Here is a 40,404-nt window from a genome sequence, read left to right as displayed (position 1 = left end):
GCGCCGCGCGGCGGCGCCAGCGCATGGATCGCGCTCAGCGCCGCATCCAGCTGCGCCGCCAGGGTGCGCTGCGCCTGCGCCAGCTCGGTCTTCAGGCGGAGGTCGTCGCCGTCCTCGCCGTCGCGCTGCGGCGAACCGCACAGTTTTTCCAGCTGCGCCAGCGTGGCGCTCAGCTGTTCCAGGCCGATGTTGGCGGCCACGCCGCGCACCTTGTGGCACCAGGCCTGCGCTTCGGCCAGGCGCACCTCGGAGATGACCGACAGCAGCTTGACCAGGGTGGCGGCGACGCTGCTGTAATCGGCCACGAAGCGGTGCAGCGCCTGGTGATAGGCGCTTTCCTGCTCGCCCCAGCGCTGCAGACCGGCCTTCTGATTCAGCACGCGCAGGCGCGGCGCCTCGGACGGCGGCGGCGCCGACGCCAGCGGCGGCAGCTTCATGACCCGGGCGATTTCGTGCGACAGCGTGTGCCAGTCGACCGGCTTGGAGGCGAAGCCGCCCATGCCGGCCGCCGCCGCCGCCTCGCGGTGCGCCGCCAGCACGCTGGCCGTCATCGCCACGATCGGCAGCGTCGGCGTGCCGCTTTCCCGCTCGCGCGCGCGGATCGCGCGGGTGGCGGCCAGGCCGTCCATGTGCGGCATCTGCATGTCCATCAGCACCACGTCGTAGCGCTGCTCGGCCGTCATGCGCACCGCCTGCTCGCCGTTGTGGGCGATGTCCAGCGTGTGGCCGCGTTTGGCCAGCAGCAGCGACAGCAGCTCCAGGTTCTGCGGCACGTCGTCGGCCGCCAGGATGTGCAGCGCCGGCAGCGGATAGTCGGCCACCTCGCTGCTCTGCATCTGGCCGTTGCGGGCCGGTTCCAGTGGCAGCACCACGTGGAAGGTGGTGCCCACGCCCGGCGTGCTCTCGGCCCAGATGCGGCCGCCCATCAGCGCCACCAGCTGGCGGCTGATGGTGGTGCCCAGGCCGGTGCCGCCGAAGCGCCGCGTCATCGAGGCGTCGGCCTGGGTGAACGGATCGAAGATGGCCTCGATACGCTCCGGCGCGATGCCGATGCCGGTGTCCTGCACGCGGATGTGCAGCTGGCCGTTTTCGATGCAGGCGTACAGGCGCACCTTGCCGGCCGTGGTGAACTTGATGGCGTTGTCCAGCAGGTTGCCGAGGATCTGGCGCATGCGCAGCTCGTCGCCGTGCAGCCAGGCCGGCAGGTCGGGATCGTAGACGATGTCGATGCCCAGCCCCTTGTTGCGGGCGTTGGTGCCGAAGGTGGAGGCCAGTTCGTCGATCAGGTTGAGCAGGCTGTAGTCGTCCAGCTCCAGCTCCACCGCGCCCTTGTCCAGCTTGGCCGTGTCGAGGATCTCGTTCAGCAGCCGCAGCAGCGAGCGGCCTTCCTTGCGCACGGTGTCGAGGTGGCGCCGCTGCTCGGTATTCAGCTCGGTGTCCAGCAGCACGTCGGTGAAGCCGAGGATGGCGTTCATCGGCGTGCGGATTTCATGGCTCATGTTGGCGACGAAGCTGGCGCGCGCGGCGGCCGCCTTCTCGGCCGTTTCCTTGGCCTTGCGCAGTTCCTGTTCCATTTCGCGCCGCTCGGTGATGTCGAGAATCACGCCGTCGATCCAGCGTATCGCCGGCTGGCTTTCATCCTGCGTCACCGCGCCGTGTTCCCACACGAAGCGGCGGCTGCCGTCGGCGTGCAGCAGGCAGTATTCGATCTGGTAGGCCGACAGCTGCTCGATGGCGGTCGAGACTTCGGCCGCCACCCGTGCGCGGTCCTCCTCGCACACCAGCGAGGACAGGGTGCGGGTGCGGTTGATGCCGACGAAATCGCCGGCCGGATAGCCGGCCAGGCGCTCGGTGCCGTCGCTGACGAACACCGGCGGCGCGTCGAACGCCATGCTGCTGCGGAACGAGATGCCGGGGATGTTGCCGATCAGCGAGCGCAATTGCTGTTCGCTGTCGCGCAGCGCCTGCATGATGGCGCGGCGCTCGGTGATGTCGGTAATGAACAGCACATACAGGTTGCGTTTGCCCAGCCGTGCGTGGCCCAGCGCGCGGCGGATCGGCACCTCACTGCCGTCCTTGCGCAGGGCGATGATCTCGCTGCTGCGCCCTTCCAGCGCGCCGCTGCCGGTGTAGAGGTAGGCCAGCAGGCCGTCCTGTTCCGAACCTTCGACGTCGCTCATCAGCAGGCGGATGTTACGCCCCAGGATTTCATCGCGGCGCCAGCCGAAGATGCGCTCGGCCGAGGCGTTGAATTCGTGGATGAAGCCTTCGCGATCGACCGTGATCACGCCGTCGACGGTGGTGGTCAGCAGGGCGCGCATCCACGATTCGCTTTCCGACAGCTGCTTGTACATCTCGCGGTAACGCAGCATGCCGTTGGCGGCCAGCGCGAACACCGTGACCACCACCGTGATCAGGGCGATGGCCAGCGCCAGGAAGGTGGTGTGCTGTTCCGGCTTGGCGTCCGGCGGCAAGGCGCCGACGAAGCGCGCGGCGGCCATGCCGGTATAGTGCATGCCGGCGATGGCGCAGCCCATGACGGTGGCGCTGATGCCGCCCACCACGCCGCGCGGCAGGCGCCGCACCGCGCCGAGGCCATAGCGTATCCACAGCGCCAGCGTGGCCAGCACCACGGCCACCACGATGGACAGGCCGAACATCAGCGGGTCGTAGCGCAGATCGAGCGCGGTACGCATGGCGGCCATGCCGGTGTAGTGCATGGCGCCGATGCCGGCGCCCACCAGCACGCCGCCGCACAGCAGCGAGACGGCGCTGACGCTGCGCATGCTGATGATGAACAGCGCCACCCAGGACGCGGCCAGGCTGGGGATGATCGACAGCAGGGTGATGCCGTGATCGTAATCGGTATCGATGCACAGGTCGAAGGCCAGCATGCCGATGAAGTGCATGGCCCACACGCCGCAGCCGAGCGCCAGGCTGCCGGTGGCGAGCATGGCGGCGCGCAGGCCGCGCGTGCCGGCTGAGCGTGTCTGCGACGCAACTTGCAAACCCATCCATGATGAGAATATGGCAACGAGAATCGAGAGGAAAACCAGCGGCGGGGAGTAAATGCCGTAGTGAAGCAGGGAAGAATCGCTTGGCGACGTGAAAAGTTCCATCATGGTACGCCAACCATAGCATAGAAAAAACCGCCCGCAGGCGGTTTTTTTTTGAGCGATATCAGGAAGTCTTTACGCCTTGGCAAAGGCCAGGAAGTCGGCGTGGAACTTGTCCTTGTGGGTTTCGGTCAGGCCGTGCGGCGCGCCCGGGTAGACGATCAGTTTCGATCCTTTGACAATCTTGGCCGAGGCGATGCCGGCGGCCTTGATCGGCACGATCTGGTCGTCGTCGCCGTGGATCACCAGGGTCGGCTTGTCGAACTTTTTCAGGTCGTCGCGGAAGTCGGTTTCCGAGAACGCCTTGATCGAATCATAGGTGTTCTTGAAGCCGCCCTGCATGCCCTGCGCGTACCAGGCCTGGATCACGCCCTGCGACGGCTTGGCGCCGGGACGGTTGTAGTTGTAGAACGGGCCGGAGGCGATGTCCAGATACAGCTGGCCGCGGTCCTTGACCTGGCCGGCGCGGATACCGTCGAACACCTCGAGCGGCAGGCCGTCCGGGTTGGTGTCGGTCTTCAGCATCAGCGGCGGCACGGCCGAGATCAGGCCCAGTTTGGCGATGCGCTTGGTGCCGTGGCGGCCGACGTAGCGCGCCACCTCGCCGCCGCCGGTCGAGAAGCCGGCCAGGATGATGTTCTTCAGGTCCAGTGCCTCGATCAGCTGTGCCAGGTCGTCGGCGTAGTGGTCCATGTCGTTGCCGTCCCAGGGCTGGCTGGAACGGCCGTGGCCGCGGCGGTCGTGGGTGATCACGCGGAAGCCGTTATTGGCCAGGAAGAAGGCGGCCGACTCCCAGCTGTCCGAGCTCAGCGGCCAGCCGTGGCTCAGGATCACCGGCTGACCGGTGCGCGGACCCCAGTCCTTGTAATAGATATCGACGCCGTCACGGGTGGTGATGCTGCTGGCGGTCTTGCTGATTTTACCGGTGGTGGCGGCGACGGCTTCGCTGCTGACGGCGGCCAGCGCGGTGGCCGCGGCGGCGACTGCGCTGCCGACCATGGCGTTGCGGCGGGATGGGTTGATTTGTTCGGACATGGTGGTTCTCCCTGGTGGTTACAGATGTTGTTCAAAGAAAGCGTCGGTGCGCGCGTTGGCCAGCGTGGCGGCGGCGGCATCGTAGTGGTTGCCGTTGGGCCGCGCGAAGGCGTGGTTGCAGCCGGCATAGCTGTACAGCGTGATGTTCGGATTGGCCGCGAACGCGGCGCGGATGGTGGCCTGCGCGTCCTTGCCGATGTATTCATCCTCTTCGGCCAGGTGGTAGAGCAAAGGCTGGCGGACGTTGACCGCTTCGGCCGCGTACTTCTCGGTGGCGCCGCCGTAGTAGGCGACGAAGGCGTCGGCGTCGCCGCGTGCCGCGCTCAGGTAGGTCAGCACGCCGCCCAGGCAGTAGCCGGTGACGCCGACCTTGCCGCTGGCGCCGCGCACGGTGCGGGCGGCATTCACGGTGGCGGCGATGTCGCTCACGCCGACGTCGAAGCTGTAGGCGCTGTACAGCGCGAAGCCGCGCGCCCAGTCGCCCGGTTTGGCCTCCGACATATCGAGGCCGGGTTCGGCGCGCCAGAACAGGTCCGGCGCCACGGCGATGTAGCCTTTGCTGGCGTAATCGTCGGCGATGCCGCGGATGCCGGCGTTGACGCCGAAGATCTCCTGCAGCACAACGATCACCGGCGCCGGCCGCTCGCCGGCAGGCCGCGCGACATAGCAGTTGAAACTGCCGTCGGCGACCGTGACTGTGAGAGTTTCGCTCATGGTGTTCTCCGTGTGGTGGAGTTGCCATGGTAGGCAGGAAGGCACCGCTTGAGAACGGACATTCCTGCAAACCCGCTTTGCAAAAATGCATATCTCCGCGATCAAGGTATGACATGGCTCCCCAAAAGAGTTAGCGGAGCAGGTATGTTGCTTTTAAGGCAAATGTGGCCGATACTTGTCCGGCTGATCCGCATGTTGCCGGATCTCACACCGGGACACCTTGAAAACAATGGCTTTTCTGACGAGAAAGAAGATCGCGCTGGCCGTCGGCCTGCTGGTGGTGGTGGGCGGCGCGGCCGCCTTCTATTCCAAAAGCAAGACCCCTGTGGCGGAAGCGCCACGTTTCCGCACCGCGGCGGTCGATACCGGCAATATCGTGCAGACGGTGACGGCCACCGGCACCATCAATCCGGTGGCGCTGATCAATATCGGTTCGCAGGTGTCGGGCACGGTGAGCGAGCTGAAAGCCGATTTCAACGACCACGTGAGCAAGGGCCAGGTGCTGCTGAAACTGGATCCGACCATCTTCAACGCGCAGATTCGTCAGGCCGACGCGCAGCTGGCGTCGGCGCGCGCGTCGCTGCGGCTGGCGCAGGCCACGCACCAGCGCAATCAAAGCCTGCTGGCGCAGAACTTCATCTCGCCGTTGGCGCTGGACCAGTCCAGGCGCGAGGTCGATGTGGCGCAGGCCAATATCCAGCTGGCGCAGGCGCAGCTGGCGCGCGCCCAGGCTGACCTGGACAACAGCGTGATCCGCTCGCCGATCGACGGCGTGGTGATCAAGCGCAGTGTGGACCTGGGGCAGACGGTGGCGGCGTCGTTCACCACGCCGCAGCTGTTCCAGATCGCGCGCGACCTGACCAAGATGCAGATCGATACCAGCGTGTCGGAAGCGGATGTCGGCTCGCTGAAGGAAGGGCAGGAAGCGCGCTTCGTGGTCGATGCCTATCCGGACAAGGAATTTAACGCGCGCATGCGCCAGTTCCGTCTGGCCGCCAACGTGGTGCAGAACGTGGTGACCTACAACGTGGTGCTCGACGTCGACAATCAGGACGAGCTGCTCAAGCCGGGCATGACGGCGCAGGTGCGTCTGCTGGTCGGCAACCGCCAGAACGTGCTGCGCGTGCCGACTGCCGCGCTGCGCTTCCGCCTCAGCGACGAGGAAATCGAGAAACAGAAGAAGCAGGCCGCCGCTTCTGCTTCCGCATCGGCCTCCGCGACCGCCGCGGCGGCGGCCGAGCCGGCGCAGGAGGACGACGGCTCTTTCCGCAGCAAGACCGAGCTGGCGCGCACCTTCCGCATCTACACGCTGGACGCGCACAACCAGCCCAAGCCGCAGGACATCAAGATCGGCCTGTCCAACTTCCGCTTCACCGAGGTGGTGGGCGGGCAGCTGAAAAAGGGCGACCAGGTGATCACGCGCGCCATCGTCGGCGACAAGGCGGGTGGGCCGTGAGCGGCAACGAACTGCTGATCGATATCCGCCAGGTCACCAAGAGCTATTTTTCGGGCAGTATCGAGACCAAGGTATTGCACGGCATCGACCTGGCCGTGCCGCGCGGCGATTTCCTTGCCGTGATGGGGCAGTCCGGCTCCGGCAAGTCGACGCTGATGAATATCTTCGGCTGCCTGGACCAGGCCACCGGGGGCAGCTATCACCTGGACGGCGTCGACACGCTCAAACTGTCGCGTAGCCAGCTGGCCACCATCCGCAACCGCACCATCGGCTTCGTGTTCCAGAGCTTTAACCTGATCAAGCGCATGAGCGTGGCGGAGAATGTGGCGCTGCCGCTGATCTATGCCGGCGTGTCGCGTTCGAAGGCGCACGCCAAGGCGTTGGTGGAGCTGGAGCGCGTGGGCCTGAAGGAGATGGCCAGGCGCACGCCGAACCAGTTGTCCGGCGGTCAGCAGCAGCGGGTGGCGATCGCCCGCGCGCTGGTCGGCGATCCGCCGCTGATCCTGGCCGACGAGCCGACCGGCAACCTCGACACCCAGACCAGCGTCGAGATCATGCGCTCGTTCCAGCAGCTGAACCAGGAGCGCGGCATCACCATCCTGCTGGTGACGCACGAGCCGGATATCGCCGCCCATGCCAGACGGCTGATGCGCCTGAAGGATGGCCGCGTGCTGTACGACGGCCCCGCCGCCGAGGGCCTCCGCCAGCTGGCGCTCAGCCATGAACAGATAACGGTATAAACGATATGAACCTTTTTCAGATCGTGGTGGAAGCGTTCCGCTCGATGATGGCGAACCGCCTCCGCACGCTGCTGACCATGCTGGGCATCATCATCGGCATCACCTCGGTGGTGCTGTTGCTGGCGGTGGGCGACAGCATGAAGCGCTTCATCTCCAGGGAACTGGAGCAGCTGGGCACCAACATGCTGTTCATCTCCCCCGGCGGCGACCGCGTGCGGCAGCAGCGCCTGCGCAACGGCGCGCAGCCGGTGCTGACCATCCAGGATGCGGCGGCGCTGAACGAGTTGCCGTCGTTGTCGGGCGCGGCGCCGGTGCTGCAGGGCAGCTTCAATCTGGCGGTGGGCAACGAGAACGCCGCCAAGACGGTGCACGGCGTGACCCCGGCCATGTTCAAGATCCGCGGCTGGAAGATCGAGCAGGGCGGCATCTTCGGCGAGGCCGACGTGCGTGCCAGCGCGCGCATGGTGGTGATCGGCCACAAGATCGCCGACCAGTTCTTCTACAAGCAGGACCCGCTGGGCAAATATATCCGCATCGAGAACACCGCGTTCCAGGTGGTGGGCGTGTTGTACGGGGAAGGCAAGCAGGTGGATGGCGGCGACTTGAGCGAATACGTGATCGTGCCGATCACGGCGGCGGCGGCTTCGCTGGTCAAGATGCCGTTCCCGAACAGCGTGCACTACGTGGTGGCGCAGGGCAAATCCGGCGGCAACCTGCTGGATGCGATCGAGGACATCAACGATACGCTGCGCGACCGCCACCATATCAAGCTCGATGAGCCGGACGACTTCCGCATCGATAACCTGGCCTCGTTCGCCGAGACGGCGCAGAAGATCAGCGCCGGCATCGCCGCGCTGCTGGGATTGATCGGCGCGATTTCGCTGGTGGTGGGCGGCATCGGCATCATGAACATCATGCTGGTGTCGGTGACCGAGCGCACGCGCGAAATCGGCATCCGCATGGCGATCGGCGCCAAGCCGCGCGACGTGCTGCTGCAGTTCCTGACCGAGGCGGTGGTGATCTGCCTGGTGGGCGGCATCTTCGGCATCGTGCTGGCCAGCGGCGCGGCGGCGGCAATCACCGCCAGCGGCAAGTTCGACGTGACGATCACGCTGCGGGCGGTGATCGTGGCTTGCGGTTTCGCCAGCCTGGTGGGCGTGTTCTTCGGCTTTTATCCGGCGCGGCGCGCTTCGAAGCTGCTGCCGGTGGACTGCCTGCGCTACGAATGATCAATAGTCGAACTTCTTGCTGCGCGCTTCGGTATTCTTGAAGAAGGACGGCGTGATGGTCAGGGCGTCGCGATCCTTGCGCAGCTGTTCGCGGCGCTCGCGGTTTTCGCGGGCGCGCTCTTCGCGGCGGGCGTTTTGCTCGTCGATGCGCTGCTGCGTTTTCAAGCCCTGTTTGCTGTTTTGCAGCAGGCTGATTTTTTGCAGCATGGCGGCGGACCACAGCAGGAAGATCAGCAGCAGCGACAGCAGATAACTGGCCTGCCACAGGCCGTAATTCTGGCTGATGAAGGGGAACAGCGGCGCGGCCTGTTCCAGGAATCCCTGCCCGGCCACGCCCAGTCCGGCCGCGAACGCGCCGAGGGCGAAGGTGCGGGCGATCATCCAGCGGCAGGCGCTGATGCGCTGCGCCCAGAAGGCCTGCGGATCGTCCGATTGATCCAGGTAGCGGGAATGGTCGTGTTGCGTGGTCATAGCGACAATGGTTTAGGGCGCTCTCAATGCGGCGGGAATTATCTCATATTTTGCCTTGAGGAAATTAATGTTGTATTGATCTGCGCTATGCTTTTTGCGTATGCAAGATGGTGCAAAATGTATTGGTTGCGATGGAGGCGCTTGCGTAGCATGGGCGACATGATCAAACGGATAATCTTTACGACCCTGGCGCTGACGGCTGGCGCGCTCGCTGCTGCCGCTGCTGCGCCGGTGCGCTCCATCGTCGGCGACGGCTGGGCGAACAATTCGGTCAACGCGGTGGTGTTCCGCAAGAATTCGCTGGTCAGTCACGGCGACTCGCAATATGTGGCCTATTACGATGCGCAGCGCTACCTGGTGCTGGGCAAGCGCAAACTGGGCAGCACGCAATGGACCGTGCGGCGCACGCCATGGCAGGGCAACGCTGCCGACGCCCACAACACCATCAGCATCATGGTCGACGGCGCCGGTTATCTGCATGTCGCCTGGGACCATCACAACAACCCGCTGCGTTACGCGCGCGGCGTGGCGCCGGGATCGCTGGAGCTGGGGCCGAAATTATCCATGACCGGCAAGGACGAGGAAGAGCTGTCTTACCCCGAGTTCTACCGTCTGTCCAACGGCAATCTGCTGTTCTTTTATCGCCTGGGCGGATCGGGACGCGGCGACCTGGTGATCAACCGGTATGACGTGGCCACGCGGCGCTGGACGCGGCTGCACACCAACCTGATCGCAGGCGAGGGCAAACGCAACGCCTACTGGCAAGCCTTTCTCGACGACCGCGGCACGCTGCATTTGTCCTGGGTGTGGCGCGAGTCACCGGACGTGGCCAGCAACCATGACATGGCGTACGCCCGCTCGCGCGACGGCGGCCAGACCTGGGAGCGGTCCGACGGCACATCGTACACGCTGCCGATCGACGCCGCCAGCGCCGAATATGCGCTGCGCATCCCGCAGCACAGCGAATTGATCAACCAGACCTCGATGGCTGCCGATCGTGAAGGCCGGCCCTACATCGCCAGCTACTGGCGCGACGCCGGTTCGGTGGTGCCGCAGTACCACGTCATCTTCCGCGGCGACGCCGGCTGGCAGGTGCGCGCGCTGGACTTCCGCAAGACGCCGTTTTCGCTGAGCGGGCAGGGCACCAAACGCATTCCGATCGCGCGGCCGCAGATCATGGTGAATGACGCCGGCGCGCTGCTGGTGTTCCGCGACGAGGAGCGTGGCAGCAAGGTATCGGTGGCGCGCAGCGCCGACATCATGCGCGGCCAGTGGCAAATCGACGACCTGACCACGGCCTCGGTAGGGGAGTGGGAACCGAGCTACGACACGGAATTGTGGCGCCGCAGCGGCATCCTCAGCCTGTTCGTGCAGAACGTGCGGCAGGTCGACGGCGAAGGTCAGGCCGCGCTGCCGCCGCAACCGGTGACCGTGCTGGACTGGACGCCACCACCGCCGCAGACTTACATTACTATAGGTTCTTTCCAATCCAGAAAGATGCCATGAAATCCAAGCTTGCCCCGCTGGTCCTGATGCTGCTGGCCACCAGCCTTGCCGCAACCGCCCAGGACGCCGACAAGAACGCGCCCGCCCTCAGCAAGGAACGCGCCGCCGAACTGCAGGCCCACGAGCGTCTGCTCAAGGCCGACTCGCAGGTGACCAAAACCGGTCAGGTCACGATCAGGGGCAAGCAGGTGCCGTACAAGGTGACCGCAGGCACGCAGCCGGTATGGGACAAGGACGGCAAGGTGTCGGCGTCGCTGTTCTATACCTATTACCAGCGCACCGACGTCGCCGACAAGGGCAAGCGCCCGCTGGTGCTGTCTTTTAACGGCGGTCCCGGTTCGGCCTCGGTGTGGATGCACATTGCCTACACCGGCCCCAAGGTGCTGAATCTGGATGCGGAAGGCTATCCGATCCAGCCCTACGGCGTGAAGGACAATCCGCATTCGATACTGGATGTGGCGGATATCGTGTACATCGATCCGGTCAACACCGGCTTTTCGCGCATCCTCGACGGCAAGGCCGACCGCGCGCGCTTCTTCGGCGTGAACGCGGATATCCAGTATCTGGCCGAGTGGGTCAGTGCCTTCGTCTCGCGCGAAGGCCGCTGGACCTCGCCCAAATACCTGATCGGCGAAAGCTACGGCACTTCGCGCGTGGCCGGCCTGGCGCTGGAGCTGCAGAACGCGCAGTGGATGTATCTGAACGGGGTGGTGCTGGTGTCGCCGACGGAGCTGGGCCTGAAACGCGACGGCGTGGTGGACGATGCGCTGAAGCTGCCGTACTTCGCCGCCACCGCCTGGTATCAGAAGGCGCTGCCGGCCGATCTGCAATCGCGCGATCTGAAGGATGTGCTGCCGGAGGTGGAAGCCTTCACCACCGATGAATTCCTGCCGGCGCTGGCCAAGGGCGGTTTCCTCGATCCGCAGAAGAAGGCGCAGATCGCCGCCAAGGTGGCGCGTTATTCGGGCCTGTCGCAGGACTACGTGGTGCAGAACAACCTGGCGGTGCAACCGCAGCAGTTCTGGAAGGAGCTGCTGCGCAAGCAGGGCAAGACCGTGGGCCGGCTGGATTCGCGCTATCTCGGCATCGATCGCAGCGACGGCGGCGACAAGGTCGATTACAACGCCGAGCTGACCTCGTGGCTGCATTCGTTCACGCCGGCGATCAACCAGTATCTGCGCGTGGACCTGGGCTACAAGACTGACATCAAGTACAACCTGTTCGGCGACGTGCATCCGTGGGACTTCAAGAACGAGAAGACCGGCGAGAACCTGCGCCTGGCGATGGCGGCCAATCCCTACCTGAAGGTGATGATACAGTCCGGCTACTACGACGGCGCCTGCACCTATTTCGACGCCAAGTACACCATGTGGCAGCTGGACCCGAGCGGCAAGATGAAGGACCGTCTGCGCTTTGAAGGCTACCGCAGCGGCCACATGATGTATCTGCGCTCGGAAGACCTGGCCACCGCCAACGACGACCTGCGCGACTTCATCCGCGCCGCCACCCCGGCGCCGAACGCGCCCGCCAAGTACTGATCCCCCGTCATTCCCGCTTTGCGCGGGAATGACTACGCGTCGCAATCTCGCCACACCCTCATTTTTTGCCTGCGCTGTCCGCTCCCCCTATGAGCGGTCGGGCGTCGCCATTTCTTCTCGGCACCAAATGGTAGCGCATAACATTTCTAGCATGATTTTTGTTGACAATAACTTTTCGAAACTCTTACACTCAAATGATCGCGCAACCATTTTGTCAAAGTGATGTGCGACTTATAACAAGAACCACGGTGATTTACCGAAGGAGACCTTAAAATGTTAGTAAAGCAGCAGAAGGGTCGGCGCGCGCGCCGGCAAGTAGTGCTCGGCCTGACCGCCATGGCAAGTTTGATTGCGCAATCATACGCTCAGGAAGCGCCCGCTTCCGCAGCGCCGGCCGCCCAGCCCGATCCCGGCATGACCGTGGTGCAGGTGAACGGTTACCGCAATTCCCTGTTATCCTCGGCCAAGGACAAGAAGGAAGCCGTCGGCTTCCAGGACTCGATCAACGCCGAAGACTTCGGCAAGTTCCCCGACAAGAACATCGCTGAATCGCTGAGCCGCATCCCCGGCGTCGGCGTCTCACGCGACGTGACCGGTGAAGGCTCCACCATCCAGATCCGCGGCCTGGGTTCCAGCTTCACCAAGATCCTGCTGAATGGCGCGCCGATCGCGGTCGCCTCGTCCGGCCCGATCGACGGCGCCAACACCAACCGCGAGGTCGACCTCGACCTGCTGCCGACCGACCTGTTCACCAAGCTGACCGTCAGCAAGAGCCCGACCGCCGAGATGATCGAAGGCGGCGCCGCCGGCGTGGTCAACCTGCGCAGCGCGCGTCCGTTCGACAAGGAAGGCCGCTACATCGCCGCCAGCATCACCGGCACCAAGCAGCAGATCGCCGACAAGGCCGGCGGCCGCGGCTCGTTCATGGCCAGCCAGACCTTCGGCAACTGGGGCATCCTGGGCGGGATCGCCCTGTCGCGCCAGCAAATCCACACCACCGGCTGGGAAACCGTCGGCTACACCAACGCCAACCTGTCGGCCGCGCAGAATCCGGCCGCCACCCGCAACAATACCGGCGGCGGCAACTGGACCATCCCCGCCACCGTGCCGGCCGGCGCCGGCAATGGCCTGGTCACCGGTCAGGTCATCGACCAGGCCTGGCTGCTGGCCCACAATCCGGGCCTGACCATTCAGCAGATCGACAACGCCATCGTGCCGCGCCTGGGCCGCACCATGGACTACTTCGGCACCAAGGACAAGGGCTCGGCGATCTTCAGTGCCGAATACCGGCCGTCCGAAACCCTGCACTTCTACCTGGACACCATGTACAGCAAGCGCGATGACAAGATGACGCGCATGGACTATGACTGGTCGGTCCGCAACGGCGGCATGATCCCGCTGAACATGACCGTCGACAAGAGCGATTGCAGCGACGGTTGCACGGTCACCGGCGGCACCTTCGCCAACACCCAGAACTTCTTCGAGCATGGCTACCGTCACGATCAGGTCAGCCTGCTGGGCCTGAACCCCGGCATGGAATGGAAGATCACGCCGACCCTGAAACTGGATGCGCAGGTCAACTACACCCGCTCCAACTTCACCCACGAGGCGCCGACTGTCTACGTGATCACGCCGCCAAACAGCGGCAACACCGTCACCTATTCGAACACCGGCGGCATTCCGTCGGTGGTGGCCAGCACCGACCTGACCAACCCGGCCAGCTACGTCTGGAACACCGGTCGCGTCAACATTCAGAACGAGTTCCGCAAGACCGAGACCAAGGGCTTCCACAGCGATCTGACCTGGGGCGACGAGAAGTTCAACATCAAGGGCGGTATCGCCTATGACGACATCGACCGCCGCATCAGCGCCAGCGACAACTCGGCGGCATGGCAGGCTGCGGTCTGCGGCAACAATCCGAGCGTGTTCCTGGCCGGCCCGAACGGCGCGCCGAACTGCGACGGCGCCTCGACGCCGGGCGCCAGCGCCGCCGCGCTGTATCCGGGCTACGGCACCGGCTACACCGCCGGCGCCACCGCGCCGCTGACCTATGGCGGCTCGCTGATTCCGCAAACCGCGCTGGCCAGCTACATCATCCCTGGCCCCTACGGCAAGCCGATCATCGACTGGGGCCGTTTCGCCAAGGATTCCAACTACCAGTACTACTACAACAATGCGCCGGCCACCGGTGCGTCGTCGACCGGCGCCAGCTCGGGCTTCATCGGGGAGAAGACCACCGGTCTGTACTTCGAAGCGAACGGCAAGAACGAGCTGTATGGCTTCCCGTTCCGCTACAACGCCGGCGTGCGTTACGTGCGTACCCGCCAGTCGGTCGGTTCGCTCAACTCGGTCAGCGATCCGCGCAACGCCAGCCTGACCCAGAACGGCAGCAAGTACCCGAACATCGACCAGTGGGTGTACCAGGACACCACCTACAATAACACCCTGCCTTCGGGCACGCTGGCGGTCAACCTGCGCAGCGACGTCATCGCCCGCGCCGCCATCTCGCGCAGCATGACCCGCGCCGATCCGAACGCGCTGCGTCCTGGCGTGAACTTCTCGTCGGTGTCGGCGGACGTCGGCTCGGTCGGCAACCCGGCCCTGAAACCCTACCTGTCGGATAACATCGACCTGGGCCTGGACTGGTACACCGGCCGCGAAGGCTACGTCAGCCTGACGGTATTCCAGAAGAACGTCGATGGCTTCACCATCAACGAAAACATCACGGCGCCATTCAGCTCGCTGGCCGCTTACGGCATCAACTACGGCACGCTGACCCCGAACCAGCAGACCGCGATCAACTCGCGTGGCGGTCCGGACGTCGCCACCGTGGTGCTGACCCGCGCCCGCAACGCCGACGGTGAACTGCGTATCCGTGGTCTGGAACTGGGCTGGGTCCAGCCGCTGGACAAGATCCTGCCGATCCGCGGCTTCGGCATCAACGAGACGGCAACCTTCATCACCCAGCGTGCCAGCGGCGAAGGCTCGAACGGCTTCGTGGCGCTGGGCGTGCCTAACCGTACCAACAACTTCTCGGTCTACTACGAGAATCACGGCTACATGGCGCGTCTGTCGCACACCTTCTCGAAGGGCAGCCAGACCGCCAGCGCAAACCAGAACGGCATCACCAACGCGGCGCTGTTCTCGGATAACTACAAGCAGCTGGACTTCTCATCGAGTATCGATCTGGCGGAAGTGTTCGACAAGGACAACTGGCCGACCCTCAGCTTTGACATCGTCAATCTGAACAACGACTCGCGTCGCGGCTATTTCCAGTTCGGTAACGCCAACTTCTCGCAATACTCGCCAGGCCGCACCTATTCGCTCGGTCTGCGCGCCAAGTTCTGATCGTCTGGCCCGTCTCCAGTAATGGGGCCTTTTCACACCGCCCCATCACGGGGCGGTTTTTTTTAGGGAGAGCCATGAGTGCAACCAAACGCCGCGTGAGCGCGGCCGCCTGCGCCATCGCTTTGGCGGCCGTCGGCCTGGGCGCCGCGCAAGCGGCAACGCCGCCGTACCTGCGCAAGCAGGGTAGCGCGACGCAATTGATCGTCGACGATCAACCTTTCCTGCTGTTGGGCGGCGAGCTGCATAATTCGTCCGCTTCCAGTCTCGATTATCTGGAATCGCTGTGGCCCGCGCTGGCCGCGGCGGAAGTGAACACCGTATTGGCGCCGGTCGAGTGGGACCAGATCGAACCGGTGGAAGGCCGTTTCGATTTCACGGTGCTGGACGGTATGCTGAAGCAGGCGCGCGCGCACAACACCAGGCTGGTGCTGCTGTGGTTCGGCGCCTGGAAGAATTCCATGTCGACCTACGCGCCGGCGTGGGTGAAGAAAGACACCCAGCGCTTCCCGCGCGCTCGGACGCGCGCCGGCGTGCCGCAGGAAATCCTGACACCGTTCGCGCCGGCCACGCTGGCCGCCGACAGCGCCGCCTTCCGCGCGCTGCTGTCGCACCTGAAGCAGGCCGACACCCGGCACACGGTGCTGATGGTGCAGGTCGAAAACGAGATCGGCATGCTGCCGGAAGTGCGCGACTACAGCGCCGCCGCCAACGCCGCCTGGCGTGCGCCGGTGCCTGCCGCGCTGACGTCGTATCTGGCCGCACACAAGGCCACGCTGCAGCCGGGCGTGCGCGCCGCCTGGGAAGCGCAAGGATCACGCACCGGCGGCAGCTGGGCCGAGGTGTTCGGCGACACCATCGAAACGGAAGAGATATTCCAGGCGTGGCACTACGCCGCGTTTGTCGAGTCGCTGACCGCGGCCGGCAAGGCCGCTTATCCGCTGCCGATGTATGTGAACGTGGCGCTGAACCGGCCCGGCAAGCGTCCGGGCGAATATCCGAGCGCCGGCCCGCTGCCGCATCTGTTCGATATCTGGAAGCCCGGTGCACCGTCGGTCGACGTGATCGCCATCGACACCTACTTCCCCAACTTCATGCATTGGGCCAGGCAGTTCAAGCGGCCCGACAACCCGCTGTTTGTTCCCGAAGGGGATCAGGCCGACCGTGCCGATGCCGGCGCCGACGCCTTCTATGCCATCGGCGAGCATGACGCCTTCGGCTTCTCGCCGTTCGCCATCGATGACGTCAAGGACGGCAAATACTCGCTGCCGCAGGCCTACCGCGTGCTCAAGCAGCTCAGCCCAGTGATCAACCAGCACCAGGGCAACGGCCGCATGCACGGCTTCAAGGCACCGATGTCGTACGAAGGTGTGGTCGACACCGCGCCACAGATGGTGAACATGGGCGGCTACACGCTCAAGGTCAGCTTCAACGCGCCGTGGGAAAAGCTGGAGCCATCCGAGGTGCGCAACCGCGGCGGTCTGGTGATACAGACCGGCGACGATGAATTTATCGTGGCGGGAAAGGGACTAACCATCAACTTTACCGGCGCCGACGGCGCGCAGGTCGGCATCGAAAAGGCGGTCGAAGGCAGCTACCAGAACGGCCGCTGGCGCGAAGGGCGCTGGATGAACGGCGATGAAACCCACCAGGGCCGGCATATCGGCCTGCGTGCCGATGCCTACACCATACAGCGGGTCAAACTGTACCGCTATCGCTAACATCAGGATCAAACATGAATCAGAAGACACACAACGGCAGCCCGGTCGTGACCGAGATGCAGGTCATCCCGGTGGCAGGCTACGACAGCATGCTGCTCAATCTGTGCGGTGCGCATGCGCCTTTCTTCACGCGCAACCTGGTGCTGCTGAAGGATAGTTCGGGCCATACCGGCATCGGCGAAGTGCCGGGCGGCGCCGGCATCCTGGCGGCGCTCGAGCGTGCCATTCCGCTGGTGGTGGGCACGCAGATCGGCCGCTACAACCGCACCCTGAACAGCATCCGCGCGGCGATCGGCGGCCATCACCAGGTGACGTCCGCCGCCGAGGCCGAGGTGTTGAAGCAGCCGCACGAAATCAACCTGCGTCTCGATAACGTGGTGACCGCGGTGGAAGCGCCGCTGCTCGATCTTCTGGGACAGCATCTGGGGGTTCCGGTGTGCGAACTGCTGGGGGCTGGGCAGCAGCGCGACAGCGTGCCGATGCTGGCCTATCTGTTCTACATCGGCGACCGCCAGCGCACCGATCTGGGTTACCTGAGCGGCGACGGCGCCAGCGGCTGGTATGCGCGCCGCAATCAGGAAGCAATGACGCCGGCCGCCATCGTCGAACTGGCGGAAGCCACGGTGGACAAATACGGCTTCAAGGACTTCAAGCTGAAGGGCGGCGTGATGCCGGGCGCGGTGGAGATGGAGGCCATCGCCGCGATCAAGAAGCGCTATCCGGAATCGCGCGTGACGCTGGACCCGAACGGCGCCTGGTCGCTGCGCGAGGCGATCGAATTATGCCGCGGTCAGGGACACATCCTGGCCTACGCGGAAGACCCGTGTGGTCCGGAGAACGGCTATTCGGGCCGTGAGATCATGGCGGAATTCCGCCGCGCCACCGGCATCCCGACCGCCACCAACATGGTTGCCACCGACTGGCGCCAGATGGCGCACTCGCACCTGTTGGGCGCAGTCGATATTCCGCTGGCCGATCCGCACTTCTGGACCATGCAGGGTTCCGTGCGTCTGGCGCAGCTGTGCGAGCAATGGGGACTGACCTGGGGCTCGCACTCGAACAACCACTTCGACGTTTCGCTGGCCATGTTCACGCACGCCGCCGCCGCCGCGCCGGGCAAGATCACCGCCATCGACACGCACTGGATCTGGCAGGAAGGCCAGGAGCGCCTGACGCGCGAGCCGCTGCAGATCGTCGGCGGCGAGGTGCAGGTGCCGCAGGCGCCGGGACTGGGCATCGAACCGGATATGGACCGCATCAGCGCGGCCCACGAGTTGTACAAGAAAGTCGCCACCACCGCGCGCGACGACGCCATCGCCATGCGCTACCTGGTGCCCGGCTGGACCTACTCGCCCAAGCGCCCGAGCCTAGGCTGAGTTGAGACGCTGGGGCAGTGTCTCCACCAGCCAGTCGATGAAGACCCGCAGCCGGTGCGTGAGGTGGCGGTTATGCGGGTAGACCACGTGGAAGGGGTAGGGCGCCGGCCGCCACTTTTTCAGGATTTCCACCAGCGTGCCATCCTTGAGCGCCGGGCTGGCGGCGTAGCGGAAGGTCTGGATGATGCCCAGCCCCGCCAGTCCCGCCGCCAGGTGGGCATTGCTCTCGTTGACGCCGACGCGATGCTCGGTCTTGATCTCGGTCTTCTCGCCATCGCACAGGAAGCGGAACGGCATCGCCCTGCCGTTCAGCGACACCACATAGCTCACCAGTTTGTGACCGTTCTTCAGCTCCTCCGGATAAGCGGGCACGCCGTATTGTTTGAGGTAGGCCGGCGTGGCGCAGGTTACCATCTCGGCCAGGCCGATCTGGCGGCCGATCAGCGATGAGTTGTCCAGCGCACCGCCGCGTATCACGCAATCGATGTTATCGCTGATCAGGTCCGCCGAACGGTCGGACACGCCCAGATCGATCCGGATGTCGGGATAGCGCGCCATGAAGTCGGGCAGCAGCGGGATGAGCACGTCGCTGGCGGTCGAGCTGCCGATGTCGATGCGCAGATGGCCGCGCGGTTTGCTGCGGGCGATGTTGAACGACGTGTCGATGTCTTCCAGATCGCGCAGAATCAGGCCGGTCTTCTCGTAATAGTGCTGGCCTTCCGGCGTCACCGTCACGCGGCGCGTGGTCCGCTGCAGCAGGCGCACGCCCAGATGCGCTTCCAGCTCCTGCACCATCTTGCTCAGCGTCGCATTGGGCATATCCAGCGAATCCGCCGCCTTGGTAAAACTGCCTGCCTCCACCACCCGGGCAAAGGCCCGTATCGCCATCAGCTGATTCATCCTGATTATCCATGTACGTAGATAGTGATTTTAATTTTACACACTTTTTTAATAAAGACCAGAGGCGTAAAGTTCGCTCATGCACAACGCATATCCAACCAATTCAAGGAGAACATCATGAGCAAGCAACTGAATGGCAAGATCGCTCTGGTCACCGGTGGCACCACCGGCATCGGCCTGGCAACGGCACAGGAACTGGCCGCACAAGGCGCGCGCGTGTTCATCACCGGCCGCCGCCAGGCGGAACTCGACGCCGCCGTCGCGGCCATCGGCGGCACTGCCACCGGCATCCGCGCCGACGCATCGGTACTGTCTGACCTGGACGCGGTCTACGCGCAGATCGCCAAGAGCGCCGGCAAACTGGACATCCTGTTCGCCAACGCCGGCGGCGGCGACATGCAGCCGCTGGGCGCAATCACCGAAGAACACTTCGACCGCATCTTCGGCACCAATGTGCGCGGCGTGCTGTTCACCGTGCAGAAAGCCCTGCCGCTGCTGGCTGACGGCGCCTCGGTGATACTGACCGGCTCCACCACCTCGATCCAGGGCACGGCCGCCTTCAGCGTCTACAGCGCCAGCAAGGCTGCGGTGCGCAACTTTGCCCGTTCGTGGGCGCTGGACCTGAAAGAGCGCGGCATCCGCATCAACGTCGTCAGCCCCGGCCCGATCCGCACGCCGGGCCTGGGCGGCCTGGTGCCGGACGAAGCGCGTCAGGGCCTGTTCGATTACCTGGCGTCGCAAGTGCCGCTGGCGCGGCTGGGCGAGCCGGAGGAAATCGGCAAGACCGTGGCCTTCCTGGCATCCGATGCGGCGAGCTTCATCAACGGCGCCGAACTGTTCGTCGATGGCGGCATGGCGCAGGTGTGATCATGAAAAAACTGATCGCAATCGGGGCCATGCTGGCGGCATCCCTGGCCCATGCACAACAGAGCGACGAGGTGGCGGTTGCGCAGCAACTGATCAACCGTCACTTCGAACTCTGGGGCGACCGCAATCCGGAGCATTGGGACAGCAAATTCGCTCAGGTGTACACCGCCGATGTGATGGTGGCCGATTACGGCGACATGGCGGTCGGCTATGCCAGCCTGGCGCACCTGATCGCACGGGTTCAGGCCGACCACCCGGGCTTCGCGTTCCGGCCCGATCCTGTGGCCTGGAACCACGGCATCGGCCGCGTCACCTGGAGCTACGGGCCGAAGGACAATCCGGGCCAGGTGCATGGTGAAGACATCTTCACCATCAAGGACGGCAAGCTTTCGAGCCTGCGCGTATTCATCGATAAAAAGTAAAGGAAACCAACATGAAAACCATCGCTGCGGTATTCACCGCGATCGTATTGAGCCTGGGCGGCGCAGCCCAGGGAGCAGGCATCAAGTCCGCGGGCGTCGACCACGTCGGCGTCAATGTGCCGGACATGCAGCAGGCTATCGACTTCTTCTCGTCCACCTTCGGCTGCGAACCGGTCACCCATATCGGCCCGTTCAACATGGCGCCGCGCGCCGAGAGTCTGTCGCTGACCATGCTGCGTTGCGGTCACGGCTCCAACATCGAACTGTTCGAGTACAAGAAGTCGAACGGCAGCACGGTGATGCCGAAGGCGGAAGACATCGGCGCGTCGCACATCGCGTTTTACACTGATGATGTGAAAGCCGGCGTGGCGTATCTGAAATCGAAAGGCATCACCATTATTGGCGAGCCGATGACCATGACCAGCGGCGATACCGAAGGCGAAACCTGGGTGCACTTCCTGTCGCCATGGGGCTCGGAACTGGAACTGGTGGGCTACCCCAAGGGCAAGGGCTACGAGAAGAAGTCCAAAGTGAAGCTGTGGAATCCCAGCCATCCGGCGAACTAAAGCATCAGCTTCAGCAACAGCGCTGCAATGAATGACGTTTGCAGCGAATTTGATGGCCATGGCGATCTCCCGCCGGGTGATCTTCAACGTTCGACCACGCGCGAACGGGAAGATTCAGGCTGTGAACAATTTATGCTGGATCGCCGTATGGAAGTCGCGCCAGACGCGGTTGATGTCGGTGTCTTCACGGGCGGCATATAGGCCGCAGTAGGGATACAGCTCATCAACCGCACAGCGCGAGATCGCGACCAGGGCAAGAGAGGTGGCGCGTATCGCATCCATGTCCTGGCTTGCCAGCGTCCTACCTTGCTCGACCAGTTTCCAGCACCGGTCCAGGGCTTGATAGAAGTGCTCTCGTTTCTGCGCCAACTGATGCATTTTATCGGACAGCATCGCGGACGCGTTGTCCTGGCGTCTTCCCACAAGATCCGATGCGAGACGCAGAAAATGTGCGGCCATCCCGGCGATGTTGGCGGCCAGCGTGACGTAAGCCAGCGACATGAAGGGGAAGCGGTACAGCGGCCCGTCCGCCGTCGCCGCTTCCGGCGCAATGGTGAAACCATGCTCCTTCGGCACCCAGGCGCCATCGATGGCATAACGATGCGTCGCAGTGGCGCGCATGCCGATGGTGGACCACGACGGGGTGATCGACACATGCCGCACCGGCACGATGAAGGCGCGGATCGAAGGCTGGCCTGATGCATCCAGCATCGGCTGCCCGTCCTTGCGCAACACCGCATTCAGCGTAAAGTGCGTGCCCATGGGAGCACCGCTGGCGTAGTCCCAGCTGCCGCTGATGCGGTAGCCATCGCCTTCCTGCTCGGCGTAACCGGTAGGGGCGCCGCTGCCGGCTACGCAGACGCGCCGGGTGTGCATGATATCGGCCGCGATCGGCGGCGGCAGGAAACCGGCAAACCAGCCGGCGCCCGCGCACAGCGTCAGCACCCAGCCCATGCTGCCATCGATGGATGCTACCGCTTCTTCCAGCCGCACCACATCCGGCAAGGGCAGTTCGGCACCGCCGCACGAACGCGGCGCCAGCATCTTCAGCCACCCACGGCGATGCAGCAGCGCTTGCTGGACCGGATGGAGAAAACGGCGGGCCTCGGCGGCGGCGGCATGGTCGCCAATGCGGCGCACATCGCGCGCGTGCAGGCCGGGCAGGGGAAGGGTGATCATCGGTATGACTAGGGCAGGATGAAGAACGGCGACAATATACCACTGCCGTCATGCCCCATCCCGCCAGCCACCGATGCTCAATGCGTTGGTGTCGGCTTCTGCGGCTTGAAGCGGGCGGCCAGTTCCGGCGTTGACATCACATCGGTCGCACCGGCGGGCGCCTTGTCCACCTCGACGCCCAGCACATAGGTGGGGCCGAACATATTCGAGCGGAACACTACCAGCTTCTGATCCGGCGTGAAGCGCACATTCGGCTCCAGGCGATAATCGTGATGCGCCATGTTCACCAGCCGCTCCGGCTTGAACACGCCCGGCTGCCAGAAGTCCTTGTCGTTGATCGCGCCCTGGCCCAGCACCGACTGCGGCTTGAGCAGCACCACCCACTGACCATCCGGCGCGCGCGCGACCTGTCCCGAATCGCCACCATCGCCGGCAAACAGTTTGCCGTCGGCCGACACGTTGAAGTGGATCGACCAGTCATTGCGCTCGGTCTGATAGGCGGTGCGCTGCCTGGTTTCGAGGTTGTAGCCGGCCACGTAGAACGTCGCGCCCTTCGGATACTGCCAGTCGTACCAGACCGTCTTGCCGTCCTGACCCCAGAACTCGTGGCCGGCGATTTCCATCGCCATGGTGCGGCGGTGGATCAGCGTATTGTCCGAGCCGTCGGTGCGGATGGTCCAGATGCGGTCCACCTTCTGCCATGGGCCTTCGTGACAATACATCAGCAGCGTCGGATCGGAGGGCGAGAACAGCAGGTGATTGATCCAGTCTGTCGACTGCAGCAACTGGGTTTCCTTGCCGGTTTGCAGATTGATCGTGAACAGCACCAGCGGGATGCGCGCGGCCAGGCGCTGCTCCATCATCTCGCCCTTGTTGCGCGGCTGGATCAGCGGACCGCCCGGCGCGCCCTGGCCGGCTTTGGCGGACGGCTTGATCTCGTAGGTGCCGGCGGCCAGCGTATCGTCGGCGTTGATGCTGTCGACCCGGTGGCCGGCCGGCAGATCGACGAGCTTTTCGCTCACGCCGGTGTCGAAGTTGGCGCGGTTGATCGAGGTGATTTTGGTCGCCGGATCGTCGCTCAGGTAAAACACCACATTCGATTTGCGGCCCACCGCGATGGTGCGCGCCGCCATGCGGTTGCCGTGGTTGGGCACCACCAGCTTCGTCTTGCGGGTGGTCAGGTCCAGGCCATGGATGCCATCGGGCGCGTTGTACACCATCCACTTGCCGTCGGGCGTGATGGCCGTGTAGTTGAAGTAGAGCGAACCAGAATCAGGCTCGGGCGTCAGGCGCCAGACGCGGTGGCCGGTGTCCTTGTCCACCCAGGTGGATGGCGGGATCTCGTCAGCGGCAAATACCTGGCCGGCGATGCCGATCGCGGCCAGCACCGCCAAGCGGCGGGAAATGCGGGGAATGAACATGGACGCTCCGTCTCGGTGACTTGTTGTCGAGCGCCAATTATGCGACGGCAGGCTGCGGTAAGGTGCTCAGCTTTGTGATTGCAACATTACGCTACATGCGAATCGGCTTTGTGCTAACTTGCACAGCATAATGAGGGAGGATGAGCATGGAACAAGATCTGCGAACGAATGCGATGCTGAGTGCCGTCGTCGAACACGGCATCCGGCTGGGGGACGCGCAGGGCAGCGCCATCGGCTGGGCGTATATGCAGGCGTACGACGTGCCGCGCGCTTCCATCGCCCGCGTGCTTGCTTATCCCAAGGCGCGGCGCAGCAGAGCGCCAAGCGGCGTCGCGCCAGACTATATCCACGCCGTGAGCCCGCGAGAGCAAGATTTCAAGCAATAGAACTAATCTCAGCAGTGCTTGACTCATGTCAAGCCAAAGTTTGCTTCTGTTCAAAAGCCGATAGCCCTCCAAAACGTATGCTAGGTCGATTTCGAAGCCGTCAAGGAGACCTAGATGTCTTACGTTTATCCCAAAGCCTCAGAACTGAAAGGCCAGCCGGTGGTCGGTAGTCGCCAATGCGTAGCACTCGTCCAACAATATGCTGGCGCGCCGACAACGCCTCATTGGCGACAAGGGGATGCTGTGTTGGGCAACACTATGCTGAAGCCGGGCACAGCCATTGCCACCTTCGTAAATGGACGTTATCCGAGCCATCGTCATGGCAACCATGCCGCGCTTTATGTAAAGCAGGGTATAGACGGCATTTACATTGCGGACCAATGGAAGTCGGAAAAGAAGACCGAAATTTCCGTGCGTTTTATTAAAGCGCAGGGTAAGGACAAAAGGGGCAATTACATTCACGCCAGCGATAATGCGGATGCGTTCTTTGTCATCGAATAAGGACGAAAAATGAAACATACGCTTACGCTTGGCTTGTCAACGCCGCCGCTACGTGTGAATTGGTCAGCGGCCGCCGTGTTGGTCCTGTACACGACGTGCAGCACTGCTGCACCTCTTCTTGAGTGCCCTGCCTCCATCCCAGAAAACTCGGTGAAGCTTATAGAGACGCCGAAAGGCTGGACTTCCTTTGTGGGTTCGCCGTTGTACCTGCATGGGGCTGCACCCATGAACGGTCCTCCTGAGCACCTCGGCGAACTGGCTGACTACAAGGAAACGGGGAAGAAACCCAATTTGACCTATATCTATCAACTCGACGGAAAATTTTCTGAAGGGAAATGGCTCGCATGCACCTATGGCGAGTCGGACCAGATTACGTTGGCAAAGCGGATCGCGGATGACGTCAAAGTCTGCACGTTCAAGTATAAAAAAGGGCGGCATGCAGGGGAAAACGAAATCGGCATCTTATGCGAGTAGCCTGCTTTTGCGAGAACGCCGCTACTTGCGAGACATGAGGGTCGCGAAACTCTGGACAAGAAAAAACCCGCTGCCCTATGAGGGAGCGGGTTTCTTGGATTCGTTTAGACTGCTTAATACAACCTGTTGGTGCCCCGGGCCGGAATCGAACCGGCACGCCTTGCGGCGGCGGATTTTGAGTCCGCTGCGTCTACCAATTCCACCACCGAGGCAGGTGTAGCAATGCGACCCGCATTATCACCCATTTACACCCCTGCCGCAAGCGTGTTCCCAACTACTTTTGCAAATTAACAAGTTTTTCTGGCGGCGGGTAGCGGGTATGATTTGGTTTATCGCCAGACTAAGCCGGTCCCGCCGGCGCCGAGACACGTGAAAAACAATAAGATCCGCGAAATTATCCTGGGCAAGCCGCTCGATCCGATGAAGAGCGAGACCCGCCATTCGATGGCGCTGGTGGCCTTTCTGGCCTGGGTCGGCTTGGGCGCCGACGGCCTGTCTTCCTCCGCCTACGGACCCGAAGAAACCTTCCGCGCACTGGGCGGCCATACCCATCTGGGCCTGTACATGGCCATCGCTACTGCGGTGACGGTGTTCATCATCGCGCTGGCCTACAATCAGGTGATCGAATTGTTCCCCACCGGCGGCGGCGGTTATCGCGTGGCGACCAAGCTGGTGGGGCCGTATATGGGGCTGATTTCGGGCTGCGCTCTGATACTCGATTATGTGCTGACGATTGCGATTTCCATCGCCTCCGGCGTCGATGCGCTGGCGTCCTTTTTGCCGCTGGGCTTCCAGCCGTACAAGCTGTGGGCCGAGATGTTCTTCATCGCGCTGCTGATCGTGATGAATCTGCGAGGGCTGAAGGAGGCGATTCAGATCCTGCTGCCGATCTTCCTCGGCTTCGTGGCCACGCATTTGGTATTAATCGTTTACGGCATTTTCGCCCACGCCTCGCATTTGCCAGAACTGATCCCTAACACGATGGCGGAGACCTCCAACCTCGCCAGCCATATCGGCTGGGCCGGCGTGGCGGGCATGCTGCTGCTGGCGTATTCGCAGGGCGGCGGCACGTACACCGGCCTGGAGGCGGTGTCGAACAACGTCAATCTGCTGGCCGAGCCGCGTGTGCGCACCGGCAAGGTGACCATGCTGTACATGGCCTTGTCGCTGGCCTTCACGGCGGGCGGCATCATTCTGCTGTATCTGCTGTGGGATGCGCAGCCGGTGGCCGGCGAGACGCTCAATGCCTCGACCTTCAAGACCATCATCGCCAGCATGGGGCTGGGCGGAGAGGTGACGAATCAGGCTTTGCTGGTGGTGGTGCTGGCCTTCGAAGCGGGGCTGTTGTTCGTGGCGGCGAATACCGGTTTTCTCGGCGGTCCGTCGGTGCTGTCGAACATGGCGGCGGATTCGTGGGTGCCGCACAAGTTCCGCTATCTGTCGACGCGGCTGGTGACGCAGAACGGTATTCTGGTGATGGGTGTCGCGGCGCTGGCCATCCTGTGGTGGACCGGCGGCAGCGTGACCCTGCTGGTGGTGCTGTATTCGATTTCCGTGTTCCTGACGTTTGCAATTTCGCTGTTCGGACTGGTGCTGTACTGGTCGCGCAATCGCGGCAAGGGTACGCGCTGGAAGCGGCGCTGGCTGCTGTCGGCGCTGGGCTTTGTGATTTGTGCCGGTATTCTGGCGGTGCTGCTGGTGGAGCGCTTTGCCGATGGCGGCTGGGCGACGGCGGTGATCATCGTCGCCATCGCGGCGCTGTGCATTTACATCCGCAATCACTACCGTCAGACCAAGCAGGCGATTCATTCGGTGGACGAGGTGTTCGCGTCGCAGCCGTTTGGCGCGAATACGGAACCGGTGGAGCCGGACCCGGAGGAACAGACGGCGGTGTTCATCGTCGGGAATTCGCGCGGCGGCGGGCTGCACGCCTTGTTGTGGGTGCAGCGCATGTTCCCCGGTCACTTCAAGAACTTCCTGTTCGTGAATGCACGCACGGTGGATTCGCACGCTTATGGCGGCGAGGGCGCAATGGAGCAGATGCGCGCGGAGGCGGCGGAGACGCTGGAGTTCTTTGTCGATTTCTGCCACAGCCACGGCATGGCGGCATCGTCGTATCTGGGTTTCGGCACCGATGCGGTGGAGGAGGTGACGCGCTTGTGCGAGGAGATCAATCGCGAGTTTCCGCATTCGATTTTCTTCACGAGCAAGCTGATCTTCGCATCGGATAACTGGTTCACGCGGCTGCTGCACAACCAGGCGGCGCTGGCCGCACAACGCCGTTTGCACCTCGAGGGTTTGCAGATGGTGATCCTGCCGATGAAGGTGTGAGAGGTGCCCGTGTTGATAAACTGGAGGAAAGTGTCGCCCAGTTGCATGAGCGACTCGCTTCTGTTGAGCGGCGGTTGACGCATCCAGCTGATACTGATTGGCGGCCTGTACGTGCTCATTCTGTTTCGCGGCTGAGATTCTGCGCGTAGAACTCCGCCAGCCGGGCCACGGCGGTGCTGACGTGCGGTTCCTTGTCATAGAGTTCGACGTGGGTGGCGCCATCGATGCGGAACAGTTCTTTCGGCTGTCGCGCGCGTTCGATGGCTTCTTCGGTCATCCACGCGGTGACGGCTTCGCTGGCGGTGATCATCAGCAGCGGACGCGGGGCGATGCGGTCGATGAAGCGGAACGCGTCGAAGCCGGCGATGCGGTCCACGCTGCTCCAGGTCAGCGTCTTGCGCGCGCGCGGATGTTCGCCGCGCGGCGTGCAGTAATATTCCCATCCTTCGTACAGATGCAGGTCGCCAGCGCGGGCCTGTGCTTCGTCGGCCGGGAAGATGGGGAAGTAACCCACTCCCTCGCCGCGTGCCTCGGCGCTGCGCGCGGCCGCCGAAGCGGCCAGCAGCGATGGCAGCACCGCCGGGTCCTGTTTACCGTTGGCGCCGTGCGCGATGTTGCGGCCGACATCGACGGCGGCCACGGTCGCCACCGCGGCGATGCGCGGGTCGCCGGCCGCCGCCGCCAGCACGTAGCCGCCGGACGCGCAGATGCCCAGCACGCCGATGCGCTGCGCATTCACGTCCGCCCGCGCGCTCAGGTACGAGACCGCCGCCTTGATGTCTTCCACGCGCTGGGCCGGGTCTTCCAGGCCGCGCGGCTGGCCAGCGCTCTCGCCCTGGTAGGCGGCGTCGTAGGCGAGCGTGATGAAGCCCTGCGCCGCCAGACGCTGCGCGTACAGTCCGGCGCTTTGTTCCTTGACCGCGCTGCCCGGATGACCGACCACGATGGCCGGATGCGGGCCGTCGCCGGCCGGCAGGTAGAGGTGGCCGGCGAGTGTCAGGCCGTTGCTGGGAAAGGTGATGGCTTGCATGGCATGCTCCTTGAACGGAATGTCGATACCGCTATTGGACACCGGCACCGTCCGGACGAGGTATGCCGATACCGCCAGATTCATGCATAATCCGACCAATCATGGACCTGACAGAACTGCAAACCTTGATCGCCCGTCACGCCGGACCGGAGCGCATCGCGCGTCCGCTGCCGGGGCTGGTGGTGGCGTCGGCGTCGCAGGCGACGCCGCTGGCCGCGTATGTGACGGAGCCGGTGTTCTCGCTGGTGGCGCGCGGCGCCAAGCGGCTGCTGCTGGGCGGGCAGAGCGTCGATTATGGGGCGGGACAGTATCTGATCGCGGCGGTCGATCTGCCGGTCAGCGGCCACGTGTCGGCCGCGCCGTTCCTGGGCGTCAGCCTGGCGCTGAAGCCGGAAGTGATCACGGCGCTGCTGCTGGAGACGGGCGCGCCGCGCGCGGCACACCCCGTGGACGCGCCCGGCCTGGCCGTCAGCGATGCGCCGGCGGAGTTACTGGAAGCGGTGCTGCGGCTGCTGCGCCTGCTGGAGCGGCCGCACGATCTGCCGGTACTGGCGCCGGCCATCGAGCGCGAAATCTACTGGCGCCTGATCAACGGTCCGCAGGGCGCCATGGTCAGCCAGCTGGGACTGGCCGACAGCAGCATGGCGCAGATCAGCCGCGCGATCCGCTGGATCCGCGAGCACCATGCCGAGACCTTCCACATCGGGGCGCTGGCGGACCGGGTGGGCATGAGCGCGACGTCATTTCACCGCCACTTCCGCCGCATCACGGCGCTGAGTCCGATTCAGTTTCAGAAGCAGATACGTCTGCAGCAGGCGCGCGCTCTGCTGCTGAGTTCGTCGCAGGATGTGGCGGCCGTCGGCTTCGCGGTGGGCTACGGCAGTCCATCGCAGTTCAGCCGCGAGTACCGCCGCCTGTTCGGGGTGGCGCCGGGGCAGCATCGTCATGCCTGAACCTGCACGGTGAAGGTCTGCTTTTCCAGCAGCGCGAAGATGGCGTCCTTGGACAGCACGTATTGTTCCATCAGCACGTCCTTCAGCTCGGCGATCTGTTCGCGATAGTCGGCGATCGATTGCAGGGTGTAGGTGTAGAGTTCGTCCGCCTTGGCTTCCACCTGGCCGAGGTCGGCTTCCTTGTCCTTGAACTGGCTGTGGTCGATCTTCGAGCGCGAGTACATGGACAGCTTGTTGACCATCAGGTCCAGCATGGAGGTGGCTTTTTCGATGTCGTTCTGGCTGCCCACCGAGATGCCGCGCGCGCCGTAGAACAGTTCTTCCGCCGCCACGCCGCCATACAGCTGGATCACGTCGCGCTCGAGTTCTTCCAGCGTGCGCAGCGCCACGTCGTCCGAGGCCGACAGCACGTAGCCCAGCGCGTTCAGCTTGGACACCGACTCGGTGCTGATCTTTAGCATCGGCGAGCGTTCCTTCACTTCGGCCAGCGGCATGCCCTGGCGCAGCCACGGGTCGATCTGCATGAAGAAGTGGCCCAGCTCGTGCAGCGCGACGCGTTCGCGCTGGCGGGTCTTCTCGGCCGTGGTGGCGCGGTCGGTCAGGCCGATGGTGGCGCGCTCGAAGGCGCGGAACATCAGGTCGGTGTTGATGATCTGCTTTTCCTGGATCGACAGCATGCTGGCGCGTTCGACCACGGTCTGCAGCAGCGCCGGGCTGAGGTTGGCGGTGATCTCGGCCACGTGGTCGAGATTCAGGTCTTGCCAGTCGACGCAGCCGTCGGCCTTGCGCGCCAGGAAGGAATGCAGCAGTTCGCGGCGCTCGCCCTTGTTCGGCAGGCGGAAGTTGATCTTGACCGAGAAGCGGCGCAGCATGGCTTCATCCATGCGCGTGGAGGCGTCGTCGAAGTTGGAGGCGACCACCCAGATCACGCCGGCGCCCTTGTCGCTGCGCACGCCGTCGAGCAGGCCCAGCAGGGTGTTGGCGGTGTCGTCTTCCCATTTCTTTTCGCCGCGGCCGCGCGGCATGAACAGGCTTTGCGCTTCGTCGAGGAAGATGATGCACTTGCCGCGCGCGCAAGCCTTGCGGTGCAGCGCGTGCAGCGCCTTGGAGCCGCCGCCGATGTAGCCCGATTCCAGCGCCGAGCCGGACGCCTGGATCAGCGGAATGTCGAGCCGTTTGGCCAGGTAGCCGGCCAGCTTGGTCTTGCCGGTGCCGGCCGGGCCGGTCAGCATGACGTTGAAGGGCTTGTCGATGTCGTGCTCTTTGTACAAGGCACGGTTGCGTATCATGTCTTCCAGGTGCAGCACTTCCTGCTTGATGTCTTCCATGCCGATCAGGTCGTCCATGCTGCCGCTCAGCTGGTCCGGGGTCAGCACGCTGGCGTTCAGGCCGGCGCCGGGCAGGCCGTGGCGCAGCAGGAACAGGGCCAGACCGATCAGCACGATGTCGAGCACGTGGCGCGACAGGAAGCCGAGCACGCTGGACAGCTTGCTGCTGTCGTCATCCTGCATCACCGCCTTGTGCGTGGCCAGGTAATCCTCGCGCGCGATGGCATACGGGATATTGTTGCGCAGCAAAACTTCACGTTCGAGGTTGACATGGGTGTTGACCGGCACCTTGACCACCACCAGCCGCGGATCGTTCTTCAGCTTGATGATGTAGCGCGGCGCCTCCGATTGCGGCGCGGCGATCAGCAGGTATTCGAGCTGCCCGGCCTTGGCCGGCAGCGCGGTGATCTGGGCGATGTCCTGGGTGCGCAGCACCGGCGCGCTATCCTGCGCCGGCTCGGCGCGCCAGCCGAACAGCACGGCGGCCGCGACCATCAGCGCGACCAGGGCCACGCGGACATAAGTGTTCCGCAACGCGGATTGAAGTTTGTGCAAAGTGAACATGTGCGCTATCCAACCAGGGAGGAGCGGCAAGTGTCGGGGCTGGGGCGCGGGGATGGGGCGCAGCAGCCTGGGCCGCCGTGACCGGCGCGCTAAGCGTGGCGGCCGGAAGATTCGAACGGTGCCATGCGGCAACTCATTCAGTGCTCCACTATAACGCCATTGGCGCCGTTTGTGTCAGCCGCTGCGTAAAAAAGGTGCAGCGCGCCACAGCTTGCCGTTTCATCCAGCTTGCCTGCCGTTTATCCCGGATTTCTGCATTTGAGACGCGCCGATTTACCGCTCGTCGCATCCGCAGGATATTCGCCGGCCCCTTTGTTAATCTGCTCTCGTCTACCGCTGAAACCAGATGCAGCGGTGGCTCCCGGCACTACCCACAACTTAGGAGCTCACCATGAAAACGATCCTGTCCGGCATCGCGGCGGCGCTCGCCCTGACGTCGGTGTCGCTGGCGCACGCCCAGCAGAGCAGCGTGCAGATCAAGTCCGGTCACCACTATTACCTGCCGCCCGAATACTTCTACGATTTCAAGAATCACTACGAGCTCGACAACGGCCACCGCCTCTCGTTCACCGAGAGCCTGAACCGTTTCTACACCCAGCTCGACAGTGGCGAGCGTGTGCGGATCTACCCGGTCTCGCGCACCGAATTCGTCTCCGACAGCGGAGCCCGCTTTGAATTCCGTGACGATGGCGAGACCGTCGTCGTCGATAACTTCCACCAGCTGACGCCGGCCGCCATGGTGATGGCGCGGCGCTGATCCTTCCTTAACCGCATTGGAGATGAACCATGAAAACCACCCTGTTGAACCTGGCGCTGGCCGCCGCCCTGTCCGCCGCCGCCGTTGCCCACGCCGCGCCGCCCGATAACGACAGCGTCAAGATCAGCGCGCCCATGGCCGGCGCCTACAAGTTCAAGCCGCAGGAATTCGAGGAGTACCGGTATGCCTACGCGCTGAGCAATGGCGAGAAAATGAAGTTTACGCAAACCGTGGCGCATTACTACGCCCAGCTGCACGGCCAGAAAAAGGTGGAGATCTTCCCGGTCGCGGCCGGCGAATTCGTGACCCAGGCCGGCACCCGCTTCGCGTTCCGCGACGACGGCGACGCGCTGACCATCGACAACTACGAGCGCCTGCCGATGGTGGCCCAGCTGCCGCCGAACACCACCGTGGTGGCCTCGCGCTAAGGCTTGCCGGTGGCGCGCTCGTACTTGCGGTCCACCCTGCTGAGCGTGCCGTCGCGGCGCAGCTCGGGCAGGGTGGCGTTGAGCTTGTCGATCAGCTCGTCCGGCACCGACGGGTTGCAGGCCAGGTACAGCTTGACGCGGTTGAACACCATCAGCGGCACCACCTTGTCGGTCCAGTCGTAGGGACCGGGCGCGCTGGCGCCGTTGCGGATCGCCACCGCCCACAGGTCGATGCGGTTCAGCAGCAGCTTTTGCGGATTGGCCAGGTCGTTGCTGGCGGCATCGACGGTGAAGCCGTGGCTGCGCAGGTACTCGTCGCGCGCGTCGCCCAGGTAGGTGCCGATGCGCAGCTTGCGCGCATCGTCCAGCGTGGCCAGCGGGAAGCTGTGGTCGGGGCGCCCCCAGAACTGCCATTCGGTTTCCTCGATCGGTCCCACCCATTTGAACTGGGGCTCGCGCTCCGGCGTGCGCGAGGTGGCGAACACGCAGGTCTGGTCCTGGGTCTGCGCCATCATGAACGCGCGTTTCCACGGCAGCACCTCGATCGCATACTCGGTGCCGCTGTGCGCCATCAGTTCGCGGATCTTGTCGGTGACGCGGCCAGTGACGAGCCCGTCCGCGCCGCGCATGCTGGCGGGCGGCGTGTGTTCGGTGGTGAGGTGCAGGGGCGCGGCCGCCGCCCGCGCAGCGGCCGCCAACAGCAGGGATATCAGGATATTAAGTCGCATGGGCTGGCCGTGTTCTGCCGAAAAGCATAGCAGTAACGCGTGACCGCCGGCAACTCAGTTGGCGCGGCGGAACAGGCGGAAGCGTTCCTCGCGGTCGGCCGGACGACGGCCCTCCCACAGCAGTTGCCACTGCTTGCCGCGATACTGCGGCAGGATTTCATGGTCGTCGCGCATTTTGATGCTGTCTTGCAACAGCAGCAGGTCGCAATGGCCGCCTTCCACGCCCTCGAACGGCAGCTGGGCGTAAAACGCGAACGAGGCGCGCTGGGCCGGGCCGACATTGCTTTCGATGCAAGTTGCGTGCGGCGGCAGCGCGTCGGCGATCTGGCGCGCGACGCCGGCGTAGCTCTTGCTGTAGTTCATGTCGGGCAGGAACAGGGTCATGGCCAGAATCCAGATCAGGATCAGGCCGCCGGACGACAGCACCACCGCGCGCCACAGCACGGTGGGGCGGCGCGCCAGGCGCCAGTGCACCAGCGCGAACCAGCCCAGGGTGGCGGCCAGCGCCACGAAGAAGGCGATCCAGCCCAGTTCCGGGCGGAAGCCGGGCACCAGCTTGAGCGCATTGCGCGCCGCCTGCGCCGGCCAGCCGGTCAGCTTGGCGATCCAGAACACCCAGATCACCGCCGCGCACACGGTCAGCGCCATCACCGAGAACCAGTCGATGGCGTTGATGGCGCCGCGCTTGACGGTCAGCAGGCCGAACGCGGCCATGATGGCCAGCGGCGGCAGCAGCACCAGCAGCTGGCCCTGCTCGGGCGAGGGATGGAACAGCGTCAGCGCGGCGCCGATCACCACGAAGGCCAGCGGCACCACGATGTGCAGCACGCCGCGCTGGCGGCGCCAGGCCCACACCGCCCAGCCGGCGAACGGCCAGGCCGGCCAGAAGAACCAGACGCCGACGCGGAAGAAGAATTTCAGCGACACCATGCTCGGCCAGTCCAGCTGCAGCCAGTTCCAGCCCAGCCAGGCGTTCAGCGGCTGCTGGTGATACGGCTGCAGCAGCTGGGCCGGGACCAGCCACAGCGCGGCGATGGCGGCGCCGACCGCCAGCATGGCGCCCAGGTCGCGCACGGCGCGGATCGCCGGCTGGGCCAGGAAGCGCGTGCAGGCGAACAGGCCCAGCATCAGAAACACCGGCGTGACCCAGCCGCGCGTCAGGGTCAGCAGGCCGACCGCCAGGCCGCTGAGGGCGGCGTTGCGCAGCGACGGCAGCTCGACATAGCGCACGGTGCGGTACAGCAGCAGGGCGGTGAGCGACACCTGCAACGCTTCCGGCGTGGTTTCGTGGCTGTGCAGCAGCAGGCCCAGGCAGCCGAGGTAGATCAGCACGGCCGCGTCGGCCAGGGTGCGGCCGAAATCGTCGGGCTCGGGCTGGCCGCCGAAGGCCAGGCGCAGCGGCTGCGCATCCTGGCGGCGGCCGAGGTTGAAGGTGGCGTACCACAGCGACAGCACGCCCAGCACGAACACGCCGATGGTGCCCACGCGCGCGGCCAGCACCTCGCCCAGCAGCCAGCCGAACAGCTTGATGCCGAGCGCGCCCAGCCAGAACGCCAGCGGGCCCTCGTCGGGCCAGGACAGGCCGGCGATGTTGGGCCACAGCCAGTCCTGCCAGCTGCCGTGGGCCATGGTCCACATGATGCCGAAGCTGGCGGCGTCGTCGTTCTTCCACGGTTCGCGGCCGATCAGGCCGGGCAGGATGTACAGCAGGCCCAGGGCAAACAGGGCCCAGCGCGGCAAGGCCAGGGTAGCGGCTGCGGGAAGACGAACGGGCTTCATCGATTCAGGGGCAAGTAAGTTGAAACGGGAGTATGCAGGAAACCAAACAAAAAAAGCAGCCAGAGGCTGCTTTTTTGCGCGAAGCGGCGGAAATCAGCCGGCTGCGACGGCGGTCTTCGAACCGACCGAACCGAACTTCTGGCGGAATTTCTCAACGCGGCCAGCGGTGTCGACGATTTTGTGTTTGCCGGTGTAGAACGGGTGCGATTCAGCCGACACCTCGATCTTCACCAGTGGGTAGTCTTTACCTTCGTGGTTGATGGTTTCGCGGGTCTGGATGGTCGAACGGGTGACGAATTTGAAATCGCACGACAGATCGTGGAAAACAACTTCGCGGTATTCTGGGTGACCTTCTGCTTTCATGTGTAGCCTCGGTATGGTTTGGTAGCCAAACAGCACTTCGTCGGTCTATGCCACTTCGTGACCCGATTGCCGCCCACTTGCCAGGGTTGAAAAATAATGCGATCGGCGATTATACGCCCGTATACGCAAACAGGCAACCGGTGGTTGCCTGTTTGTCATGGTCGATCAGCGATCAACCACCGCGCCTCATCATGTCGAAGAACTCGGTGTTGTTCTTCGTGGCGCGCATCTTGTCGAGGATGAACTCCATCGCCTCGATCTCGTCCATCGAGTACAGCAGCTTGCGCAGGATCCAGATCTTCTGCAGCTGGTCCGGCTTGATCAGCAGTTCCTCGCGGCGGGTGCCCGACTTGTTCAGGTTGATCGACGGGTAGACGCGTTTTTCGGCCAGGCGGCGCTCCAGGTGCACCTCCATGTTGCCGGTACCCTTGAATTCCTCGTAGATCACGTCGTCCATGCGCGAACCGGTTTCGATCAGCGCGGTGGCGACGATGGTCAGCGAGCCGCCTTCCTCGACGTTACGGGCGGCGCCGAAGAAGCGCTTCGGACGCTGCAGCGCGTTGGCGTCGACACCACCGGTCAGCACCTTGCCCGAGGCCGGGATCACGGTGTTGTAGGCGCGCGCCAGGCGGGTGATCGAGTCCAGCAGGATCACCACGTCCTTCTTCATTTCCACCAGGCGCTTGGCTTTTTCCAGCACCATCTCGGCGACCTGCACGTGGCGGGTGGCCGGTTCGTCGAAGGTCGAGGCGACCACTTCGCCGCGCACCGAGCGCTGCATTTCGGTCACTTCTTCCGGACGTTCGTCGATCAGCAGCACGATCAGGGTGACGTCGGGGTGATTCGCGGTGATGGCGTGGGCGATATGCTGCAGCATGACCGATTTGCCGGATTTCGGCGAGGCCACCAGCAGGCCGCGCTGGCCCTTGCCGATCGGCGCGATCAGGTCGATGATGCGGCCGGTGATGTTTTCGGTGCCGTTGATGTCGCGTTCCAGGCGCAGCGGCTCCTGCGGATGCAGCGGCGTCAGGTTTTCAAACAATATGCGGTGTTTCGAGGCTTCCGGCGATTCGCCGTTGACCTTGTCGACCTTGACCAGCGCGAAATAGCGCTCGCCATCCTTGGGGGTGCGCACTTCGCCCTCGATCGAATCGCCGGTGTGCAGGTTGAAGCGGCGGATCTGCGACGGCGAGATGTAGATGTCGTCGGTCGAGGCCATGTAGCTGGCGTCCGGCGAGCGCAGGAAGCCGAAGCCGTCCGGCAGCACTTCCAGGGCGCCGTCGCCGAAGATCTGCTCGCCCGACTTGGCGCGTTTTTTCAGGATCGCGAACATCAGTTCCTGCTTGCGCAGGCGGGCCGCGTTGTCGATATCGAGGCCGATCGCCATCTCCAGCAACGCCGAGACGTGTAAGGCCTTTAGTTCAGATAAATGCATATTGAGTGTCCCGCGACGGGAAAGTAAAGGTAGGGGAGGGAACTACGTGGGTGTCTCTTGTACTTGTTTTTACAACACAGCGACGCCGCGGGCGCGGCGCCGTTGGTCCAGCACAGCCTATCTTATCAGATATTGCTGTCGATGAAGGAGGTCAGCTGACCCTTGGCCATGGCGCCGACCTTCTGCGCGGCGGCCACGCCGTTCTTGAACAGGATCAGGGTCGGGATGCCGCGGATGCCGAACTTGGCCGGCACGGCCTGGTTCGAATCGACGTCCAGCTTGGCGATCTGAATCTTGCCTTCGTATTCCTTGGCGACTTCTTCCAGGATCGGGGCGATGCTCTTGCAAGGGCCGCACCATTCGGCCCAGAAGTCGACCAGCACGGGGCGGTCGGCCTTCAGCACGTCGGCTTCAAAGGAAGAATCGGTAATGTGTTTGATATTTTCGCTCATATTTTCCTCTATCGAGGTCAGTGAATTAAAACGCCTGGGGACGCCCCGCAAACGCTGCCATGGGCAGCAGATGGTGGCCATTTGCACGAATTCAATGTCTCGGAGGGGATGGCAACAAGGTCGGCAGGCAGGGATGGCTGAAATAATAACCCATTTTTTAAAAATGTGTGCTTGTTTGTCGCAACCCGCGCAATCAGCTGGCCGGCGATCCCGGCCCGGCCGCCGCCGGCGCGGCGCAGCGCCCGGCCGCGCGCGTTATCAGATCGGCCAGCGTCTCCGCGCCGAGCGGCTTGGCCAGCGCGTCCAGGATCACCAGGCCCTGGGCTTCGGCCAGGCGGCTGGCGGTGCGCAGCACGGCGCTGTCGATGCCCGACAGCAGCACCATGCAGCCGCGGTATTGCTGCACCGCCGCCAGCCGCAGGAAGTCGATGCCGTCCATGACCGGCATCGACAGGTCGCAGATCACCAGCTCGGGCGGGCGCAGGCGCAGTTCGATCAGCGCGCGGCGGCCGTCGGTTTCGCGCAGCACGGTGTGCGGCCCCAGTTCCGTGATCATGTCGGCCAGCAGTTCCAGCATGAAGGCATCGTCATCCAGCAGCAGGATCCGCATCTCAGTTGTCGTCGGCAAAAGTAGTGTTGGTCATGATTTGTTCGGTGATCCGTTCCAGCAGCGGCCATAATTGCTGCAGCAGCGCGCGCGCCTGACGGCTGCCGTCGTCGCCGGCCGCGGTCTGCTCCAGCTGCTGCAGCAGCTCGGCCAGGCCGAGCGCGCCGACGGTGCGCGCAGGCGATTTCAGCTTGTGGCCGAGCTCGCGCAACGCCTGCAGGTCGCCGCGCGCCAGCGCCGCCTCCATCTGGGTCAGGCCGTCCTGGGTATTCTGCAGGAACTTGAAGGCGAACTTGCGCACCTTATGCGGATGATAGCCCAGCAGCTTGGCCAGGATCGACAAATCGATCACCGCCGGGTCGCCGCCCAGCGTCGGCTTGAAGGCCGGAGCGGTGGCACGCGCCGGCAGCGGCTCGCGCGGCGCGCTGGCATCGCGCTCGGGCAGCCAGTTGGCGATGGTCTGGTACATCAGCGCCGGCTGGATCGGCTTGGAGATGAAATCGTCCATGCCGGCCTCGATGCAGCGCACCCGGTCCTCGCTGGTGGCGGTGGCGGTCATGGCCAGTACCCGCATCTCGGCCAGGCGCGGGTCGGCGCGGATGCGGCGCGTGGCTTCCAGGCCATCCATCAGCGGCATCTGCACGTCCATCAGCACGCAGTCGAAGGCGGTCTGGCGCAGCAGTTCCAGCGCTTCCATGCCGTTGGCCGCCAGGCACACCGAGGAGCCGACTTCCTCCAGCATCTCCAGCGCGATCTGCTGGTTGAAGGTGTTGTCCTCGACCAGCAGGATGCGGGCGTTCTTCAGCATCGACATCACGGCGGCGCTGCGCGAGGAGGCCAGCAGCTCGGCCGCCGCATCCTTGACGCGGCCGATCAGGTCCGGCACGCTGGCGCTGGAGATGCCCAGGCGCGCGGTGAACCAGAAGGTGCTGCCCTGGCCGGGGCGGCTGCGTACGCCGACCTCGCCGCCCATCAGCTGCGCCAGCTGCTTGCAGATCGCCAGACCGAGGCCGGTGCCGCCGTATTCGCGCGTGATGGAGGTGTCGGCCTGCTGGAACGACTGGAACAGCTTGTCGATCTCGGCGTCCGACAGGCCGATGCCGTTGTCGCTGACCTCGCAGCGCAGCAGGCAGCTGTGGGCGTCGCCCACCACCTGGCGCACGCGGATCTCGATGCGGCCCTTCTCGCTGAACTTGATGGCGTTGTTGGTGTAGTTGATCAGCACCTGGCCCAGCCGCAACGGATCGCCGCGCAGCACCTTGGGCAAGGTCGGATCGAGGTCGTACACCAGTTCCAGCTCGCGGCTGGCGGCCTTCGGCGCCACCACCGTGTTGAGGGTCTGGATCACATGGTCGAAGGCGAAATCGACTTCCTCGATTTCCAGCTTGCCGGCCTCGATCTTGGAGATGTCGAGGATGTCGTCGATGATGCCCAGCAGGTGCTCGCCGGCGAAGCGGATCTTTTCCAGGTAGTCGCGCTGGCGCGGATCGAGCTCGGTTTTCAGCGCCAGGTAGGCCATGCCGATCACGCCGTTCATCGGCGTGCGGATTTCATGGCTCATCTTGGCCAGGAACTGGCCCTTGGTCTGGCTGGCTTCCTCGGCCACCTGGCGCGCGTGTTCGAGCTCGCGGGTGCGCATCGCCACGCGTTCCTCCAGGTGCTCGTTGAGCTCGCGCAGTTCGTCGGCGCCGCGCTTGCGGTCGGTGATGTCGGTCAGGCTGGCCACCACCAAATGGATCGCGCCGCCCGCGTCGGCGATCGGCTCGGCGTTGACCGACAGCCAGCGCGGCGTCCCTTCCGGCTGCGGCAGGCCCATGACGATGTCGCGCACCGGCATGCCGGTCACCAGCGCCAGTTGCACCGGATGGCTGGCCAGGTCGAAACAGCTGCCGTCGTCGCGCACGCCGGCCCACAGGCCGCCCTGGCGCAGCTCCGCCGTCTGCGCCAGCATGCGCGCGGCGGCGGCGTTGCGCTCGATGATGCGGCCCCGCTCGTCCACCATCACCAGGCCGTTGGTGACGGCGTTGAAGATCGACGCCAGGCGCTGGCTGGAGGCGTGCAGCGCGCCCTCGGCCTGGCGGCGCGCGGTGATGTCGGTCAGCATGGCCAGCATGCCGGCATAGTGGCCGGATTCGGCGTTCATCACCGTGGTCGACAGCATGCACCACAGGATGCTGCCGTCGCGCCGGCGCACGCAGACGTCGCCCTGGCCCGCCGCGCCCGACAGGTGGCGTTGCAGGTGCTGCTTGAGCAGCTCGCGGCCGGTGTCGTCCATGAAGTCGCTCATGGCGCGGCCGACGATCTGCTCGGGATCGTAGTCCAGCATGCGCGCCAGCGCCGGGTTGACGAAGGTGGTGATGTCGTCGGCATTGGTCATCCAGATGCCCTCGGCGGCGGTCTGCACGATCTGGCGGTAGCGCGCCGAGCTGGCCTGCAGCGCTTCCTCGGCGCGCTGGCGCTGGGTCATGTCGCGCAAAGCCATGATGACCAGCTCGCGGCCCGACAGTTCGACCGGCGTCAGGTGCACCATGGCCGGGAAGCTGCTGCCGTCGGCGCGCAGCGCGCACAGCACCCGGCCCGGCAGGCGCGGACGCGAGAACAGTTCGCGCTGGTGGCCGTTGCCGCGCATGGCTTCGTCGCCGCCACCATGACGGGCCTGGCCAGCGGCAAGGATGAAGTCTATGTC

The 40,404-nt window shown here is 64.3% G+C and carries 34 protein-coding genes and 1 tRNA gene; 18 read left to right on the top strand and 17 right to left on the bottom strand.

Annotated elements, in window-relative coordinates:
• The 3 genes from E4L98_RS13300 to E4L98_RS13290 all read right to left on the bottom strand — a co-directional run.
• The coding region (locus E4L98_RS13300; RefSeq protein WP_229257385.1) for an MHYT domain-containing protein at positions 1 to 3,014 on the bottom strand (3,014 nt) is incomplete at its 3' end.
• 177 nt (positions 3,015 to 3,191) lie between these two features.
• Positions 3,192 to 4,151 carry an alpha/beta fold hydrolase gene (locus tag E4L98_RS13295; RefSeq protein WP_135202034.1) on the bottom strand — a complete coding sequence of 320 codons (960 nt, stop codon included), beginning with the start codon at positions 4,149 to 4,151 and terminating at the stop codon, positions 3,192 to 3,194.
• A gap of 18 nt (positions 4,152 to 4,169) precedes the next feature.
• Positions 4,170 to 4,865 (bottom strand): dienelactone hydrolase family protein, encoded by a 696-nt coding sequence (locus E4L98_RS13290; RefSeq protein WP_135202033.1) that lies wholly within the window; start codon positions 4,863 to 4,865, stop codon positions 4,170 to 4,172.
• Positions 4,866 to 5,094: 229 nt separating this feature from the next.
• On the opposite strand from E4L98_RS13290, the gene E4L98_RS13285 reads away from it, so the two are divergent.
• From E4L98_RS13285 to E4L98_RS13275, 3 genes are read left to right on the top strand one after another with little or no spacing between them, the layout of a single operon-like run.
• A complete protein-coding gene (locus E4L98_RS13285) occupies positions 5,095 to 6,321 on the top strand; it encodes an efflux RND transporter periplasmic adaptor subunit (protein WP_135202032.1) in 1,227 nt (408 codons plus the stop codon).
• Complete coding sequence (locus E4L98_RS13280; protein ID WP_135202031.1) at positions 6,318 to 7,061, top strand: ABC transporter ATP-binding protein; 744 nt, start codon at positions 6,318 to 6,320, stop codon at positions 7,059 to 7,061. The genes E4L98_RS13285 and E4L98_RS13280 overlap by 4 nt, the downstream gene beginning before the upstream one ends.
• Before the next feature lie 5 nt (positions 7,062 to 7,066).
• On the top strand, positions 7,067 to 8,290 hold the full coding sequence (locus E4L98_RS13275; protein WP_229257384.1) for an ABC transporter permease: 1,224 nt from the start codon (positions 7,067 to 7,069) through the stop codon (positions 8,288 to 8,290).
• On the opposite strand, the gene E4L98_RS13270 is transcribed toward E4L98_RS13275, so the two are convergent.
• Positions 8,291 to 8,761 (bottom strand): hypothetical protein, encoded by a 471-nt coding sequence (locus tag E4L98_RS13270; RefSeq protein ID WP_135202030.1) that lies wholly within the window; start codon positions 8,759 to 8,761, stop codon positions 8,291 to 8,293.
• Positions 8,762 to 8,920: 159 nt separating this feature from the next.
• Here E4L98_RS13270 and E4L98_RS13265 point away from each other — a divergent pair, with 159 nt between their 5' ends.
• The 5 genes from E4L98_RS13265 (at position 8,921) to E4L98_RS13245 (ending at position 18,247) form a co-directional block, all read left to right on the top strand.
• Complete coding sequence (locus E4L98_RS13265) at positions 8,921 to 10,267, top strand: BNR repeat-containing protein (RefSeq protein WP_135202029.1); 1,347 nt, start codon at positions 8,921 to 8,923, stop codon at positions 10,265 to 10,267.
• The gene (locus E4L98_RS13260) at positions 10,264 to 11,805 is read left to right on the top strand and encodes a S10 family peptidase (RefSeq protein WP_135202028.1); all 1,542 of its coding nucleotides are present in this window, start codon (positions 10,264 to 10,266) and stop codon (positions 11,803 to 11,805) included. Before E4L98_RS13265 ends, E4L98_RS13260 begins: the two co-directional genes overlap by 4 nt.
• Positions 11,806 to 12,078: 273 nt before the next feature.
• Positions 12,079 to 15,153, top strand: a complete 3,075-nt coding sequence (locus tag E4L98_RS13255) for a TonB-dependent receptor (protein WP_135202027.1) — start codon at positions 12,079 to 12,081, stop codon at positions 15,151 to 15,153.
• A gap of 74 nt (positions 15,154 to 15,227) precedes the next feature.
• Positions 15,228 to 16,871, top strand: a complete 1,644-nt coding sequence (locus E4L98_RS13250) for a GH35 family beta-galactosidase (RefSeq protein WP_135202026.1) — start codon at positions 15,228 to 15,230, stop codon at positions 16,869 to 16,871.
• Positions 16,872 to 16,885: 14 nt separating this feature from the next.
• A complete protein-coding gene (locus E4L98_RS13245; protein ID WP_135202025.1) occupies positions 16,886 to 18,247 on the top strand; it encodes an enolase C-terminal domain-like protein in 1,362 nt (453 codons plus the stop codon).
• Here the strand turns inward: E4L98_RS13245 and E4L98_RS13240 are convergent.
• Positions 18,239 to 19,147, bottom strand: coding sequence for a LysR family transcriptional regulator (locus E4L98_RS13240; protein WP_135202024.1), 909 nt, complete (start codon positions 19,145 to 19,147; stop codon positions 18,239 to 18,241). The genes E4L98_RS13245 and E4L98_RS13240 overlap by 9 nt on opposite strands.
• Before the next feature lie 117 nt (positions 19,148 to 19,264).
• On the opposite strand from E4L98_RS13240, the gene E4L98_RS13235 reads away from it, so the two are divergent.
• The 3 genes from E4L98_RS13235 to E4L98_RS13225 are packed head-to-tail and all read left to right on the top strand — an operon-like array spanning position 19,265 to position 21,002.
• Complete coding sequence (locus tag E4L98_RS13235; RefSeq protein WP_135202023.1) at positions 19,265 to 20,014, top strand: SDR family oxidoreductase; 750 nt, start codon at positions 19,265 to 19,267, stop codon at positions 20,012 to 20,014.
• 2 nt (positions 20,015 to 20,016) lie between these two features.
• Positions 20,017 to 20,436, top strand: coding sequence for a nuclear transport factor 2 family protein (locus tag E4L98_RS13230; RefSeq protein ID WP_135202022.1), 420 nt, complete (start codon positions 20,017 to 20,019; stop codon positions 20,434 to 20,436).
• 11 nt (positions 20,437 to 20,447) lie between these two features.
• On the top strand, positions 20,448 to 21,002 hold the full coding sequence (locus E4L98_RS13225; RefSeq protein ID WP_135202021.1) for a VOC family protein: 555 nt from the start codon (positions 20,448 to 20,450) through the stop codon (positions 21,000 to 21,002).
• A 114-nt stretch (positions 21,003 to 21,116) separates the two neighbouring features.
• Here the strand turns inward: E4L98_RS13225 and E4L98_RS13220 are convergent, their stop codons facing one another.
• Positions 21,117 to 22,181, bottom strand: coding sequence for an acyl-CoA dehydrogenase family protein (locus E4L98_RS13220; RefSeq protein ID WP_135202020.1), 1,065 nt, complete (start codon positions 22,179 to 22,181; stop codon positions 21,117 to 21,119).
• 77 nt (positions 22,182 to 22,258) lie between these two features.
• Positions 22,259 to 23,602, bottom strand: coding sequence for an oligogalacturonate lyase family protein (locus E4L98_RS13215; RefSeq protein WP_135202019.1), 1,344 nt, complete (start codon positions 23,600 to 23,602; stop codon positions 22,259 to 22,261).
• 146 nt (positions 23,603 to 23,748) lie between these two features.
• Here E4L98_RS13215 and E4L98_RS13210 point away from each other — a divergent pair, with 146 nt between their 5' ends.
• The 3 genes from E4L98_RS13210 to E4L98_RS13200 all read left to right on the top strand — a co-directional run bounded on the left by E4L98_RS13210 (position 23,749) and on the right by E4L98_RS13200 (position 24,963).
• Positions 23,749 to 23,988: a hypothetical protein gene (locus E4L98_RS13210; RefSeq protein WP_135202018.1), complete on the top strand. Its 240-nt coding sequence runs from the start codon at positions 23,749 to 23,751 to the stop codon at positions 23,986 to 23,988.
• Between the two features lie 114 nt (positions 23,989 to 24,102).
• The gene (locus tag E4L98_RS13205) at positions 24,103 to 24,489 is read left to right on the top strand and encodes a BPSL0067 family protein (protein ID WP_135202017.1); all 387 of its coding nucleotides are present in this window, start codon (positions 24,103 to 24,105) and stop codon (positions 24,487 to 24,489) included.
• A 9-nt stretch (positions 24,490 to 24,498) separates the two neighbouring features.
• Positions 24,499 to 24,963 carry an STY0301 family protein gene (locus E4L98_RS13200; RefSeq protein WP_135202016.1) on the top strand — a complete coding sequence of 155 codons (465 nt, stop codon included), beginning with the start codon at positions 24,499 to 24,501 and terminating at the stop codon, positions 24,961 to 24,963.
• Positions 24,964 to 25,090: 127 nt separating this feature from the next.
• On the opposite strand, the gene E4L98_RS13195 is transcribed toward E4L98_RS13200, so the two are convergent.
• Positions 25,091 to 25,175, bottom strand: a tRNA-Leu gene (locus E4L98_RS13195).
• Positions 25,176 to 25,332: 157 nt separating this feature from the next.
• On the opposite strand from E4L98_RS13195, the gene E4L98_RS13190 reads away from it, so the two are divergent.
• Positions 25,333 to 27,294 (top strand): amino acid permease, encoded by a 1,962-nt coding sequence (locus tag E4L98_RS13190; RefSeq protein ID WP_135202015.1) that lies wholly within the window; start codon positions 25,333 to 25,335, stop codon positions 27,292 to 27,294.
• 115 nt (positions 27,295 to 27,409) lie between these two features.
• Here the strand turns inward: E4L98_RS13190 and E4L98_RS13185 are convergent, their stop codons facing one another.
• Entirely contained in the window at positions 27,410 to 28,408 is a 999-nt protein-coding gene (locus tag E4L98_RS13185) for an alpha/beta hydrolase (protein ID WP_229257383.1), read from the bottom strand.
• Between the two features lie 17 nt (positions 28,409 to 28,425).
• On the opposite strand from E4L98_RS13185, the gene E4L98_RS13180 reads away from it, so the two are divergent.
• Entirely contained in the window at positions 28,426 to 29,277 is an 852-nt protein-coding gene (locus E4L98_RS13180) for an AraC family transcriptional regulator (RefSeq protein ID WP_135202014.1), read from the top strand.
• Here E4L98_RS13180 and E4L98_RS13175 read toward each other — a convergent pair.
• Positions 29,268 to 31,169, bottom strand: a complete 1,902-nt coding sequence (locus E4L98_RS13175) for an AAA family ATPase (RefSeq protein ID WP_135202013.1) — start codon at positions 31,167 to 31,169, stop codon at positions 29,268 to 29,270. The two genes, E4L98_RS13180 and E4L98_RS13175, sit on opposite strands and share 10 nt — an antisense overlap.
• Positions 31,170 to 31,560: 391 nt before the next feature.
• On the opposite strand from E4L98_RS13175, the gene E4L98_RS13170 reads away from it, so the two are divergent.
• Positions 31,561 to 31,926, top strand: coding sequence for a gel scht (locus E4L98_RS13170; RefSeq protein ID WP_135202012.1), 366 nt, complete (start codon positions 31,561 to 31,563; stop codon positions 31,924 to 31,926).
• 29 nt (positions 31,927 to 31,955) lie between these two features.
• Positions 31,956 to 32,354 (top strand): gel scht, encoded by a 399-nt coding sequence (locus E4L98_RS13165; protein ID WP_135202011.1) that lies wholly within the window; start codon positions 31,956 to 31,958, stop codon positions 32,352 to 32,354.
• Here E4L98_RS13165 and E4L98_RS13160 read toward each other — a convergent pair.
• The 7 genes from E4L98_RS13160 to E4L98_RS13130 form a co-directional block, all read right to left on the bottom strand.
• Positions 32,351 to 33,082 (bottom strand): substrate-binding periplasmic protein, encoded by a 732-nt coding sequence (locus E4L98_RS13160; RefSeq protein WP_135202010.1) that lies wholly within the window; start codon positions 33,080 to 33,082, stop codon positions 32,351 to 32,353. The two genes, E4L98_RS13165 and E4L98_RS13160, sit on opposite strands and share 4 nt — an antisense overlap.
• A gap of 54 nt (positions 33,083 to 33,136) precedes the next feature.
• Positions 33,137 to 34,861, bottom strand: coding sequence for an ArnT family glycosyltransferase (locus E4L98_RS13155; protein ID WP_135202009.1), 1,725 nt, complete (start codon positions 34,859 to 34,861; stop codon positions 33,137 to 33,139).
• 93 nt (positions 34,862 to 34,954) lie between these two features.
• The gene (locus tag E4L98_RS13150; RefSeq protein ID WP_135202008.1) at positions 34,955 to 35,224 is read right to left on the bottom strand and encodes a type B 50S ribosomal protein L31; all 270 of its coding nucleotides are present in this window, start codon (positions 35,222 to 35,224) and stop codon (positions 34,955 to 34,957) included.
• 172 nt (positions 35,225 to 35,396) lie between these two features.
• Complete coding sequence (rho, locus tag E4L98_RS13145; protein WP_135202007.1) at positions 35,397 to 36,659, bottom strand: transcription termination factor Rho; 1,263 nt, start codon at positions 36,657 to 36,659, stop codon at positions 35,397 to 35,399.
• A gap of 125 nt (positions 36,660 to 36,784) precedes the next feature.
• The gene (gene trxA / locus E4L98_RS13140; protein ID WP_135202006.1) at positions 36,785 to 37,111 is read right to left on the bottom strand and encodes a thioredoxin TrxA; all 327 of its coding nucleotides are present in this window, start codon (positions 37,109 to 37,111) and stop codon (positions 36,785 to 36,787) included.
• A gap of 193 nt (positions 37,112 to 37,304) precedes the next feature.
• Positions 37,305 to 37,721, bottom strand: coding sequence for a response regulator (locus E4L98_RS13135; RefSeq protein ID WP_135202005.1), 417 nt, complete (start codon positions 37,719 to 37,721; stop codon positions 37,305 to 37,307).
• Between the two features lies 1 nt (position 37,722).
• Positions 37,723 to 40,404: PAS domain S-box protein (locus E4L98_RS13130; RefSeq protein ID WP_135202004.1), on the bottom strand; the 2,682-nt coding region annotated here is incomplete at its 5' end.

The sequence above is a fragment of the Duganella callida genome (assembly GCF_004614165.1).
GTDB lineage: Bacteria > Pseudomonadota > Gammaproteobacteria > Burkholderiales > Burkholderiaceae_D > Rugamonas > Rugamonas callida.
Note: the sequence above shows the minus strand (reverse complement) of the source record. Positions and strands in the feature narration are given on the sequence as shown.

What these genes read in the sequence shown, in the direction of transcription:
- E4L98_RS13240 (WP_135202024.1), bottom strand. Translation starts at nt 19,147, where the DNA reads ATGAATCAGCTGATGGCGATACGGGCCTTTGCCCGGGTGGTGGAGGCA.
- E4L98_RS13265 (WP_135202029.1), top strand. Translation starts at nt 8,921, where the DNA reads ATGATCAAACGGATAATCTTTACGACCCTGGCGCTGACGGCTGGCGCG.
- E4L98_RS13135 (WP_135202005.1), bottom strand. Translation starts at nt 37,721, where the DNA reads ATGCGGATCCTGCTGCTGGATGACGATGCCTTCATGCTGGAACTGCTG.
- E4L98_RS13290 (WP_135202033.1), bottom strand. Translation starts at nt 4,865, where the DNA reads ATGAGCGAAACTCTCACAGTCACGGTCGCCGACGGCAGTTTCAACTGC.
- E4L98_RS13210 (WP_135202018.1), top strand. Translation starts at nt 23,749, where the DNA reads ATGGAACAAGATCTGCGAACGAATGCGATGCTGAGTGCCGTCGTCGAA.
- E4L98_RS13285 (WP_135202032.1), top strand. Translation starts at nt 5,095, where the DNA reads ATGGCTTTTCTGACGAGAAAGAAGATCGCGCTGGCCGTCGGCCTGCTG.
- E4L98_RS13295 (WP_135202034.1), bottom strand. Translation starts at nt 4,151, where the DNA reads ATGTCCGAACAAATCAACCCATCCCGCCGCAACGCCATGGTCGGCAGC.
- E4L98_RS13250 (WP_135202026.1), top strand. Translation starts at nt 15,228, where the DNA reads ATGAGTGCAACCAAACGCCGCGTGAGCGCGGCCGCCTGCGCCATCGCT.
- E4L98_RS13150 (WP_135202008.1), bottom strand. Translation starts at nt 35,224, where the DNA reads ATGAAAGCAGAAGGTCACCCAGAATACCGCGAAGTTGTTTTCCACGAT.
- E4L98_RS13180 (WP_135202014.1), top strand. Translation starts at nt 28,426, where the DNA reads ATGGACCTGACAGAACTGCAAACCTTGATCGCCCGTCACGCCGGACCG.
- E4L98_RS13175 (WP_135202013.1), bottom strand. Translation starts at nt 31,169, where the DNA reads ATGTTCACTTTGCACAAACTTCAATCCGCGTTGCGGAACACTTATGTC.
- E4L98_RS13230 (WP_135202022.1), top strand. Translation starts at nt 20,017, where the DNA reads ATGAAAAAACTGATCGCAATCGGGGCCATGCTGGCGGCATCCCTGGCC.
- E4L98_RS13275 (WP_229257384.1), top strand. Translation starts at nt 7,067, where the DNA reads ATGAACCTTTTTCAGATCGTGGTGGAAGCGTTCCGCTCGATGATGGCG.
- E4L98_RS13215 (WP_135202019.1), bottom strand. Translation starts at nt 23,602, where the DNA reads ATGTTCATTCCCCGCATTTCCCGCCGCTTGGCGGTGCTGGCCGCGATC.
- E4L98_RS13160 (WP_135202010.1), bottom strand. Translation starts at nt 33,082, where the DNA reads ATGCGACTTAATATCCTGATATCCCTGCTGTTGGCGGCCGCTGCGCGG.
- E4L98_RS13270 (WP_135202030.1), bottom strand. Translation starts at nt 8,761, where the DNA reads ATGACCACGCAACACGACCATTCCCGCTACCTGGATCAATCGGACGAT.
- E4L98_RS13235 (WP_135202023.1), top strand. Translation starts at nt 19,265, where the DNA reads ATGAGCAAGCAACTGAATGGCAAGATCGCTCTGGTCACCGGTGGCACC.
- rho (WP_135202007.1), bottom strand. Translation starts at nt 36,659, where the DNA reads ATGCATTTATCTGAACTAAAGGCCTTACACGTCTCGGCGTTGCTGGAG.
- E4L98_RS13260 (WP_135202028.1), top strand. Translation starts at nt 10,264, where the DNA reads ATGAAATCCAAGCTTGCCCCGCTGGTCCTGATGCTGCTGGCCACCAGC.
- E4L98_RS13255 (WP_135202027.1), top strand. Translation starts at nt 12,079, where the DNA reads ATGTTAGTAAAGCAGCAGAAGGGTCGGCGCGCGCGCCGGCAAGTAGTG.
- E4L98_RS13245 (WP_135202025.1), top strand. Translation starts at nt 16,886, where the DNA reads ATGAATCAGAAGACACACAACGGCAGCCCGGTCGTGACCGAGATGCAG.
- E4L98_RS13185 (WP_229257383.1), bottom strand. Translation starts at nt 28,408, where the DNA reads ATGAATCTGGCGGTATCGGCATACCTCGTCCGGACGGTGCCGGTGTCC.
- E4L98_RS13225 (WP_135202021.1), top strand. Translation starts at nt 20,448, where the DNA reads ATGAAAACCATCGCTGCGGTATTCACCGCGATCGTATTGAGCCTGGGC.
- E4L98_RS13205 (WP_135202017.1), top strand. Translation starts at nt 24,103, where the DNA reads ATGTCTTACGTTTATCCCAAAGCCTCAGAACTGAAAGGCCAGCCGGTG.
- trxA (WP_135202006.1), bottom strand. Translation starts at nt 37,111, where the DNA reads ATGAGCGAAAATATCAAACACATTACCGATTCTTCCTTTGAAGCCGAC.
- E4L98_RS13170 (WP_135202012.1), top strand. Translation starts at nt 31,561, where the DNA reads ATGAAAACGATCCTGTCCGGCATCGCGGCGGCGCTCGCCCTGACGTCG.
- E4L98_RS13200 (WP_135202016.1), top strand. Translation starts at nt 24,499, where the DNA reads ATGAAACATACGCTTACGCTTGGCTTGTCAACGCCGCCGCTACGTGTG.
- E4L98_RS13165 (WP_135202011.1), top strand. Translation starts at nt 31,956, where the DNA reads ATGAAAACCACCCTGTTGAACCTGGCGCTGGCCGCCGCCCTGTCCGCC.
- E4L98_RS13220 (WP_135202020.1), bottom strand. Translation starts at nt 22,181, where the DNA reads ATGATCACCCTTCCCCTGCCCGGCCTGCACGCGCGCGATGTGCGCCGC.
- E4L98_RS13155 (WP_135202009.1), bottom strand. Translation starts at nt 34,861, where the DNA reads ATGAAGCCCGTTCGTCTTCCCGCAGCCGCTACCCTGGCCTTGCCGCGC.